This window comes from Paractinoplanes deccanensis, from assembly GCF_016862115.1.
Taxonomy (GTDB): Bacteria; Actinomycetota; Actinomycetes; order Mycobacteriales; family Micromonosporaceae; genus Actinoplanes; species Actinoplanes deccanensis.
In genome coordinates this window covers 1-54,846 of sequence record NZ_BOMI01000149.1, presented here as the reverse complement: position 1 = coordinate 54,846, position 54,846 = coordinate 1, and the positions used below count along the sequence as shown (strand labels likewise).

Annotated in this window: 59 protein-coding genes, 3 tRNA genes and 1 pseudogene (1 of these 63 only partly in view); 47 read left to right on the top strand and 16 right to left on the bottom strand. The window is 69.7% G+C overall.

Translation table 11 applies throughout. The features are described 5' to 3' along the window. Both Ade02nite_RS37320 and Ade02nite_RS37315 read left to right on the top strand, forming a co-directional pair. Positions 1-944 carry the 3' portion of a sensor histidine kinase gene (locus Ade02nite_RS37320; protein WP_203774081.1) on the top strand. Its footprint begins 205 nt before the window's first position, so 944 of the gene's 1,149 nt are visible here — the last part of the coding sequence; its start codon lies beyond the left edge, outside the window; the stop codon is at positions 942-944. Further along, positions 941-1,591, top strand: coding sequence for a response regulator (locus Ade02nite_RS37315; protein WP_203774079.1), 651 nt, complete (start codon positions 941-943; stop codon positions 1,589-1,591). The genes Ade02nite_RS37320 and Ade02nite_RS37315 overlap by 4 nt, the downstream gene beginning before the upstream one ends. A gap of 16 nt (positions 1,592-1,607) precedes the next feature. On the opposite strand, the gene Ade02nite_RS37310 is transcribed toward Ade02nite_RS37315, so the two are convergent. After that, positions 1,608-2,060, bottom strand: coding sequence for an SCP2 sterol-binding domain-containing protein (locus tag Ade02nite_RS37310; protein WP_203774077.1), 453 nt, complete (start codon positions 2,058-2,060; stop codon positions 1,608-1,610). 131 nt (positions 2,061-2,191) lie between these two features. Between Ade02nite_RS37310 and Ade02nite_RS37305 the strand changes: the two genes are divergently transcribed. The 6 genes from Ade02nite_RS37305 to purL all read left to right on the top strand — a co-directional run bounded on the left by Ade02nite_RS37305 (position 2,192) and on the right by purL (position 9,354). Next, on the top strand, positions 2,192-2,710 hold the full coding sequence (locus Ade02nite_RS37305; RefSeq protein WP_203774075.1) for an ArsR/SmtB family transcription factor: 519 nt from the start codon (positions 2,192-2,194) through the stop codon (positions 2,708-2,710). Then, positions 2,710-4,017 (top strand): MFS transporter, encoded by a 1,308-nt coding sequence (locus Ade02nite_RS37300; protein WP_203774073.1) that lies wholly within the window; start codon positions 2,710-2,712, stop codon positions 4,015-4,017. Before Ade02nite_RS37305 ends, Ade02nite_RS37300 begins: the two co-directional genes overlap by 1 nt. Continuing rightward, complete coding sequence (purB, locus tag Ade02nite_RS37295; RefSeq protein WP_203774071.1) at positions 4,014-5,435, top strand: adenylosuccinate lyase; 1,422 nt, start codon at positions 4,014-4,016, stop codon at positions 5,433-5,435. Before Ade02nite_RS37300 ends, purB begins: the two co-directional genes overlap by 4 nt. Positions 5,436-5,762: 327 nt before the next feature. Further along, positions 5,763-6,020, top strand: coding sequence for a phosphoribosylformylglycinamidine synthase subunit PurS (purS, locus tag Ade02nite_RS37290; protein ID WP_203774069.1), 258 nt, complete (start codon positions 5,763-5,765; stop codon positions 6,018-6,020). After that, positions 6,017-6,727: a phosphoribosylformylglycinamidine synthase subunit PurQ gene (purQ, locus tag Ade02nite_RS37285; RefSeq protein WP_203774119.1), complete on the top strand. Its 711-nt coding sequence runs from the start codon at positions 6,017-6,019 to the stop codon at positions 6,725-6,727. The genes purS and purQ overlap by 4 nt, the downstream gene beginning before the upstream one ends. After that, positions 6,727-9,354: a phosphoribosylformylglycinamidine synthase subunit PurL gene (gene purL / locus Ade02nite_RS37280; RefSeq protein WP_203774067.1), complete on the top strand. Its 2,628-nt coding sequence runs from the start codon at positions 6,727-6,729 to the stop codon at positions 9,352-9,354. The genes purQ and purL overlap by 1 nt, the downstream gene beginning before the upstream one ends. 57 nt (positions 9,355-9,411) lie before the next feature. Here purL and Ade02nite_RS37275 read toward each other — a convergent pair whose 3' ends face one another. Next, entirely contained in the window at positions 9,412-11,097 is a 1,686-nt protein-coding gene (locus Ade02nite_RS37275; RefSeq protein WP_203774065.1) for a carboxypeptidase-like regulatory domain-containing protein, read from the bottom strand. 156 nt (positions 11,098-11,253) lie between these two features. Here Ade02nite_RS37275 and Ade02nite_RS37270 point away from each other — a divergent pair, with 156 nt between their 5' ends. The 5 genes from Ade02nite_RS37270 to amcA all read left to right on the top strand — a co-directional run bounded on the left by Ade02nite_RS37270 (position 11,254) and on the right by amcA (position 15,911). Continuing rightward, positions 11,254-11,625 carry a sterol carrier family protein gene (locus Ade02nite_RS37270; protein WP_239169329.1) on the top strand — a complete coding sequence of 124 codons (372 nt, stop codon included), beginning with the start codon at positions 11,254-11,256 and terminating at the stop codon, positions 11,623-11,625. A gap of 101 nt (positions 11,626-11,726) precedes the next feature. Beyond that, entirely contained in the window at positions 11,727-13,274 is a 1,548-nt protein-coding gene (gene purF / locus Ade02nite_RS37265; RefSeq protein WP_203774117.1) for an amidophosphoribosyltransferase, read from the top strand. Between the two features lie 34 nt (positions 13,275-13,308). Beyond that, positions 13,309-14,442, top strand: a complete 1,134-nt coding sequence (purM, locus tag Ade02nite_RS37260; RefSeq protein ID WP_203774061.1) for a phosphoribosylformylglycinamidine cyclo-ligase — start codon at positions 13,309-13,311, stop codon at positions 14,440-14,442. Between the two features lie 163 nt (positions 14,443-14,605). Beyond that, on the top strand, positions 14,606-15,709 hold the full coding sequence (amcB, locus tag Ade02nite_RS37255; RefSeq protein ID WP_203774099.1) for a cyclophane-forming radical SAM peptide maturase AmcB: 1,104 nt from the start codon (positions 14,606-14,608) through the stop codon (positions 15,707-15,709). After that, positions 15,678-15,911, top strand: a complete 234-nt coding sequence (gene amcA / locus Ade02nite_RS37250) for a multiple cyclophane-containing RiPP AmcA (protein WP_203774059.1) — start codon at positions 15,678-15,680, stop codon at positions 15,909-15,911. The genes amcB and amcA overlap by 32 nt, the downstream gene beginning before the upstream one ends. A 121-nt stretch (positions 15,912-16,032) precedes the next feature. Here the strand turns inward: amcA and Ade02nite_RS37245 are convergent, their stop codons facing one another. Both Ade02nite_RS37245 and Ade02nite_RS37240 read right to left on the bottom strand, forming a co-directional pair. After that, the gene (locus Ade02nite_RS37245; RefSeq protein WP_203774057.1) at positions 16,033-16,245 is read right to left on the bottom strand and encodes a DUF3073 domain-containing protein; all 213 of its coding nucleotides are present in this window, start codon (positions 16,243-16,245) and stop codon (positions 16,033-16,035) included. 228 nt (positions 16,246-16,473) lie between these two features. Next, positions 16,474-17,553, bottom strand: a complete 1,080-nt coding sequence (locus tag Ade02nite_RS37240; protein ID WP_203774055.1) for a Glu/Leu/Phe/Val family dehydrogenase — start codon at positions 17,551-17,553, stop codon at positions 16,474-16,476. A 152-nt stretch (positions 17,554-17,705) separates the two neighbouring features. Here Ade02nite_RS37240 and Ade02nite_RS37235 point away from each other — a divergent pair, with 152 nt between their 5' ends. The 6 genes from Ade02nite_RS37235 to Ade02nite_RS37210 all read left to right on the top strand — a co-directional run bounded on the left by Ade02nite_RS37235 (position 17,706) and on the right by Ade02nite_RS37210 (position 22,387). After that, positions 17,706-18,545: a DUF8083 family protein gene (locus tag Ade02nite_RS37235; RefSeq protein ID WP_203774053.1), complete on the top strand. Its 840-nt coding sequence runs from the start codon at positions 17,706-17,708 to the stop codon at positions 18,543-18,545. Between the two features lie 282 nt (positions 18,546-18,827). Beyond that, positions 18,828-19,037 (top strand): BldC family transcriptional regulator, encoded by a 210-nt coding sequence (locus tag Ade02nite_RS37230; protein WP_014687221.1) that lies wholly within the window; start codon positions 18,828-18,830, stop codon positions 19,035-19,037. 187 nt (positions 19,038-19,224) lie between these two features. Beyond that, a complete protein-coding gene (locus tag Ade02nite_RS37225) occupies positions 19,225-20,001 on the top strand; it encodes a class I SAM-dependent methyltransferase (protein ID WP_203774051.1) in 777 nt (258 codons plus the stop codon). Beyond that, the gene (locus Ade02nite_RS37220; RefSeq protein WP_239169328.1) at positions 19,998-20,543 is read left to right on the top strand and encodes an RNA 2'-phosphotransferase; all 546 of its coding nucleotides are present in this window, start codon (positions 19,998-20,000) and stop codon (positions 20,541-20,543) included. The genes Ade02nite_RS37225 and Ade02nite_RS37220 overlap by 4 nt, the downstream gene beginning before the upstream one ends. 51 nt (positions 20,544-20,594) lie before the next feature. Further along, entirely contained in the window at positions 20,595-21,161 is a 567-nt protein-coding gene (locus Ade02nite_RS37215; RefSeq protein ID WP_203774049.1) for an HlyD family secretion protein, read from the top strand. Continuing rightward, complete coding sequence (locus Ade02nite_RS37210; protein ID WP_239169327.1) at positions 21,158-22,387, top strand: PrsW family intramembrane metalloprotease; 1,230 nt, start codon at positions 21,158-21,160, stop codon at positions 22,385-22,387. The genes Ade02nite_RS37215 and Ade02nite_RS37210 overlap by 4 nt, the downstream gene beginning before the upstream one ends. Here Ade02nite_RS37210 and Ade02nite_RS37205 read toward each other — a convergent pair. After that, on the bottom strand, positions 22,384-22,632 hold the full coding sequence (locus Ade02nite_RS37205) for a hypothetical protein (protein WP_203774047.1): 249 nt from the start codon (positions 22,630-22,632) through the stop codon (positions 22,384-22,386). The genes Ade02nite_RS37210 and Ade02nite_RS37205 overlap by 4 nt on opposite strands. 87 nt (positions 22,633-22,719) lie before the next feature. Here Ade02nite_RS37205 and Ade02nite_RS37200 point away from each other — a divergent pair, with 87 nt between their 5' ends. Together Ade02nite_RS37200 and Ade02nite_RS37195 are read left to right on the top strand one after the other, a co-directional pair. Beyond that, positions 22,720-23,142 carry a PaaI family thioesterase gene (locus Ade02nite_RS37200; RefSeq protein ID WP_203774045.1) on the top strand — a complete coding sequence of 141 codons (423 nt, stop codon included), beginning with the start codon at positions 22,720-22,722 and terminating at the stop codon, positions 23,140-23,142. A 51-nt stretch (positions 23,143-23,193) separates the two neighbouring features. After that, positions 23,194-23,583: a hypothetical protein gene (locus tag Ade02nite_RS37195; protein ID WP_203774043.1), complete on the top strand. Its 390-nt coding sequence runs from the start codon at positions 23,194-23,196 to the stop codon at positions 23,581-23,583. Here Ade02nite_RS37195 and Ade02nite_RS37190 read toward each other — a convergent pair. Continuing rightward, positions 23,580-23,888, bottom strand: a complete 309-nt coding sequence (locus tag Ade02nite_RS37190; protein ID WP_203774041.1) for a hypothetical protein — start codon at positions 23,886-23,888, stop codon at positions 23,580-23,582. The two genes, Ade02nite_RS37195 and Ade02nite_RS37190, sit on opposite strands and share 4 nt — an antisense overlap. Positions 23,889-24,316: 428 nt before the next feature. Here Ade02nite_RS37190 and Ade02nite_RS37185 point away from each other — a divergent pair, with 428 nt between their 5' ends. Further along, on the top strand, positions 24,317-24,838 hold the full coding sequence (locus Ade02nite_RS37185; RefSeq protein WP_203774039.1) for a hypothetical protein: 522 nt from the start codon (positions 24,317-24,319) through the stop codon (positions 24,836-24,838). 275 nt (positions 24,839-25,113) lie between these two features. Here the strand turns inward: Ade02nite_RS37185 and Ade02nite_RS37180 are convergent, their stop codons facing one another. Beyond that, on the bottom strand, positions 25,114-25,536 hold the full coding sequence (locus tag Ade02nite_RS37180) for a YybH family protein (RefSeq protein WP_203774037.1): 423 nt from the start codon (positions 25,534-25,536) through the stop codon (positions 25,114-25,116). Between the two features lie 120 nt (positions 25,537-25,656). Between Ade02nite_RS37180 and Ade02nite_RS37175 the strand changes: the two genes are divergently transcribed. After that, on the top strand, positions 25,657-26,025 hold the full coding sequence (locus Ade02nite_RS37175) for a YciI family protein (RefSeq protein ID WP_203774035.1): 369 nt from the start codon (positions 25,657-25,659) through the stop codon (positions 26,023-26,025). After that, positions 26,016-27,209 (top strand): RNA polymerase sigma factor, encoded by a 1,194-nt coding sequence (locus tag Ade02nite_RS37170; protein WP_203774033.1) that lies wholly within the window; start codon positions 26,016-26,018, stop codon positions 27,207-27,209. The genes Ade02nite_RS37175 and Ade02nite_RS37170 overlap by 10 nt, the downstream gene beginning before the upstream one ends. Here the strand turns inward: Ade02nite_RS37170 and Ade02nite_RS37165 are convergent. From Ade02nite_RS37165 to Ade02nite_RS37155, 3 genes are all read right to left on the bottom strand, one after another. Continuing rightward, positions 27,146-27,631, bottom strand: coding sequence for a MarR family winged helix-turn-helix transcriptional regulator (locus Ade02nite_RS37165; RefSeq protein ID WP_203774031.1), 486 nt, complete (start codon positions 27,629-27,631; stop codon positions 27,146-27,148). The two genes, Ade02nite_RS37170 and Ade02nite_RS37165, sit on opposite strands and share 64 nt — an antisense overlap. Positions 27,632-27,797: 166 nt before the next feature. Continuing rightward, positions 27,798-29,117 (bottom strand): cryptochrome/photolyase family protein, encoded by a 1,320-nt coding sequence (locus Ade02nite_RS37160; RefSeq protein WP_203774093.1) that lies wholly within the window; start codon positions 29,115-29,117, stop codon positions 27,798-27,800. Further along, positions 29,117-30,004: a phytoene/squalene synthase family protein gene (locus Ade02nite_RS37155; protein ID WP_203774029.1), complete on the bottom strand. Its 888-nt coding sequence runs from the start codon at positions 30,002-30,004 to the stop codon at positions 29,117-29,119. The genes Ade02nite_RS37160 and Ade02nite_RS37155 overlap by 1 nt, the downstream gene beginning before the upstream one ends. Positions 30,005-30,069: 65 nt before the next feature. On the opposite strand from Ade02nite_RS37155, the gene Ade02nite_RS37150 reads away from it, so the two are divergent. The 11 genes from Ade02nite_RS37150 to Ade02nite_RS37100 all read left to right on the top strand — a co-directional run bounded on the left by Ade02nite_RS37150 (position 30,070) and on the right by Ade02nite_RS37100 (position 38,795). Next, a complete protein-coding gene (locus Ade02nite_RS37150) occupies positions 30,070-31,194 on the top strand; it encodes a polyprenyl synthetase family protein (RefSeq protein ID WP_203774027.1) in 1,125 nt (374 codons plus the stop codon). Between the two features lie 8 nt (positions 31,195-31,202). Further along, positions 31,203-32,675, top strand: coding sequence for a phytoene desaturase family protein (crtI, locus tag Ade02nite_RS37145; RefSeq protein ID WP_203774025.1), 1,473 nt, complete (start codon positions 31,203-31,205; stop codon positions 32,673-32,675). After that, entirely contained in the window at positions 32,672-33,274 is a 603-nt protein-coding gene (gene idi / locus Ade02nite_RS37140; protein WP_203774023.1) for an isopentenyl-diphosphate Delta-isomerase, read from the top strand. The genes crtI and idi overlap by 4 nt, the downstream gene beginning before the upstream one ends. Next, on the top strand, positions 33,264-34,172 hold the full coding sequence (locus tag Ade02nite_RS37135; protein ID WP_203774021.1) for a MerR family transcriptional regulator: 909 nt from the start codon (positions 33,264-33,266) through the stop codon (positions 34,170-34,172). The genes idi and Ade02nite_RS37135 overlap by 11 nt, the downstream gene beginning before the upstream one ends. A 148-nt stretch (positions 34,173-34,320) precedes the next feature. Beyond that, positions 34,321-34,393: transfer RNA gene (locus Ade02nite_RS37130), tRNA-Glu, on the top strand. 59 nt (positions 34,394-34,452) lie between these two features. Then, positions 34,453-34,526 (top strand) — tRNA-Asp (locus tag Ade02nite_RS37125). A gap of 10 nt (positions 34,527-34,536) precedes the next feature. Further along, positions 34,537-34,613 (top strand) — tRNA-Phe (locus Ade02nite_RS37120). Between the two features lie 207 nt (positions 34,614-34,820). Continuing rightward, positions 34,821-35,270 carry a hypothetical protein gene (locus Ade02nite_RS37115; RefSeq protein WP_203774019.1) on the top strand — a complete coding sequence of 150 codons (450 nt, stop codon included), beginning with the start codon at positions 34,821-34,823 and terminating at the stop codon, positions 35,268-35,270. 392 nt (positions 35,271-35,662) lie between these two features. Further along, positions 35,663-36,217 (top strand): hypothetical protein, encoded by a 555-nt coding sequence (locus tag Ade02nite_RS37110; RefSeq protein ID WP_203774018.1) that lies wholly within the window; start codon positions 35,663-35,665, stop codon positions 36,215-36,217. A gap of 301 nt (positions 36,218-36,518) precedes the next feature. Beyond that, positions 36,519-37,916, top strand: coding sequence for an AAA family ATPase (locus Ade02nite_RS37105; protein WP_203774016.1), 1,398 nt, complete (start codon positions 36,519-36,521; stop codon positions 37,914-37,916). 12 nt (positions 37,917-37,928) lie between these two features. Next, positions 37,929-38,795, top strand: a complete 867-nt coding sequence (locus tag Ade02nite_RS37100) for a hypothetical protein (RefSeq protein ID WP_203774014.1) — start codon at positions 37,929-37,931, stop codon at positions 38,793-38,795. A gap of 69 nt (positions 38,796-38,864) precedes the next feature. Here the strand turns inward: Ade02nite_RS37100 and Ade02nite_RS37095 are convergent, their stop codons facing one another. The 3 genes from Ade02nite_RS37095 to Ade02nite_RS37085 are packed head-to-tail and all read right to left on the bottom strand — an operon-like array spanning position 38,865 to position 41,250. Continuing rightward, positions 38,865-39,689 (bottom strand): phosphotransferase, encoded by an 825-nt coding sequence (locus Ade02nite_RS37095; protein ID WP_203774012.1) that lies wholly within the window; start codon positions 39,687-39,689, stop codon positions 38,865-38,867. Beyond that, on the bottom strand, positions 39,686-40,393 hold the full coding sequence (locus tag Ade02nite_RS37090) for an HAD family hydrolase (protein WP_203774010.1): 708 nt from the start codon (positions 40,391-40,393) through the stop codon (positions 39,686-39,688). The genes Ade02nite_RS37095 and Ade02nite_RS37090 overlap by 4 nt, the downstream gene beginning before the upstream one ends. Beyond that, positions 40,390-41,250, bottom strand: coding sequence for a winged helix-turn-helix domain-containing protein (locus tag Ade02nite_RS37085; protein WP_438871010.1), 861 nt, complete (start codon positions 41,248-41,250; stop codon positions 40,390-40,392). Before Ade02nite_RS37085 ends, Ade02nite_RS37090 begins: the two co-directional genes overlap by 4 nt. Positions 41,251-41,576: 326 nt before the next feature. Here Ade02nite_RS37085 and Ade02nite_RS37080 point away from each other — a divergent pair, with 326 nt between their 5' ends. The 9 genes and pseudogenes from Ade02nite_RS37080 (at position 41,577) to Ade02nite_RS37040 (ending at position 49,054) form a co-directional block, all read left to right on the top strand. Further along, complete coding sequence (locus tag Ade02nite_RS37080) at positions 41,577-42,308, top strand: GntR family transcriptional regulator (protein ID WP_203774006.1); 732 nt, start codon at positions 41,577-41,579, stop codon at positions 42,306-42,308. Positions 42,309-42,411: 103 nt separating this feature from the next. Continuing rightward, positions 42,412-42,840, top strand: coding sequence for a hypothetical protein (locus Ade02nite_RS37075; protein ID WP_203774004.1), 429 nt, complete (start codon positions 42,412-42,414; stop codon positions 42,838-42,840). Positions 42,841-42,933: 93 nt separating this feature from the next. Then, on the top strand, positions 42,934-43,245 hold the full coding sequence (locus Ade02nite_RS37070) for a hypothetical protein (RefSeq protein ID WP_203774002.1): 312 nt from the start codon (positions 42,934-42,936) through the stop codon (positions 43,243-43,245). 222 nt (positions 43,246-43,467) lie between these two features. After that, positions 43,468-44,655 (top strand): FtsK/SpoIIIE domain-containing protein, encoded by a 1,188-nt coding sequence (locus Ade02nite_RS37065; protein WP_239169326.1) that lies wholly within the window; start codon positions 43,468-43,470, stop codon positions 44,653-44,655. Beyond that, positions 44,652-45,023: pseudogene (locus Ade02nite_RS37060) on the top strand (hypothetical protein); the annotation flags it as partial. The gene Ade02nite_RS37065 and the pseudogene Ade02nite_RS37060, both read left to right, overlap by 4 nt. Before the next feature lie 104 nt (positions 45,024-45,127). Beyond that, entirely contained in the window at positions 45,128-46,900 is a 1,773-nt protein-coding gene (locus Ade02nite_RS37055) for a replication initiator (protein WP_203773998.1), read from the top strand. Next, positions 46,893-47,105 (top strand): helix-turn-helix domain-containing protein, encoded by a 213-nt coding sequence (locus tag Ade02nite_RS37050; protein WP_239169325.1) that lies wholly within the window; start codon positions 46,893-46,895, stop codon positions 47,103-47,105. Before Ade02nite_RS37055 ends, Ade02nite_RS37050 begins: the two co-directional genes overlap by 8 nt. After that, positions 47,105-48,235: a tyrosine-type recombinase/integrase gene (locus Ade02nite_RS37045; protein ID WP_203773994.1), complete on the top strand. Its 1,131-nt coding sequence runs from the start codon at positions 47,105-47,107 to the stop codon at positions 48,233-48,235. The genes Ade02nite_RS37050 and Ade02nite_RS37045 overlap by 1 nt, the downstream gene beginning before the upstream one ends. Positions 48,236-48,505: 270 nt before the next feature. Continuing rightward, positions 48,506-49,054, top strand: a complete 549-nt coding sequence (locus tag Ade02nite_RS37040) for a hypothetical protein (RefSeq protein WP_203773992.1) — start codon at positions 48,506-48,508, stop codon at positions 49,052-49,054. Positions 49,055-49,111: 57 nt separating this feature from the next. Here the strand turns inward: Ade02nite_RS37040 and Ade02nite_RS37035 are convergent, their stop codons facing one another. Next, positions 49,112-49,618 carry a hypothetical protein gene (locus Ade02nite_RS37035; protein ID WP_203773990.1) on the bottom strand — a complete coding sequence of 169 codons (507 nt, stop codon included), beginning with the start codon at positions 49,616-49,618 and terminating at the stop codon, positions 49,112-49,114. 178 nt (positions 49,619-49,796) lie between these two features. On the opposite strand from Ade02nite_RS37035, the gene Ade02nite_RS37030 reads away from it, so the two are divergent. Then, positions 49,797-50,330 (top strand): hypothetical protein, encoded by a 534-nt coding sequence (locus Ade02nite_RS37030; protein ID WP_203773988.1) that lies wholly within the window; start codon positions 49,797-49,799, stop codon positions 50,328-50,330. 143 nt (positions 50,331-50,473) lie between these two features. On the opposite strand, the gene Ade02nite_RS37025 is transcribed toward Ade02nite_RS37030, so the two are convergent. Next, the gene (locus tag Ade02nite_RS37025) at positions 50,474-51,463 is read right to left on the bottom strand and encodes a serine hydrolase domain-containing protein (protein ID WP_203773986.1); all 990 of its coding nucleotides are present in this window, start codon (positions 51,461-51,463) and stop codon (positions 50,474-50,476) included. Between the two features lie 39 nt (positions 51,464-51,502). On the opposite strand from Ade02nite_RS37025, the gene Ade02nite_RS37020 reads away from it, so the two are divergent. Further along, positions 51,503-52,852 carry a dihydrolipoyl dehydrogenase family protein gene (locus Ade02nite_RS37020; protein WP_203773984.1) on the top strand — a complete coding sequence of 450 codons (1,350 nt, stop codon included), beginning with the start codon at positions 51,503-51,505 and terminating at the stop codon, positions 52,850-52,852. Here the strand turns inward: Ade02nite_RS37020 and Ade02nite_RS37015 are convergent. Then, complete coding sequence (locus tag Ade02nite_RS37015; protein ID WP_203773982.1) at positions 52,835-53,659, bottom strand: MEDS domain-containing protein; 825 nt, start codon at positions 53,657-53,659, stop codon at positions 52,835-52,837. The two genes, Ade02nite_RS37020 and Ade02nite_RS37015, sit on opposite strands and share 18 nt — an antisense overlap. A gap of 50 nt (positions 53,660-53,709) precedes the next feature. Between Ade02nite_RS37015 and Ade02nite_RS37010 the strand changes: the two genes are divergently transcribed. Beyond that, entirely contained in the window at positions 53,710-54,552 is an 843-nt protein-coding gene (locus tag Ade02nite_RS37010; RefSeq protein WP_203773980.1) for a Rieske (2Fe-2S) protein, read from the top strand. The last annotated feature ends 294 nt before the right edge of the window (positions 54,553-54,846 follow it).

Sequence of the window (54,846 nt, the reverse complement as noted above, 5' to 3'; positions counted from 1 at the left end):
TCCTGCTCGCGGCACGGATCGGGCTGCTCGCGGCGGTGGCGGCGGCCGATCCCGGCGGGTTCGCCCGCGCGTTGTTCATCCTGGTGCCGTTCTTCGCGTACTTCTCGCTCGGCCGCCGGGCGAGCATCGCGCTCGCCGCGGCGTACCTGCTGGTCGCGACGGCCCGGGCGGCGACCGTGCCGGGCTGGCGCGCCGATCCGGAGACCGTCTCCGACCTGCTGATGCTCTTCATCGGGATGGTGCTGACCGTGGCGGCCGCCGCGGTCGTGGACGAACAGCGGCGCAGCCGGCTTCGCGCCGAGCGGCTGGTCGGCGAGTTGAGCGCGGCCCAGCGCCAGGTCGCCGAGCTGAGCGCCGCGGCCGAGCGCAACCGGCTGGCCCGGGACATCCACGACAGCGTCGGCCATCACCTCACCGCGGTCAGCATCCAGTTGGAGAAGGCGGAGGCCTTCCGCGACCGGGACCCGGCCGCGGCGGATCGGGCCGTCGCCGACGCACGCACGGCGTCGGGCCGGGCCCTGCGCGAGGTGCGCGAGTCGGTCAGCGCCCTGCGTGCCGCGCCGTTCTCGCTGGCCACCGCGATCGCGGCGCTCGCCGAAGGGCTGGACGACCCGGCTTTCCGGGTCTCGGTCGAGCTCAGCGGAAGCGAGGCCGGCCACGGCCGGAACGCCCTCGAGGCGCTCTACCGGGTGGCGCAGGAGGCGCTGACCAATGCCCGGCGGCACGCCGGCGCCGACCGGGTGCGGGTCGCCGTGCGGCTGGACGACCCGGCGGCGACGATCGAGGTGGCGGACAACGGCCGGGGCTTCGCGGTCGAGGCGGCGGCGGGCAGCGGCCTGCCCGGCCTGCGCGAGCGCTTGGCCGCGCTCGGCGGCGCCCTGCGCATCGACTCGGCGCCGGGCCACGGCACGAGGGTGACCGCGAGCGTGGGTGGCCGGCCATGACCGGCGCCGAGTCCGTGCGGGTGCTGGTCGTCGACGACCAGGCGCTGGTGCGGGAGGGCATCGCCTCGCTGCTCGGCATCGAGCCGGGCATAGCGGTGGTCGGCACGGCGGAGGACGGCCGCGAGGCGGTGGAGGCGGCGTTGCGAACGGAGCCGGACGTCGTGCTGATGGACGTTCGGATGCCGGTGCTCGACGGGGTCCGGGCTGCCGAGCTGATCCGCGAGCGGCTGCCGTCCTGCCGGGTGCTGATGCTGACCACGTTCGACGACGAGGAGTACGTGCTCAGCGCGCTGCGCGCCGGCACGAGCGGATATCTGCTGAAGAACCTGCCGGCCCGGGAGCTGGCGCAGGCGGTGCGGCTGGCGCACGCCGGAGTGGAGCAGCACGACGCCGCGGCGATCCGGCGGCTGGCGACGGCTCTGGACCGGGACGGCCACCGGCCCCCGGCGCCGCGGCCGGATCTGACCGGCCGGGAGTTCGAGGTGCTGCGGTTGATCGCCCGGGGCGACACGAACCGGGAGATCGCCGCGCAGCTTTATGTCAGCGAGGGCACGGTGAAGAACCACGTGTCGCACATCCTGAGCCGGCTCGGGTTGCGCGACCGGGTGCAGGCGGCGATCTACGCCAGGGAGAACGGCCTGGCGTAGATCGCCGGCCGCTCGATCAGGCCTTCGGGATGTCGAAGAGCTTGGCCACGTTGGCGGCCAGGCCCAGGTCGCCCTTGGCCTTCACCTTGCCGGTCATGAAGAGCATCATCGGGTTGCCGTCGCCCGAGACGACCTTGAGGAACGTGACGGCGTCCATGGTCATCGTCAGCTTCGGGTCGCGGGCCGGCTGGTTGGTGACCGTGCAGGCGCCGTTCTCGATCACGGTCTCGTAGGTGTCGCTCGCGCCGCCGGCGCCGCCCGTGATCACCCAGTGGATGACGGCCTGGGTGCTGCCGGCCTTCTCCGGGCGGAAGAGGGTGGGCATGCGGTTGAAGACCTCGTCGAGGATCTTCGTGCGGTTCTCGCCCGCCATCACCTCGGCGATCTTCGAGTCGGGCGTCGACTTGACGAGCTGAGCGAACTCCTTCGGGCCGATCGAGGCGAGCGACTCGGGGTTGAAATCAGTCATCGGTGGACCTTTCGGGCTGAGCGGACTACCTACTCGTCAGTAACCTTAGCGATGATGCTGCTTCTTCGTGCAGTGTGCCACTCCCAAAGAAACGTTGGACAGTCGACGTGCCGTTCCCTAGACTCCCCAACATGTCTTTGGGAGAAGGTGGCGGGCGGGCGTCGCTGAGGGCGACGGCTCATCCCGTACGGCTTCAGATCATGTCCCTGCTCACCGGCGCGCCCATGACCGCGGCCGAGGTGGCCCGCGAGCTCGGCCTGACCCACGCCAACGCGAGCTATCACCTGCGCAACCTCCTCGCCGCCGGCCTGATCGTGCAGGCCGGCGAGGAAAAGATCCGCGGCGGCGTCGCGAAGCGCTACCGCTACGACACCACACGGGACCACCCGCCGAACGACCCCGGCCAGCGGCGCGCCCTCTTCGTGGCCCTGGGCAACGAGCTGATCCGCCGCGCCGCGTCGGGCCGGTTCGGCGAGAAGAACGGCCTGCTCGGCGACGGCGAGTTCTGGGTCGACCCCGAGACCTGGGTCGAGATCCGGGCGAAGTTCCGTGACCTGGTCGACGAGCTGCACCGGGCGGCTCAGCCGCCACGCACCCCCGGCACTGTCCGTACGAGCACCACCGTCGCGATGTTCGAGATGGAGTCCTGATGAGTAGCGCCCTGGCGCCGCTGCGACACGCCCCTTTCCGACTTCTCATCACCGGCCGCACGATCAACGCCCTGGGCAACTCGTTCGCGACGCTGGCGCTCGCGTTCGCCGTCCTCGACCTCACCGGATCCACCAGCGACCTCGGCCTGGTCGTCGGCATCCGCACGCTGGTCAACGTCATCTTCCTGCTCTTCGGCGGCGTGCTCGCCGACCGCATGCCCAAGCAGCTGCTGATGGTCGGCTCCAGCCTGGCCGCCGCCCTCTCCCAGGGCATCGTGGCGTACCTGGTGCTCAGCGACTCGGCCACGGTCCCGCTGCTGATCGTCCTCGGCGCGGTCAACGGCATGGTCGGCGCGCTCGCGCTGCCGGCCAGCTCGTCGATCCTGCCGCAGACCGTCCCCGCCGAGATCCGCCAGCAGGCCAACGCGATCAACCGGCTGACCCTCAACTCCGCCGTCATCCTCGGCGCCCCGCTGGCCGGCGTGGTCGTCGCCGCGACCAACCCCGGCTGGGGCATCGCGATCGACGCCGTCACCTTCCTCGTCGCCGCGCTGGTCTTCATGGCATTGCGGACACCCCCGGCCCCGGCGAAGCCCGCCGCGGCCGAGGGCACGATCGGCGACGAGCGGACGCCGGGCGAGGCGGCCGTCGAGCCGTCCCGGCCGAACATCTTCGCCGACCTGCGCACGGGCTGGACAGAGTTCTGGTCGCGCACCTGGCTCTGGGTCGTGGTGGCCGCCTTCTCGGTGATCAACGCCTGCTGGAGCGGCGGCCTCTACGTGCTCGGTCCCGCTGTCGCCGACGAGACCTTCGGCCGGCAGAGCTGGGGCTTCGTGCTCGCCGCGCAGACCGGCGGCATGATCCTGGGCGCGCTGATCGCGATGCGGCTGCGGGTGCGCCGCCTGCTCCTGCTCGGCGCGGTGAGCACGTTCGGCATGGCGCTGCCGCTGCTGTTGCTCGGCCTCTATCCCCAGGTCGTCGTGCTGATCGTGGGCGCGCTGCTGGCCGGCGGGCTGCTCGAGCAGTTCGGCGTCGCGTGGGAGACGACGATGCAGGAGCACGTGCCGCCGGACAAGCTCGCGCGCGTGTACTCGTACGACATGGTCGGCTCTTTTGTCGCGATGCCGATCGGCGAGCTGCTGGTCGGGCCCATCTCGCACCAGGTCGGTGTGGAGGCGACGCTGGTCGGCGCCGGCGTGCTGGTGATCGTCGCGGTGTTGGGCATGCTGGCCAGCCGCGATGTCCGGACGCTGCGTCATGAGCTGCCGGAGCGTGATCCGGTGTCCGTGAAAGAATCGGTCGCGTGACCATCCCGAACGTCCTTGCCTCCCGCTACGCCTCCGCCGAGCTCGTCGACCTCTGGTCCCCGGAGGAGAAGATCAGGATGGAGCGGCGCCTCTGGCTCGCCGTCCTGCGCGCCCAGCGCGACCTCGGGGTGTCGGTGCCCGACGGCGCCGTGGAGGCGTACGAGGCGGTGCTCGACGACGTCGACCTCGCGTCGATCGCCGCCCGCGAGCGGGTCACCCGGCACGACGTGAAGGCGCGGATCGAGGAGTTCAGCGCGCTCGCCGGCTTCGAGCAGATCCACAAGGGCATGACCTCGCGCGACCTCACCGAGAACGTGGAGCAGCTCCAGATCCGGGCGTCGCTCGAGCTGATCCGCTCCCGCGTGGTGGCCACCCTGGCCCGTCTCGCCGAGCGCGCCGTCGAATACTCCGACCTGGTCATGACCGGCCGCTCGCACAACGTGGCGGCGCAGGCCACCACGCTCGGCAAGCGGTTCGCCTCGGCCGCGCAGGAGCTGCTGATCGCGTACGAGCGCCTCGACGACCTGATCGGGCGCTACCCGCTGCGCGGGATCAAGGGGCCGGTCGGCACCGCCGCCGACCAGCTCGACCTGCTCGACGGCGACTTCGACGCCCTGGGTGTGCTGGAGCAGCGCGTCGCCGGGCACCTCGGCTTCAACCGGGTGCTCAGCAGCGTCGGCCAGGTCTACCCGCGCTCGCTCGACTTCGACGTGGTCTCGGCGCTGGCCCAGATCGTCGCCGGCCCGTCGTCGCTGGCCACCACGATCCGCCTGATGGTCGGCCAGGAGCTGGTCACCGAGGGCTTCAAGCCCGGCCAGGTCGGCTCCTCGGCGATGCCGCACAAGATGAACACGCGCTCCTCCGAGCGGGTCAACGGCCTCGCCGTGATCGTCCGCGGCTACCTGTCGATGGTCGGCGAGCTCGCCGGCGACCAGTGGAACGAGGGCGACGTCTCCTGCTCGGTCGTGCGCCGGGTCGCCCTGCCGGACGCGTTCTTCGCCACCGACGGCCTCTTCCAGACCTTCCTCACCGTGCTCGACGAGTTCGGCGCCTACCCGGCGGTGATCGCGCGCGAGCTCGACCGGTTCCTGCCCTTCCTCGCGACCACCAAGATCCTGGTCGCCGCGGTGCGCAAGGGCGTCGGCCGCGAGGTCGCCCACGAGGTCATCAAGGAGCACGCGGTCGCCGTGGCGCTGGCCATGCGCGAGAAGGGCGCGGCCGTCAACGACCTCTTCGACCGGCTCGCGGAGGACGGGCGGCTCCGGCTGAGCCGATCCGAGATCGACTCCCTGGTGGCCGACCGGGCCGCCTTCGTGGGTGCCGCGCCGTCGCAGGTGCGCGCGGTGGCCGAGCGGGTCGCGACGATCGTCGCGGCGCACCCCGAGGCGGCGAAGTACGCGCCGGCGCCCATCCTCTGAATTCTGCCGCCGAGGCGCGGCGGAGCTCGACCGTCTCGCCACACCCCAGCGGAACACCGACGTTAGGGGCCTTCGGGCCCCGCGCCAAGCATCCAGTTGACACCTATCACGGTGTGATGACCATCGCGTCAGCGGTGTGGATGCTGGGACAGCAGGGACGACGACGTCCCGGAAAATTGAAGGTTTGATCGTTCGAGTGGGCGAGATCACCGGCGAGATTGCCTGCTCAGCCCGGCCGGCGTCGCGTGCGCGACACCGGCCGACCAGCCCGTAACGTGGATCGCAAGGTAGGCTCCACGTGCTTACACCTATCAGTCAGGAGTGCCCGTGGCTCGCGTCGTGGTCGACGTCATGCTGAAGCCGGAGATCCTCGACCCGCAGGGCCAGGCGGTCGCTAACGCGCTGCCCCGGCTCGGCGTCACCGATGTCTCCTCCGTCCGGATCGGGCGGCGGATCGAGATCGAGTTCACCGGTGAGCCCGATCTGGACAGGGCTCGTGAGATCGCCGACAAGCTGCTCGCCAACCCCGTGATCGAGGATTTCGACATCAGCGTGGTTGAGGACGTCAAGGCAGAGGTCGCCTGACCATGCGCATCGGTGTGGTCACCTTCCCGGGCTCGCTCGACGACGGGGACGCGGCCCGCGCCGTGCGCCTCGCCGGGGCCGACGCCGTCCGCCTCTGGCACGGCGATCCCGACCTGCACAACGTCGACGCCGTGGTGCTGCCCGGCGGGTTCTCATACGGCGACTACCTGCGCTGCGGCGCGATCGCCCGGTTCGCCCCGGCCATGGAGTCGATCATCGACGCGGCCCGCGGCGGCCTGCCGGTGCTCGGCATCTGCAACGGCTTCCAGATCCTCTGCGAGGCCCACCTGCTGCCCGGGGCGCTGACCCGCAACCAGCACCTCCACTTCCGCAACCGCGACCAGTGGCTTCGCGTCGAGTCGGCGGACACCGCCTGGACCAACACGTTCCAGCCGGGCCAGGAGATCCTGATCCCGGTCAAGAACGGCGAGGGCTGCTACGTCGCCGACCAGCGGACGCTGGACGCGCTCGAGGCCGAGGGCCGGGTGGTCGCGCGATACATCCGCGGCAACCCGAACGGCTCGCAGCGCGACATCGCCGCCGTCACGAACGAGGCCGGCAACGTCGTCGGCATCATGCCGCATCCGGAACACGCGGTGGAGGCGCTGACCGGGCCGTCGCTCGACGGTCTCGGCTTCTTCACCTCGGTCCTGCGGGCCCTGGCCGGGGCGACCGCGGGGGCTTCGCACGCAGGGGGACACCAGTAATGACCACGCAGCCGGAGACGGCAGCGCCGAACCAGAAGCCGACCGGTTTTGCCGCGACGGACGTGCTGGTCAACGAGTTCGACGGCGGACCCGACACGGTGCACCGGGCCTTCCAGACCCCGGACGAGCTCCAGCCGCACACCGAGTTGGGCCTCAAGGACGACGAGTACGAGCGCATCCGGCAGATCCTCGGCCGCCGCCCGACCGCGTCCGAGCTGGCGATGTACTCGATCATGTGGAGCGAGCACTGCTCCTACAAGTCGAGCAAGGTGCACCTGCGCCAGTTCGGCGAGAAGGCACCGCGCAGCGACCGCATGCTCGCCGGCATCGGCGAGAACGCGGGCGTCGTGCAGATCTCCGACGAGCTCGCGGTGACCTTCAAGGTCGAGTCGCACAACCACCCCAGCTTCGTGGAGCCCTACCAGGGCGCCGCGACCGGTGTCGGCGGCATCGTCCGCGACATCCTCGCCATGGGCGCCCGGCCGATCGCGGTGATGGACCCGCTGCGCTTCGGCGCGGCCGACCACCCGGACACCGCCCGGGTCCTGCCCGGCGTGGTCGCCGGCATCGGCGGCTACGGCAACTGCCTGGGCCTGCCCAACATCGGCGGCGAGATCGTCTTCGACCCGACGTACCAGGGCAACCCGCTGGTCAACGCGCTCAGCATCGGCGTGCTGCCGGTCGAGCGCCTCCAGCACAAGGAGGCCGCCGGCGTCGGCAACATCGTCGTCCTGCTCGGCGCGCGCACCGGCCGCGACGGCATCGGCGGCGTGTCCGTGCTCGCGTCGGCGACCTTCGACGAGGAGGCCGAGCAGCGCCGCCCGTCGGTGCAGGTCGGCGACCCGTTCATGGAGAAGCTGCTCATCGAGAGCTGCCTCGAGCTGTACGACGCCGGCCTCGTCGCCGGCATCCAGGACCTCGGTGGCGCGGGCCTGACCTGCGCGCTCACCGAGACCGCGGCGGCCGCCGGCACGGGCATGCGGGTCTGGCTCGAGCGGGTGCCGCTGCGCGAGGCGTCGATGTCGCCGACCGAGATCCTCGCGAGCGAGTCGCAGGAGCGGATGCTCCTCATCGTCACCCCCGAGAACCTCGACGCGGTGCTCGCCGTCGCCGAGAAGTGGGGCGTGTGGGCCACCGCGATCGGCGAGGTCACCCCGGCCGGCGAGGACGGCTCCCCGGGCCGCCTCGTGATCACCTGGAACGACCACGTCGTGGTGGACGTGCCGCCCGGCTCGCTCGCCGACGACGGCCCGGTCTACGCCCGGCCGATCCGCGAGCCCGCCGACCTGATCCTGCTCCAGGCGGACAAGGCCGAGACGCTGCCCCGCCCGTCCACGGGCGAGGAGCTGCGCGAGACCGTGCTGCGGATGGCGGGCTCGCCCAACCTCTGCGACAAGACCTGGGTCACCGAGCAGTACGACCGCTACGTGCTCGGCAACACGGTGCTCGCCCAGCCCGAGGACTCGGGCGTGCTGCGCATCGACGAGCGCACCGGCCTCGGTGTGGCGCTGTCGGTGGACGGCAACGGCCGCTTCGCCCGCCTCGACCCCTACGAGGGTGCGAAGCTGGCGCTGGCCGAGGCCTACCGGAACGTCGCCGTCACCGGCGCCCAGCCGGTGGCCGTGACCGACTGCCTCAACTTCGGCTCGCCCGAGGACCCGGCCGTGATGTGGCAGTTCGCCGAGGCCGTGCGCGGCCTGGCCGACGGCTGCCAGCTGCTGGGCACCCCGGTGACCGGCGGCAACGTCAGCTTCTACAACCAGACCGGCGCCGCGGCGATCCACCCGACCCCGGTGGTCGGCGTGCTCGGCGTCTTCGACGACGTGTCCCGGCGCATCCCGATGGGCTTCCCGGCGCCTTCCGGCGACGGCGACCTGCTCTTCCTGCTCGGCGACACGGCCGCGGAGCTCTCCGGCTCCGAGTGGGCGTGGGTCACCCACGGCCACCTCGGCGGCCGTCCGCCCAAGGTGGACCTGGCGCACGAGCAGCGCCTGGGCGCCCTGATGGCCCGCGCCTCGCAGGCCGGCCACGTCAACGCGGCGCACGACCTCTCCGACGGTGGCCTGTCCCAGGCGCTCGTCGAGAGCACGCTGCGGCGCAACGTGGGCGCGCGCGTCGCGCTGCCGGAGGACGGCAACTCGGCGTTCGTCCAGCTCTTCAGCGAGTCGTCGGGCCGTGCGCTGGTCGCGGTGCCGCGCGGGCACGACAAGGCGTTCGTGGCGCTGGCCGCCGAGTTCGGCGTCTCGTGCGCCCCGCTCGGCGTCACCACGGCCGAGCCGGTGCTCGAGGTGCGCGACCAGTTCAGCATCCCGCTGGACGAGCTGCGCGAGGCGCACACGGCGACGCTGCCGGCCCTGTTCGGCGGCGCGGCGGAGCTGGCCAACCGGCACGGCGACCCCGAGCACGCGGCCGACCCGTCCGCTCCGGCGCGACCCGACCGCGGCGACGAGGTCCTCGTGACGGCGGCGGCCGGTGCGGCGATGGAGTCGGCGGCCCCGATCGAGGCGGACGGCATCCCGGCCGCGTCGGTGGCCGAGGTCAAGGAGCCGGTTCCGGCCGAGGAGGGCCGGTCGGTCACCCTCGAGCTGACGGAGCCCCAGCCGGGCGGCCCGATCGACCCCGCCTGACAGACACGAAAAAAGGCCGGCCGGCGAAATTTCGCCGGCCGGCCTTTTTCGGCTTTGTCAGTAGCGGCGCTGACCGCGCTGGTCGTAGTCGTCCTGGTCGTAGCCGCCGTTGTACTGCTGGGTGTGGCCGCCGTACTGCTGCTGGCCGCCCTGCGGGCCGTAGCCGCCGTTGTCCTGGTCGTCCCAGCCGCCCTGCTGGCCGTACTGCTGCTGGCCGCCCTGGTCGTAGCCGCCCTGCTGGCCGTAGCCGCCGTTGTCGTGCTCGTCCCAGCCGCCCTGCTGGCCGTACTGCTGCTGGCCGCCCTGGTCGTAGCCGCCCTGCCGGCCGTAGCCGCCCTGGTCGTAGCCGCCGTAGCCCTGGTCGTCCTCGGGGCGGTAGAAGCCGGTCGGCTCGCTGTACGACCCGTAGCCGCTGTCGGGCTGCTGCGCGGCGGCGCCGTACTGCTGGGTGCCCCCGCCGTACTGCTGGGTGCCGCCCTGGTTGTCCCAGTTGCCGTTGTAGCTGCCCTGCGGCGGGATCGGCGCGCCGTAGGGGTCGGGGAACTCGTCGTCGGCCGCGGGCACCGGGCGCTGGAGCACGGTGGGCGCGTCACCCATGCCGCCCATGGTGGGCGCCGGCGCGATCATCGTCGCGTCGTTGCGCCCGCCGCCGACCGGCGCGGCCACCCGGGTCGCGTCGTTGAAGCGGCCCTGGCTCGGCGGGACGGCGCCGCCGGACGGCGACATGCTCGTCGGGTCGTCGTCGCCACCGTCGGGCGGGTTGTTCTTGCGGCGCATCCAGACCAGCACGATCGCGCCGATGCCGGCGGCGACGAGCAGGATGCCGATGATGATGTAGAGCCAGGAGCTGCCACTGTCCTCGCTGGCGGCGGCGTTGGTGGCCGCGCCCTCCTCGGTCGTGGTCTCCGTGGTCGCCGGCTCCTCCTCGGCCGCGGACTCCTCCGCGGTCGGGGCCGGGCTGAGCGACGCGGACGCCGAGGGCGAGGCCGACGCGGACGGGCTCTCGGTCACTGTCGACTCGAGGATCAGGTTCTTGGTCACGCTGCCGTCGGCGGAGCCCTGGATCGAGACCGTGGCGGCCTTGAAGCCCGCCTTGGCCGCGCCGATCGTCAGGGTCCCGGGCGCGATCGGCTTGCTGTCCGTCGAGCTGAACGTGTAGGAGCCGGTGCCGCTGGAGGTCGTCTCGAACGTGGTGCCGTTGCTGTCGCGCATGCCGACCGTGGCACCGGAGACGCTCTTGCCGTCCTGGTCCTTGACCTTGCCGGAGACCTTGGTGACCGCCTGCGGCTTGTCCTGGCCCTTGACCGTGATCGTCGCGTTGGCGCTGTCGGTCTCCGCGCCGATCGATGCGGTCACGCGGACCTGCACCGAGCGGGTGTCGCCGGGGCTCACGTTCGGCGCGGTCAGGGTGGCGTTGAACTGCTTGCTGTTGCCCGCGTCGACCTGCGTCAGGCCCGAGCAGTCACCCGAGCAGCTCATGCCGGAGACCCTGTACGAGATCGTCACGCGCTGCTGCTGGCCCTGCCCGCCGCCCTCGCCGGGGTTGTCCTCGGCCTCGGGCGCACTGACCTGGTACTGCAGGCTAAGCTGACCGCCCGTCAGCACCTCGGTCTGCAGATTGGTGATCTCCACGTCGGGTGGGTCAGCCAGCGCCGCCGCCGGGGCCGCGAAGAGCCCGCCCGCGACCACAGCCAGTAACGCACCGGCCTGGATCGCCCGGCCTCGTAGGTGCGTCGTCACCATCCACCGCCTTCCGGTCGCACGGTCTCCCGGCTTCTCTTCAGGTGCCGGTTACATCCCGCGACTAAAACACCGTCGGCCACTATGCCTTGTCACACGTCCATCGCGCGACCCAGGGCCGCGTACCAATCTCGACGGGACGGGTCGTATCGTCCCGACGTGTCCCCTGCGCACAATAAATCCGAGTCCGTCATCCGAGCGTTGGACGCGCTGGAGCGCGGCGCCGAACCCGAGAGATCGGTGCTGCGTGACGCTGTGCGAGCGCTGCTGACCGAGTTGTCCCGCCGTGCGCCTGGCCGATCGGTGGAGGTGCGAATTCCGCCTTTCGGTGCGATTCAGTGTGTTGCGGGTCCTAGGCACACCCGGGGGACACCCCCCAATGTGGTCGAAGCCGATCCGGTCACCTGGGTGCTCGTCGCCACGCAGCGTGTGAGCTGGGCGGATGCGCTGCGTGACGGGAGGCTGCGCGCCAGCGGTAACCGAACGGACCTCAGCGAATACCTTCCGTTGACCGGCGCGGTTGCCGATTGACAGCCCGAGCCGTGGCCCGCTCGCTCGCGTACACTGGGCGGTCGGGAGCGGAGCGGTGGACCCCACTCACGTTCGAGCAGATCAGCATGAGGGAGCGACAGGTGCCCCGAGGCGACGGCCGGTTGACCGACGATCTCGACCCCCAGGAGCGCGGCCCCCAGGATGCCTGCGGCGTCTTCGGCGTCTGGGCCCCCGAGGAAGAGGTCGCCAAACTCACCTACTTCGGGCTCTTCGCTCTTCAGCACCGCGGCCAGGAGGCCGCCGGCATCGCTGTGAGTGACGGCTCCGGTGTGGTGGTCTACAAGGATCTGGGCCTCGTGTCGCAGGTCTTCGACGAGCCGACGCTGGCGAGCCTCCGCGGCCACCTCGCGATCGGCCACACGCGCTACTCGACCACCGGCGGCTCCAACTGGGAGAACGCGCAGCCCACGATCCGCGCCACCACCGCCGGCACGACCATCGCGCTGGCGCACAACGGCAACCTGGTCAACACCGCCGAGCTGGCCCGCGAGGTCGCCGAGCGGGGCCTCGAGGCCGACAGTGCCACCTCCGACACCGCCCTGGTGACCACGCTCCTCGCCAGCCGCCCCGACCTGTCGGTCGAGGCCGCCGCGCTCGAGGTGCTGCCCACCCTCCGGGGCGCGTTCAGCTTCGTCTTCATGGACGAGAGCACGCTCTACGCGGCTCGCGACCCCCAGGGCGTGCGCCCGCTGGTGCTCGGCCGCATGGAGCGCGGCTGGGTGATCGCCAGCGAGACCGCCGCCCTCGACATCGTCGGCGCGAGCTTCGTGCGCGAGGTCGAGCCCGGCGAGATGCTCGCGGTCGACGAGCACGGCCTGCGCTCCACCCGGTTCGCCGCGCCGGAGCCCAAGGGCTGCCTCTTCGAATACGTCTACCTGGCCCGCCCCGACACCACGATCGCCGGCCGCAACATGTATTCGGCCCGCGTCGAGATCGGCCGGCGGCTCGCCAAGGAGCACCCGGTCGAGGCCGACCTGGTCATCCCGGTGCCCGAGTCGGGCACCCCGGCCGCGATCGGCTACGCCGAGGCCTCCGGCATCCCGTACAGCGCCGGCCTGACCAAGAACGCATACGTGGGCCGCACCTTCATCCAGCCGTCGCAGACCATCCGCCAGCTCGGCATCCGGCTCAAGCTCAACCCGCTGCGCGAGGTCGTGCGGGGCAAGCGCCTCGTGGTGGTCGACGACTCGATCGTCCGCGGCAACACCCAGCGGGCGCTGGTGCGCATGCTGCGCGAGGCCGGCGCGCTCGAGGTGCACGTCCGCATCTCGTCGCCGCCGGTGAAGTGGCCGTGCTTCTACGGCATCGACTTCGCCACCCGCGCCGAGCTCGTCGCGAACGGCCTCGAGATCGATGGCATCCGTCGCTCGATCGGCGCCGACTCCCTGGGCTATGTTTCCCTGGACGGCCTGGTGCAGGCGACCGAGCAGCCGAAGTCCCGCCTCTGCATGGCGTGCTTCGACGGCGAGTACCCGATCGAGCTCCCGGCCGGCAACCTGATCGGCAAGCATCTGCTCGAGGGTGTCGGCAAGCGGGCGTCGATGCCCGCCGCGACCGACGAGGCGGCCACCGCGGCGGTCGCCGAGCTCGAGACGGAATACGAAGCCGTCGCCGCGCACCACCAGTGACTTCGATGCAACAAGCAGCTCTAAGGGGAGAACCGTGACGCACGTGTCCGAGCGCAACAGTGCCGGATCCAACCAGCCGTGGACGGCTGGTGCCGGGCGCGGAGGCGCACGCAAGCGCACGGCCACCTACGCGGACGCCGGCGTCTCGATCGAGGCCGGCGACCGCGCGGTCGAGCTGCTCAAGTCCAAGGTCAAAAAGACGACCCGGCCCGAGGTGATCGGTGACCTGGGCGGGTTCTCCGGCCTGTTCCGGCTCAACACCCAGAAGTACAAGAGCCCGATCCTGGCCTCGTCGACCGACGGCGTCGGCACCAAGCTGGTGATCGCCCAGCAGCTCGACATCCACGACACGATCGGCATCGACCTGGTCGCCATGGTCGTCGACGATCTGGTCGCCTGCGGCGCCGAGCCGCTGTTCCTGCTCGACTACATCGCCTGCGGCGAGGTCGTGCCGGACAAGGTCGCCGAGATCGGCGCCGGCATCGCCGACGGCTGCCGCTACGCGGGCTGCGCCCTGCTCGGCGGCGAGACCGCCGAGCACCCGGGCGTGCTGCGCCCCGACGAGTACGACGTGTCGGCCACCGGCGTCGGCGTGGTGGAGGAGAGCGAGATCCTCGGCCGCGAGCGGGTCGAGGTCGGCGATGCCGTCATCGCGATGCGCTCGTCCGGTCTGCACTCCAACGGCTACTCGCTCGTGCGCCACGTGCTGCTCGGCGCCGGTCGCATGCGGCTCGACTCGGTGGTCGACGACTTCGGCACCCAGCGCACCCTGGGCGAGGAGCTGCTGACCCCCACCAAGATCTACGCCAAGGACTGCCTCGGCCTCATCGAGGAGACCGACGTCCGCGCGTTCTCCCACGTCACCGGCGGCGGCATCCCGGGCAACCTGGTGCGCGTGCTTCCCGAGCACGTCGACGCTGTCGTCGACCGCTCGACCTGGCGCCCGCAGCCGATCTTCGACCTCATCCAGGCCAAGGGCCGCATCGAGGACCACGAGATGGAGGCCACGTTCAACATGGGCGTGGGCATGTTCGCGGTCGTCTCCGCCGACGACGCCGACCGTGCCATGGCCTACCTGACCGGTCGCGGCGTCGAGGCCTGGCAGGTCGGCGAGGTCATCGAGGGCACCGGCGAGGTGCAGATGATGGGGCAGTACACCCGCGGCTGAGGCCGAAAAGCCGGGACAAACGTGAAATGATCCGCGTGTGTCGATGTCGGGCACATGCGGATCTTTCGCGTTCGGGGTGGACTGCGGGGCCTAGCCTGACGTGAGTTTCTCCGAGGCGTCAGGGACGGGGGTGCGGAAGATCGTGGCGGAAAGCTGGAGCGGCATGCGCGGCGTCGCGCCCGTGCCCACCTACGTCGTCATGCAGCCGACCACCCTCTGCAATCTCGACTGCTCCTACTGTTACCTGCCGTTCCGGGCGGCGGACAAGCGCATGCCGGTCGAGGTGGCCGGCGCGGTGGCCGCGGCGATCGAGCCGTGGGCGGCGGACGGGCGATTCTCGGTGGTGTGGCACGGCGGCGAGCCGCTGGCCGCGGGCCGTGAGCATCTGGGCGCGCTGCTCGCCCCGTTCGGCCCGGGCGTGGAACACCACGTGCAGACCAACGCGACGCTGATCGACGACGCGTGGTGCGCGTTCTTCGCCGAGCACCAGATGCGGGTCAGCGTCAGCGTGGACGGGCCGGCGGCGCGCAACGACCAGCGGGTGACCCGGGGCGGCCGGCCGGCGTACGACCGGATCCTCAAGGGCGTCGAGGCCCTGCGCCGCCACGACATCCCGTTCTCGGCACTGTGCGTGGTCAGCGACCCGCGACCGGGCGTGGCCGCCGAGCTCTACGACTACTTCCTCGGGCTGGGCTGCGACGTGCTCGGCATCAACGTCGAGGAGCTGGAGGGCGTCAACACCCGCGCGAACGGGCACGACGCCGCCGAGGTGACCGCCTTCTGGGCCGAGCTGGTCGCCGCCTGGCGCCGCGATCCGCGCATCCACCTGCGCGAGGTCGAGTGGTCGCTGCGCTACGTGGCGGCGGTGCTCGACGGCACCGCGGACGAGCTGCTGCCGCGCCGGCTCGACCCGATACCGACGATTGCCCACGACGGCTCGGTGGTGCTGCTCTCGCCCGAGCTGGCGGGCTTCTCCGATCCCCGGTACGGCGACTTCACCAGCGGCAACGTGCTGAGCACGCCGCTGGGCGAGATCCTGGCCGGCGCCGAGGGCACGCCCTGGATCGCCGAGTTCCTGCGCGGCGTGGAGGCCTGCCGCGCCGGCTGTCCCTACTTCGGTTTCTGCGGCGGCGCCCACGCGGCCAACCGCTACTTCGAGACCGGCCGGTTCGACACCACCGAGACGGACCACTGCCGGAACAGCAAGATGCGCCTATTGGAGGGAGTGCTCGACCATGCCCGAGATCACGAGCCCACGGCTGTCTGAGGACAGGGACGCGGGAGCCGATCCGGTGACGGCACGGGTGCGAGACACCCGGGCGGGGTTGGCAGCCCTCATCGCGGAGGCGGAGGAGGCTCGCAGGCAGCGCGCGGAGAGCACGTCGGAGGACGGCGGCTCGGCGGTCTGCGCCTGGAACCACTTCGAGAACATCCCCACGTTCTACAACTGGAACAACCGGCCGCGCTGACAGCGACTCCGGTCAAAGCCCACGCGGGGTGCCACCCGCGTGGGCTTCAGTGTTGAACCGTAGGAAGGTGACCACGACACACGGAAGCACGCGGTCGGCCGCGTGCTCTGTGCAATACGGGTCAGCGCCTTGTAGGCGACCAGGTGTCCTGGTCGTCCTCAGCGTCATCCTCGTCATCGTCGACGAACTCATCGTTGTCGTCGTCGAAGTGACGGTCGGACTGGCGTGCACCCGCCAGTTCGCGCTGCAAGGCGGTGAGGTCGGTGTTCGGGGAGTGGTACTTCAGCTCCCGGGCCACCTTCGTCTGCTTGGCCTTAGCACGGCCGCGCCCCATGGCTCGACCCCCTCGCACAGAATTCGGGGCAGCCCGAAGGCGGGCCCCGATGACGTCAGGCATCTCTCGTGGGTCTTACGGTACATGGGCGATGCCTTGTTCGGCACCTCGGGTTGCCTGTGACACTGCCGCGCGTCGCGGTTTTCCGCCCCGGAACGCGCGGCAGGCCCGAAACCGCTCCCATTTCCACCGGATCGACCGGTCATGGGGTCCTACGTTCGTACAGCCTTACGACAGGTAGATCGAGCGCAACCGGCCGACCTCGGCGATGCGCTGCTCGGCGAGACGGTCGGCGGCCACCACCGGCGCCACGCCCTCGGAGTCGGCGAGCTGGAGGATCCGCCGGGTCGTCTCGAAGATGCCGGTGGCGCGCAGCTTGGCCCGCTCGAAGTTGAAGCCCTCGATCTCGTCGGCCACCTGGATCACGCCGCCCGCGTTCACCAGGTAGTCGGGCGTGTAGAGGATGCCTCGTTCGGCAAGGGTCTTCTCGATGCCGGGGTGGGCCAGCTGGTTGTTGGCCGCACCGGTGACGACCTTGGCCCGCAGCACGGGCACCGTGTCGTCGTCCAGCGCGCCGCCCAGCGCGCAGGGCGCGTACACGTCGAGGTCGCTGGTGATCAGGGCCTGCGCGTCCGCCACGAGCTCGATCTGGGGGTACGTGGTGCGCGCCCAGCTCAGCGCCGCCTCGTTCACGTCCGTGGCGATCACCGCGGCGCCGTCCTCGATGAGGTGGCCGGCCAGGTACTTGCCGACCTTGCCGAGGCCCGCGATGCCCACCGTGCGCCCGGCGAGGGTGGGACGGCCCCAGACGTGCTCGGCCGCGGCCCGCATGCCCTGGAAGACGCCCCAGGCGGTCAGGATCGAGGAGTCGCCGGCGCCGCCGTGCTCGAGGCTGCGCCCGGTGACGTAGCGGGTCTCGCGGGCGATGACGTCCATGTCCGGCACGTAGGTGCCGACGTCGCAGGCGGTGTAGTAGCGGCCGTGCAGCGACTCGACGAAGCGGCCGTAGGCGCGGAGCAGACCCTCGGACTTGGCCCGGGCCGGGTCGCCCCAGATGACCGCCTTGCCGCCGCCGAGGTCGAGGCCGGCGAGGGCGTTCTTGTACGCCATGCCGCGGGAGAGCTTCAACACGTCGGCGAGCGCGGCCTCCTCGCTCTCGTACGGATAGAACCGGGTGCCGCCGAGCGCCGGCCCGAGGGCCGTCGAGTAGATCCCGATGATCGCCTTGAGGCCGGTCTGCCTGTCCTGGCAGAAGACGACCTGTTCGTGACCGGTGGCGTCGGTGCCGTCGGTGTCGAACACGCCCATGGCTGTTCTCCTGATCTGTGGTTGTGGCCCTCGTGGGACCGATCGTCCCGGCGGGGGTGTGCCGGACACCGCGAGCCTAGTCGGGCGACCCCCGCCACGATTACGTCCGCGCGGGAAGTTCCACTCGGCCGATTTCGTGAAAGACTCGCGCCGTGCCGTCACTGTTCGCGTCGTACCTACGGGTTTACGAGCCGCTGACCGCCTTCGATCGCGAGCGCCAGGTCTTCTGGCGGCGCTACGCCCGGGAGGGGCGCGACCTCGGTCCCGTCGATGGTCCCGTGCGGCAGCGTACGGCCGTGCTCGAGGCGCTCGGCGCCGGTTGGACCAGGTTGCCCGACCTCCCCGACGAGGCCTATGTGCTCCAGTGGGGCGACTCGCTGCTGGTCTGCCCCTGGAACCTGCGCCTGCGGGTCGCCGAGGCGGCCCTGAACGCCCGCGACGGTGTGCCCAGCGTGCTGGCCGACGCCTTCGTGCCCCCGGTGCTGGCCGGGCTGGCCAAGGCGATCGTGGAGGACTGGCGCAGCGGCGCCAAGGTCCTCGAGCACGGCGTGCCGCGGGTGCACGAGCAGGTCGCCACCTGGGGCGTGCCGCTGCGCTGGTTCGCCTTCGTCGACCTGGAGGAGCGGGAGTTCTCGCTGACTCCCGCGGGGCGCACCCTGCGCTACCGCACCGAGATCTCCAAGGCCCGCCGGCGTGCCCACCGTGCCGTCGCGGTGCTGCGCAAGTCGCTCGGCGACGCCCCGATCACCGAGGCGGTCGAGGAGGGCACCCGGTGGCTGGAGGAGTTCCACCCGCGCTCGATCGTCGAACTTGATTACGGCGGCCTCGTCAACCTTCTCCCGGATGACGACCTCGCGGCGGACGATTCACCCGGATTGGTGGCGGCCGGGCTCTCCGCGCTGTCCCGCGGCGACGCCGACGACGCCTCCGCCGCCTACGAGAAGCTCGTCGATCGCTGGCGAGCGGTCCAACTCCTCGAACGCTGCAACTGAGCTGCGGAAATAGGGACAGACGGGCAGGTTTTACCGCCCATGGGAACGCTCCCGAAGCGAATACTCTTCGTGATCAGCGCCAGCCGAAGCGTGATAATCGGACTAAACGAGACACTATCTGGCGTAGAAAACACGCAAAAATCGGGCATGCTTCATCCGTCTATCTGGGGACGTTCGTCCGTTCGGCCCATGTCGGACATCGGGGACTAGCCGGACCATGAGAGACGCACCGGCCGGCGGGACCCCGGCCGATGTCTTTAGGTACCTGTGGAGGAGTGACCGATGGCATCGCGTACGCACGATCCTGAGCCGCTACTAACGCCGGCAGAGGTGGCGTCGATGTTCCGTGTCGACCCGAAGACCGTCACCCGGTGGGCGAAGGCCGGCAAGCTGAGTGCGATCCGCACTCTGGGCGGCCACCGTCGTTACCGGGAGTCGGAGGTTCGCGCCCTGCTGCAGGGGCAGATTCCCACGCAGCGTCAGGGCGACTGAACGGACCTCTAGTCGCGCGAGATCGTTGCAAGGGGCGAGCGTCGGGGAAGGCGATCGCCCCTTCTTCGTCTTCTGGTTTCCCCGTTCTCCCGTTTGATCATCAAACGAGCGTGTGCCGCCGACGTCACGGCCTGGTGCTTTCGCAATCGAGTTGCCGCGCAGCCGCCGGGCGCCAAGGGTAGTGACCATGGAACAACCACCCATCGGCGACGTCTTCGGCGAGATGATCCGGGACGCGTACGCGGTACGCACCGGAGTCGGGCCGCGCCCCCTCGCGGGCGGCCGTGTGCCGCGCCCCGTGATCGAGGTGATCGAGCGGGACGACGGCCTGATCAACGGCGCACCCGCCGACCACTATCTGGGCGAGCCCGCCGAGTGGCAGCCGCACGACCACCGGGCCCTGCGCCTCTGCCGCGGTCACGTGCTGGACGTGGGCACGGGCGCCGGGCGTACCGCGATCGAGCTCCAACGGCGGGGCATGGCGGTGACCGGGCTCGACACCTCGCCGGGCGCCATCGACGTCGCGCGCCGCCGCGGCCTGCGCGACACCGTGCTCAACACCGTCGACGCCTTCGCCGGGGCGAGCGTCCGATACGACACGTTCCTGCTGCTCGGCAACAACCTGGGCCTGCTCGAGGGCCCGTCGCGCGCGCCGGCCCTCCTCGCGGCCCTGGCCCGGCTCGCCAATCCCGGCGCGCGGATCATCGCGCAGGGTACCGACCCCTACGGCACCACCGATCCGGTGCACGTCGCCTATCACCAGCGCAACCGCGAGCGCGGGCGCCTCGGCGGCCAGCTGCGGCTGCGGCTGCGCTACCGGCGGCTGGCGACCGAGTGGTTCGACTATCTGAACTGCTCGGCCGAGGAGCTGGAGATGCTGCTCCAGGGCACGCCGTGGCGGCTGAAGGCGATCGACGACGAGGACCGCCCCTATTACCTCGCGGTGATGGAGCTGGCCGGGTGAGCGAGATCAGCCGCCGGATCGCCTTCCTGCTGCGGCACCGGCCGGAGTCCGCCGGCCTGATCCTGGACGCGAACGGCTGGGTGCCGGTCGGCGACCTGCTCGCCGTGCTGCCGATCGGCCGCGCCGAGCTCGACGAGATCGTGGCGCGGGACGAGAAGTCGCGGTACGCGGTCGAGCGCCGGGCCGACGGGACGGAGTGGATCCGCGCGAACCAGGGGCATTCGCGCCGGGTCGCGGTCGATCTGGGCCTGGCGCCCGCGGCGCCGCCGGAGGTGCTCTTCCACGGCACGCCGAGCCGCAACCGCGCGTCGATCCTGCGGGACGGGCTGCTGCCGGGCAGCCGGCACCACGTGCACCTCTCGCCGGACGTGCCGACCGCCCTGGTGGTGGGCCGGCGGCGCGCCCGCGACGTGCTGGTGCTGCGGGTGGCCGCGGCCGTGATGGCCGCCGAGGGACATGTCTTCCATCGCAGCGAGAACGGCGTGTGGCTCACCGCGGCCGTCCCGCCCCGGTACCTCATGCCAGAACGGACAAATCCGTAATATCCCTGACTCCACAGTGGTCAACGCCTTACCCGCCGTTAGCGTTGGACCATGGCGCGGATCACCCGGGGTGAGCTGAGGAATCTCCTCGGTGCCTTGGGGATCGTCGCCACCCTCGCCGGTCTCGCCTTCGGGCTGCCCGCCCTCGACCGGTCGCTGCCGTCGCAGCGCGCTGTCAGCCCCGACGAGCCGTACCAGGTCGGCGCCGGAGTCAGCGTGGTGCCGCCCGCCGGCGCGACGGTCGACGTCACCGAGACCCGGCCCGGAGACGCCGAGGGGACGGCGCTGTTCCGGCTCGGCCCGGTGCGGTACGCGATCGCCGTGCGGCCGTTTCGCGGCGACCTCGAGACGGCCGCGTCCCGGCTGCGTAAGCGGATCACCAACACGGCCGGTTATCAGGTGACCGGCGCCCAGCTCGCGGTCAGCACCGCCGGCGGGCTCTCCGGCCTCCAGGGCGGCTACACGGCACCCGGGCGCGGCGGCCGATACGCGGTCTTCGTCGCCGAAGGGCTCACCATCGAGGTGACCATCAGCGGCAACGACCTGGACCTCGGGCGCACGCTCCCGCAGATCGAGGCGAGCACCAGGACCCTGCGCCACGACGGGGAGCGGGAGTGACGGCCTCCGTCGTGCGGCCGGCGAGCGGCGGTCTCCGCATGTCCACCCCGCCGACCGGGGTCGTGGTGGTCCTGCTCGCGGTCGGCGCGGTGCGGATGTCGCAGCTCGCCGGGGAGTTCGTCACCTCGTACCCCAGAGCGACCTTGACCTCGATCGTGCTTTTCGCCCTGCTCGCCGTGCCCTTCTGGCTGCTCGTCTCGGAGCTCGACTTCCTCGAGCGCGAGCCGACGGCGCTGCGCGTGGTGGCGTTCGCGTGGGGCGGTCTGGTGGCCACGACCGTGTCGATCGCGGGCGGCACGGCGCTGGAGAACCTGGTCGCCAAGCTCGGCTCGCCACACCTCGCCGCAGACTGGGGAGCGGCCATCACCGGGCCGACGGTCGAGGAGCTCGCCAAGACCCTCGGCGTGGTGGCGATCGTGCTCGTGGCCCGGTCCCAGGTCAACAGCGTGCTCGACGGCGTCGTCTACGGCGCGATGGTGGGCCTCGGCTTCCAGATCGCCGAGGACGTGGTCTTCGCGGTGGGCGCGGTCGCGCTGGCCGGGCAGGGCGACCAGATCCAGCCGGTGATCGCCACGTTCCTGCTGCGCGGCTTCCTCTCCGGCATCTGGAGCCACACCCTCTTCGGTGCGCTCGCGGGTGCGGGCATCGGCTATCTGGTCGTACGCCGTGACACCCTCCGCGCCGCCCTGGCCCTCCTCGGCGCGTGGGCCGCGCACGTGCTGTGGAACTCGCCGCTGCTCGGCGACGGCCTCGGCAACGGCGTGCTCGCGCTGCTCGGCGTGATCCTGCTCAAGGGCCTGCCGCCGCTGCTGCTGGTGCTGCTGCTCGTGCGGCGCCTGCACGACCGGGAGGCCGACTACTACGCCGGCCGGCTCGCCACCCTGGGCGACCCCTCGCTGATCACGCCGGGCGAGCTCGCCGCCCTGCGGTCGGGCGCCCGGCGTGCCTCGGCCCGCCGGCTGGCAGGGGCCAGAGCCAAGCCGGCGGTACGGCGGTTGCAGCGCGCCCAGGCGCAGTTGGCCGTCGAGCTCAGCCGCGCCTCGGCGACCGGAATCGACCACTGGTCGTCCGTGATCCGCTCGGAGCGCGCGCGGCTGCGGCGGTTGAACCACCCGGAGGCGATCGCGGGTCCCCCGTCGTGGCGGCACACGGCCTCGACCGTGCTCACGACCGTGGTCGCGATCGCCGTCCTCTGGGTGGCGCTCTCCGCCCTCGGCGGCGCCTAAGCCTGGGGCGGGATGCCGCCGTCGCCGTCGACGACGGCGTCCGGGGTGCCGTCCTCGTCGAGGTCCACCATCGTGATGTCGACCTTGCCGTCGCCGTCCGTGTCGAACTGGTAGAGATCCGGCTTGCCGTCGCCGTCGGTGTCGGACACCCACACGTCGGTCTTGCCGTCGCCGTTCGCGTCCTGGGCGATCAGGTCGACGCGGTCGTCGCCGCGCGTCTCGACGGTCTCCTGCGGCTCGGTCATGTGGTTCTCCCCTTCAACTCGTTGCGACGAAGACTAGGGCTCAAGTCACAGGTCCGCGAGCCGGGTCACGCCGGTAACGTGGATCGAATGGATATTGCTGCCGACAGCGTGCAGGACTTCCTCGACGCCACCGGTGGCGGCGGCACCCTCGGCGCGCGGATGGGCATCCAGCTCACCGAGGCGTCGGCCGAGCGGGTCGTCGGCACCATGCCGGTCGAGGGCAACACCCAGCCGTACGGCCTGCTCCACGGCGGCGCGTCATGCGTGCTTGCCGAGACACTGGGCTCGGTGGGCGCGGTCATGCACGGCCAGAGCGTCGACCGTCCCTTCGCCGTGGGCGTCGACATCAACGCCACCCACCACAAGTCGGCCCGCTCCGGCGTCGTCACCGGCATCGCCACCCCGGTCCACCGCGGCCGCACCATGGCGACGTACGAGATCGTCATCACCGACGAGACCGGCGACCGGGTGTGCACCGCGCGCATCACCTGCCTGTTGCGCGGAGCCTGAAATTTTCCGCACGGCGGGCGAACCTTGACCGATCCACGTACCTTTTCTCACGTGACCGAGGTTCCACAGCACGCCTTCGACGACGCGGCGCTCGTGCTCCAGCGTGCGCTGAGCGGCGACAGCGATGCGGTGGTCGGCACCTTCGACGCGGTCGTCGACCGCGACGGCATAGTCGGGGCCTACGACGTGGCCTGGTGCCTCGCGGCGACGATGGTCGGGCAGATCCCCACCGGCGGCGCCTGGACCCTCGACTTCCCCGGCATCGACGACGCCCGCTACGACAAGCGCTGGGTCGCGCGTTTCGTCAGCGCCTACGTCAACGGCGACATCCCGACCGGCGAGGCCCTCTTCGGCGCCGCGATCGCCGACGGCCAGCTCCCCGACTGCCTGCTGGCCCTGGCCGGCTCGACGGTGGCGACGCTGCGCCACCGGGCGGCCTAGCTCTTCTTGAGATAAAGGGCCTTGGCGTACTGAGCGGCGGCCGCCTCGTTGTACATGGCAGCCTGGCCCATGTAGTACTCCTGGTCGGCCCACGCGGCCTGCGCCTGCGCCGTGCCCTTCCAGCGGATGCTCGCGTCGACGTCGGAGAGCCCACGCGCCTTGAACTGCTGGCGCATCGCCATCCGCCCCGCCCGGAACTTCTCCTGAGCCTCCTCGGCCTGCCGCATGGCGGCGAACGCCTTTTCGCTCAGCGCCTCGGCCATCGTCCAGGCCGCCTGCTCGGCCGCATTGGTGAAAGTCAGCACCGCGTTCCTCCTCGAACCGCTGCCATCGATCTGGACACACTCTCGTCGACGGCCCGCGCCCGCTTCAAGGCCCTCCACCCAGCCCGAATAAGCGCGAATTGCCCCACCGGAACCCTCAACCGGCCCGCCGGCCGACCGATTTCTGACCCTTGCGGAAGAGGAATCACGGAGGAGGCCGAGAGGAACCCCCGGACGGGCATGGCTGGTGCCCGTCCCCTCGAGACCCCCTCCACCCGGTGCCCGCGGCCACCCCCTGGCCGCGGGCACCGCCGTCCGGTCGATCGGCTCCTTCGTCGCTTGACAGCGTGCGTCACCCTCTAGTCGTGGGTCAACTACTTTTCGAGCGTCGCTCGGTGCCGCCATCGCTACCGACTTTCGGAAAACTGCTGCATACTCGAAAGTGCTTGGGCACTGAGGAGGAGGGTGCGATGGGCTCCCCGGCTCGTAAAGCCAAGATCCATGCGCAGCAGAAACGCAGGCCACGCAGGTCCAAGCGAGCCGAGGTGGAGCGGATCTTGGCTCGTGTGGGCACTATCGAGCGGATCGCCGGTGGCTTCGACGAGAACGACCGCAACCGCCTGGAGCTTCTGCAGATCAGCCGAGAGTTCCTCGGTGACCTCGGCCCGGTTCCGGTGTCGGTGGCGGCCTCCCTGCTCGGCGTGAGTGAACCCACGGTGCGCGCGTGGGCGCGGCGAGGGCTTCTTGTCTACAGCGACGGACCGGGAAGCGGCCTCGACGCCGGGCGGCTGCACGAGGTGATCACGTTGGCTCGCGACCTGCGCGCCGCCGGCCACCATCGCGACCTTCTGAACAAGGTTTGGCACAGGTTGATGGACGACGCTGTTCTGCGAAACGACGACCTGCGAGTGAGCCTCGAACAGATGCGCCGCGGCGAAGGCATTCCGACAGACGCCGACGAACTGGCGAGAGAGCTCGGCCTCGACGAGTAACTGCCATGCCGACAGCGATCGTGCGGACCCCTCGCGCAGACCAGCAATTGCGATCACTCCCGAAGAGCAAGCAGAAGAGAGTCGTCGCCTTCTTGCGTGAGCTTCAGGCTGACGGCTGTGCCGCCCTCGGATACCGGCTTACCGGCGCGGATCCCCTGGAGCGTCTCTGCGACAAGCACCTTGGTGGAGCGCTACGCGCCATAGCGATACCACTGAGGAACACGCGGCGCGGCCGCTGACGCGCGATCAGCGGCCTGCATTGCCACGTCCGTCAGTCAGGGCTGGAGGTCGATGGCGGCCCTCATCTCCGCGTCCATGTGGAAGGGGACCGACTCGTGCTCGTGGGTGACCAGCCAGCGGCCGTCGATGCGGCGCAGGCCCAGAGTCACCCTGTACCAGAGGGTGAAGGGCTCCGTGGCGCCGCGCGGGGTGGCGGACATGGAGTCGATGCTGGTGGCGAAGGCCACGTCACCGTCGGTGGTGATCTCCAGTTGGGTGACCGTGCGGCGGGGCGGGGCCTCGAAGGTGGCCAGCCACCGTTCGACGGGGGTGGGGTCGTTGGTGTCCACGCGGGAGACCAGCGGCGGTGCCAGGCTGAACTCGACGACCTCGGGGGCGGAATGGGCGAGCATCGCCTTCACGTCGCCTTCCTGGAGCAGGGCGGCGCGGCGCTCGATGACCTCTCGGATCTCCTGCATGTCGACCTCCTTGAGAAGAAACTTCACCCGGGACGTCGAAGCCGGGCGGGTGGTTTCGACATCCTGGGTGAGAACTTCTGGGGTGAGAACTTCCTGGCTGGGACGACGAGGAGTTGAGTGATGAAGTTTCTGATCCTGATCCAGTCCAACCCGCGCAGCCTCGCTGTCTGGGAGCGGATGTCCGACGAGGAGCGCGGCGCCCTCGGGATGGGGCATCTCGCGCTCACCAAGGAGATGGAGGAGGCCGGCGTGCTCGTGGTCTCCGAAGGGCTCGCCGATCCGTCGCTGGCGAAGTGGGTTTCCGTGCGCGCCGGCGAGACTATCGTCTCCGACGGGCCGTATGCCGAGGTCAAGGAGCATCTCGCGGGCTTCTACCTGATCGACGTGGCCGACATGGCGGAGGCCTCGGCCTGGGCGGCCAAGGTGCCCGACGCGGCCAACACCGAGGTCGAGGTGCGTCCCGTCCTCGACATGAGCACATGGGAATAGAGGACGTCCTCCGTGCCGCCGCGCCGCAGGTGCTGGGCGCGGTGGTGCGGCGCTACGGCGACTTCGACACGTGTGAGGACGCCGTGCAGGAGGCGCTGCTCGCGGCCGCGCGGCAGTGGCCGTCCGAGGGGGTGCCGGACGATCCGCGGGCGTGGCTGATCCGGGTGGCTTCCCGTCGCCGCATCGAGATGTCGCGCAGTGACGAGGCCCGGCGGCGGCGTGAGGCCCTGCCGCAAGATCCAGTTCCGGTGGTACGGGGTGACGACGAGCTCGCCCTGCTGGTGCTCTGCTGCCATCCGGAGCTGAGCCCGGCGTCCCAGATCGCGCTGACCCTGCGGGCGGTCGGCGGCCTGACCACCGCCGAGATCGCCCGGGCGCTGCTGATCCCGGAGAAGACCGTCGGCCAGCGCATCAGCCGCGCGAAGCGGCGGATCAAGGAGACCGGCGCCCGGTTCGTGGTGCCCGGCGAGCGGCTTCCCGCCGTACGGCAGGTGCTGTATCTGATCTTCAATGAGGGGTACACCGCGAGCGAGGGGCCGCGGCTGCACCGGGTGGAGCTGAGCACCGAGGCGATCCGCCTGACGCGCCAGCTGCACGCGCGGCTGCCGGAGGATGGCGAGGTGACCGGGCTGCTCGCGTTGATGCTGCTCACGGACGCGCGCAGGCCGGCGCGTACGCGTACCGACGGTGCTCTCGTGCCGCTCGCCGAGCAGGATCGGGCGAAGTGGGACCGGTCCGCGATCGACGAGGGCGTCCGCCTGATCACGGCGGCGCTGACCGAGACGGAGATCGGGCCGTTCCAGGTGCAGGCGGCGATCGCGGCGGTGCACGGTGAGGCCCGGACCGCGGAGGAGACCGACTGGCCGCAGATCCTTCAGCTCTATCGCCTGCTCGACGTGCTCGCGCCGGGCCCGATGGTCACGCTGAACCGGATCGTGGCGCTGGCCGAGGTCGACGGGCCGGCGGTCGCGTTGCGCGCTCTCGACGAGGCGGACACCGGAGATCATCACCGGGTCGCCGCGGTCCGCGCGCACCTGCTGGAGCGCGCCGGTGACCTGCCCCAGGCCCGGCAGGCGTACGAGGACGCGGCGCGCCGCACGCTGAGCCTGCCGGAACGGCGCTATCTGGAGTCGCGGGCCTTGCGCTTGCGGATCGAGGAGCGGGGCGGCGCCGAGCGCATGTGATCCCGTACGCGCGTCATGATGCCGCCGAGGGCCGCGGTGTCCTCCTCGGTGAGCTGCGAGAAGAGCATGCGCTCGACGATCTCGACGTGCCCGGGCAGGACCCGCTGGACCCGTTCCAGGCCCGCCGGGGTGATCGTCACCAGGGTGGCGCGTTCGTCGTCGGGTGACGGCTCCCGCGTGACGAGCCCCGCCTTCTCGAGCAGCCCGGCCTGATAGGTGAGCCCGCTGCGGCTGTAGACGACGCCGTCGGCGAGCTCGGTCATGGTCAGCCGGTGTGCCTCGGAGAGCCGGGCGAGCAGCCCGAACTGGATCAGGCTGAGATCGCCCTCGGCGCGCAGCTGCTGCTCGACGGCGTGCTGGAGCAGGCTGACCGCCTCGGTGAGCGCGAAGTACGTCCCGAGCTGATGCGGCGCGAGTGGCATACGTCCAGGTTATCGCTTCGATTTCGAAGCACAGTGAACCGGGCGGTCAGTGGGTAAGACGGTCCTGCTGCCCGTCAAGGGCGGGGCCCGCCGGCCTTGACGTTATGACGGACGCAACCCGGCCGGCGGGCTCCGCTTTTACCCGCCCGGGCGTACCGGGCGGGGCTCACGGCCGGAGCCACACCGCTTCGTCCCGGTGTGACTCCAGCGGCGCGGGATAGTCGAGGCCGCGGCGAACGTCCTCCGGCAACCGCCACGGCTGGTGGACCGCGCGGCCCTCGATTCCCTTGAGTTCCGGTACGTAGCGACGAACGTACACGCCCGAGGGGTCGAACCGCTCCGCCTGGCGAATCGGATTGAAGCGCCGGTAGGGCCGCGTGTCGTTCCCGGTGCCCGCCACCCACTGCCAATTGCCGGAATTGTTCGGCACGTCCCCGTCGAGCAGCCACCGGAAGAACCACTGGAGTCCCGGCCGCCAGTCGACGCCCAGATGTTTGGTGAGAAACGCCGCGGTGATGAGCCGTGCCCGATTGTGCATCCAGCCCTCGGCCCGCATCTGCCGCATCCCGGCGTCCACGATCGGCACGCCGGTGAGCCCGTCCTGCCAGTGCCGCAGGGCGTCCGAGTCGTCGCGCCAGCCGCTGTCGGCCGCGAGCCGCATCGGCTCCTTCGAGATCTGCGGAAAGGCGAGCGCGACCTGGTAGTAGAAGTCACGCCAGCACAGCTGCCGGACGTACGCCTCGTTGTCGCGCGCCGCGTTGGCGAGCTCCAGCGGCGAGAGGCATCCGAAGCGCAGGTACGGGCTGAGCCTGCTCGTCCCGTCGGCGGCCATGTCGTCGTGCAGCTCCGCGTACGCGCCGACGTGGCGCAACCAGGTCCGGAGCCGGCGCCGGGCCGGGGTCTCGCCGCCCTCGGCCGCGTCGGGCGACTCGCCGTCGGGCAGCGACGGCAGCCGGCCGACCGCGACCCCGGACGGCAGCGTGATCTTGTCGGGCGCCGCGACCTCGTCCCGCCAGGTGGCCGCCTGCCACACCCGGAAGTAGGGCGAGAAGACCCGGTACGACGAGCCGCCGCCACCCGGCCGCAACGCGCCCGGGTCGACGACGGTCAGGCCCGGGAACAGGCGCAGCGCGATGCGGTGCCGGTCGCATTCGCGGCGCAGCCGCTCCTCACGCCGGCGGGCGTAGTGGCTCACGTCGGCGGCGAGCCCGATGCCCTCGGCGCCGGCCGAGCGGGCCACCTCGATCGCCTCGGCGACCGGGTCACCCATGCGCACGATCAGGTCGCCACCGCGGGCGCGCAGCGACTCGCGCAGGTCGGCCAGCGCCTGGTGCAGGAAGCGCGACCGGTTCGGCGAGAGTGTGCTGAGGGACGGGTCGAGCACGTAGAGCGGCACCACGTATTCGGCGCCGGCGCACGCGGCGGCGAGGGCGGGGTTGTCGTGCACCCGCAGGTCCCGGGTGAACAGCACGACCGCGGCGCGCATCACACGGCGCTCCGCACGGGCGTGCCGGGCCGGGTGAGGATGCTGCGCATCGCGACGGCGGCCCGGCGCCGGTTGGGCACCGTGGCGCGCCCGGCGAAGACGTCGTAGCCGGCCGCCTCGATCTCCTCGAGGATGCCGCCGTAGAGGGCGTACGCGGTGCGCATGCAGGCCTGGGAGGCGGGTTCGAGCATCGGGATGCCGGGTGCGGCCGCGGCGTAGTGCTCCCGGGCGCGCGCGATCTCGTACTTGATGAGCTCGCGGATCGCCGGGGTGGTCTGGCGCCGCTGCAGGGCGCGGCGGGTGACGCCGAACTCGGCGAGGTGGGCCTCGGGCAGGTAGACGCGGCCGCGTTCGAGGTCCTCGTCGACGTCGCGGATGAAGTTGGTGAGCTGGAAGGCGAAGCCGAGCTGGCGGGCCGGCTCGCGCGCGGCGGCCGGGTCGCTCGACCCGAGGATCGGCAGCATCATCGTGCCGATCACGGCGGCCGAGCCCTCCATGTAGTCGAGCAGGTCGTCGTAGGTCTCGTACGAGGTGACCGTGAGATCCATCGCCATGCAGCGCAGGAACGTCGCGAAGTCGTCCACGTCGAGGTCGAAGACGGCGATGGTGTGCAGCACGGCGGGCAGCAGCGGGTCGTCGACGGGCTCGCCGCGCAGGCCGGCGACGAAGCGGTCCGACCACTCGGTCAGCTGGGCGGCGCGCTCGGCCGGCGGCAGGTCCTCGGTGCGGTCGACGATCTCGTCCGCATACCGGGTGAAGCCGTAGAGAGCGTGCACATGGCGGCGCTTCCAGGCGGGTAGGAGACGGGTCGCCAGGTAGTACGTACGCCCGTGCTTCTTGTGCAGTTCGCGGCAGCGCTCGTAAGCGGCTGCGAGGTCGACATCCACAACTTCCCCCAACTAAATCGACGCACGAATCGACGCAACCATGAGGCTAGGGTACGGTCGTTCTCGTGGCCAACGACACGCTCCAGGGAAACAGGCACCGCGGCATACCCCGCCACGGCGCCACCCCCCACTCGCTGATCGACGCGATCCAGGGCACGCTGGCCGATTTTCTGGCCGCCCAGATCGCCTCCCTCGACGCGATCGACCCCGAGCTCGGCGGCTTCGCCCGCACGGCTCGCGACCTGGTTCTCGCCGGGGGCAAGCGGCTGCGGCCGGTCTTCGCCTACTGGGGCTGGCGCGGCGTCGCCGGCGACGCCGCGCCCCTCGAGCCGGTGCTGCCGGCGTTCGCGGCGCTCGAGCTCATGCACACCTTCGCGCTCGTGCACGACGACGTCATGGACGAGTCGGACACCCGGCGCGGCCGCCCGACGGCGCACCGCATCTTCGCGAGCCGCAACGGTCACGGCGAGCGGTTCGGCACCTCGGCCGCGATCCTCATCGGCGACCTCTGCCTCGTCTGGGCCGACCAGCTGCTGGCCCGGGCGCAGGCTCCCCAGGGCGTGCGGACCTGCTACGACCGCATGCGCGTCGAGGCCATCGCCGGGCAATATCTCGACGTGCTCGGCGAGGCCGAGCCCGGCACGTGGTCGGTCGAGCGCGCGCTGCTCGTCGCCCGGCACAAGACCGCGAGCTACACGATCCAACGTCCCCTGCAGTTCGGGCTCGCCCTCTCCGGGCTCGCCCACCCCGAGATCGATCTGGCGTACGGCCGGTACGGGCTCGCGGTCGGCGAGGCGTTCCAGCTGCGCGACGACCTGCTGGGGGTGTTCGGCGACCCCGCCGTCACGGGCAAGCCCGCCGGTGACGACCTGCGGACCGGCAAGCCGACCGCGCTTCTCATGCTGGCCCGCCGCCTCGCCTCTCCCGCACAGCGAGAGGCCCTCGACCCCGCCGGAGCCGTCAACCCCGCCGACGGCTCCGGCGGTTCACCCTCCCCCGATCTCAGCCCGGCCGACATCGCGCGGCGCGCCCAGGTCATCGCCGAGACCGGCGCCCCGGCCCGGCTCGAGGCGATGATCCAGGAGCGCGTCGCGGACGGCGTCGCCGCGCTCGCCGGCGCGCCCCTGCACGAGGACGCGCGTGCCGCCCTCATCGAGCTTGCGGTGCGAGCCACGCACCGACCGGCATGATGTCTGCCATGCGAACCGTCACGGGCCCCACCGAGCGGGTGGTCATCGTCGGCGCCGGGCTGGCCGGGCTGGCCTGCGCGCTGCATCTGGTCGCGGCCGGCCGGCAGGTCACCGTCGTCGAGCGCGAGTCCGTGCCCGGCGGCCGGGCGGGCCGGCTCAGCCTCCAGGGGTACGAGTTCGACACCGGCCCCACCGTGCTGACCATGCCGGAGCTGATCGAGGAGCCGCTCGCGGCCGTCGGCGAGAACCTGTCGGACTGGCTCGAGCTGACGCCCCTCGACCCGGCATATCGGGCATATTACCCCGACGGGTCCACCTTGGACGTCAAGACCGACACGGTCCGGATGGCCGCCGAGATCTCCCGTGTGTGCGGCCCCCGCGAGGCCGACGGCTACCTGCGGTTCGTCGACTTCGCGCGCGAGCTCTGGCAGCTGGAGCGGCGCGACTTCATCGACCGCAACCTCGACACCCCGGTCGACCTGGTCAACCTCAACCTGCTCAAGCTGCTGCGGCTCGGCGGGTTCCGGCGCCTCCAACCCAAGATCAATCAGTACTTCCGCGATCCCCGTACCCAGCGGATCTTCTCCTTCCAGGCGATGTACGCCGGCCTGGCACCGCAGGACGCCCTCGCCATCTACGCGGTGATCGCCTACCTCGACTCGGTCGCCGGCGTGTTCTACCCCAAGGGCGGCATGCACGCCGTCCCCAAGGCGCTGGCCGGCGCCGCCGAGAAGCACGGCGTCGAGTTCCGCTACGACACGACGGTCACCCGGGTCGAGACGCTCAACGGCCGCGCCACCGGCGTGATCACCGCGGACGGCGAGCGCATCCCGGCCGACGTCGTGGTGCTCAACCCCGACCTGCCGGTCGCCGAGACCGAGCTCCTGCCGCCCCGCCGGCAGCGCCGGCTGCGCTACTCACCCTCCTGCGTGGTGCTGCACATCGGATCCACCCGGTCGTACGGGAAGATCGCGCACCACAACATCCACTTCGGACACCAGTGGCGCGGCACCTTCGACGAGGTGATCCGCAAGGGGCTGCTGATGAGCGACCCGTCGTTGCTCGTGACCAACCCCACACACACCGATCCGTCGGCGGCGCCGCCCGGCAAGCAGACCTACTACGTGCTCGCCCCGGCACCCAACCTCGACGCCGGCCCGATGAACTGGCGCGGCGACCTCCGCACCCGATACGCCGACTCGCTGGTCCGGACGCTCGAGGACCGCGGCTATATCGGCTTCGGCGACGGCATCGAGGTACGCGAGATCATCACGCCGGCCGACTGGCTCGACCAGGGCATGGCGGCGGGCACCCCGTTCGCGGCCGCGCACACGTTCGCCCAGACCGGCCCGTTCCGCCCTGCCAACCTGCACCCCTCGCTGCCCAACGTGGTGTTCACCGGCTCGGGCACCCAGCCCGGCGTGGGCGTGCCCATGGTGCTGATCTCGGGAAAGCTCGCCGCCGGAAGGATCACGTCGTGACGTCTCGCGAATCCCACCTCGTCGAGCTCGTGGACGCCGACGGCGAGGTGCTCGGCTCGACCACTGTCGACGAGGCGCACCGCGCGCCGGGCCAGCTCCACCGGGCGTTCTCGGTCTTCCTGCGCGACAGCTCCGGCCGGGTGCTGCTCCAGCAGCGGGCGGCGGTGAAGACCCGGTTTCCGCTGCGCTGGGCCAACACGTGCTGCGGCCACCCGGGCCCCGGCTCGTCGCTGACCGAGGCCGCCGGCGAGCGGCTGACCGAAGAGCTCGGCCTGGCCGCGGTGCCGCTGACCGAGGTGGGCGTGTACGCGTACTACGCCGAAGACCCGGCCACCGGGCGCGTCGAATACGAGTACGACCACGTGCTGATCGGCGACCTGCCGGACGGGGTGCGGCCGGCACCCGACCCGGACGAGGTGGCGGACTGCCGGTGGGTGTCGGTGCCCGACCTGCTCGTCGAGCTCGCGGGCGACTCACGGGCGTACGCGCCCTGGCTCCCAGGTGTGACGAACCGCTTGGCGGAACATCTCGGCTGTCTCCCGGCGCGGCCCGTCGCCGCCCTGCTCGACGAGGCGCCGGAGCGGTCGGGTGGCCGTTGAGGGACTGACCGCCGGAGCCGTGGCGCGCCGCCTGGGCGTGGCGGTCACCACCCTGCGGACCTGGCACCAGCGGTACGGGCTGGGCCCCAGCGAACACGTGCCCGGCCACCACCGGCGCTACACCGAGCAGGACCTCGACCGGCTCCAGGTCATGCAGCGGCTCACCGCACAGGGCGTCGCCCCCGCCGAGGCGGCCGCCTGGGTCCGCCGCGTCGACGACCTGGACCTCTCGGCCTTCACCGGCACGACGACACGCCGCGACGGCGGCGGCCAGGCGATCGCCCTCGGCGCCGCCTCACCCGCCGCCCGCGGCCTGGCCCGGGCCGCCATGCGCCTCGACGCGCCCGCGATGCGCGACATCTTCCAGTCCGCCGTGTCCGAGAGCGGCGTGATCGAGGCCTGGAACCACGTCGCCATGCCCGTGCTGATCGGCATCGGCGAGCGCTACGAGGCCACCCAGCGCTTCGTCGAGGTCGAGCACCTGATCTCCCGTACGGTCACCGAGGTCCTCGCCGCCGTCTCCCGGCCCGCACCCGGAGACGTCCCGCGCGTCCTGCTCGCCGCCGCCGACGAGGAGCAGCACACGCTCCCCCTGGAGGCCCTGGCGGCCGCCCTCGCCGAAGGGGGTGTGCCGTGCCGCCTGCTCGGCGCCCGGGTGCCTCCCGAGGCGCTGTCCGACGCGATAGCCCGTACCGGCCCCGCCGTGGTCGTCCTCTGGTCGCAGACCCCGGCCACCGGCGACCCGGCCCAGCTGCTCCAGGTCCTGAACGCCCCGCACCCGCCGCTGCTGACCGCCGCCGCCGGCCCCGGCTGGCCCGACCGCCTGCCCTCCGGGGTGGCCCAGCTCACTGATCTCGCCGAGGCCGCCCAAGCCGTGGCGGCCGCGGCCCGGCCCTGAGTTTTCGCAGGTCACCCGCTCGGCCTCCGCCAGGGGGATACCGGTTTGGAGGCGGGGCGGTCGATCACGTATGCTTTCCAAGCCTCAAGCGGGGGCCGGTTGGGGTCTACGCCGCTAAGCATTGCAGACGTGCAATACTTGCGGAGTTGCCCTCATCGTCTAGTGGCCCAGGACGCCGCCCTTTCAAGGCGGTAGCACGGGTTCGAATCCCGTTGGGGGCACTGGTAAGTCGGCAGTGTAAGGTAGCCGAGGCACCAGGCAGTGAAGAAGTGCAGAGCAAGGTCCTGTGGAGCAGTTGGAGTGCTCGCCGCCCTGTCAAGGCGGAGGTCGCGGGTTCAAGTCCCGTCAGGACCGCAACACCCAAGGCCAGGTAGCTCAGTTGGTACGAGCGTCCGACTGAAAATCGGAAGGTCGGCGGTTCGACCCCGCCCCTGGCCACCAGGCCTCTCGCCGGGCTCTGAGCACCGTCCACCTGCGGAAACGCACGGTGGACGTTTTGCTTTCCGGGGCATTTTCGGTCCCTCGAAGTTGACCTCTGTTGACCGCAGATTCCCCATGATCACCGCCGCGAGTTGCACGTTCGCTGCACGTGATGCACCGCACATCTTGAGCGGCCGGGCCGGGTCTCGCCCCGCTAGGCTGCCCCGCGTGAAAGCACCCGCATGGAGCGCCCTGGCGGCCTGGGTGGCCTTGGGCATCAGCATCGCGAACCTCTGGTACAGCGTCGTCCGCGCCTGGCTCCGGGAGAGGAAAGCCAGTCCGGGCGCCCAACTCGACTTGTTTACCTTCCAGACGAAAACCGGCTGGCACGATGATGTGCGGGTTGTAGTCACGAACCATGGGCCGGCACTCATGCGGAAGGTCGAAGTTCAGGTCTTCGACGAGGATGGCCAGTCTTTGGAGCTCGCCGAAGCGGATGTGGCGGCGCTGTGGCCGAAGATGCCCGTCGAGTACCTACACAAAGATCAGTCGCTCTACCTGACCCTCAATCGCAGTCCCGAGACCCGCGACGCCCGTGGCGCCCTGATTCGGTGGAACGACGGCAGGCGACGTCAGCAGTCGGTTTGGGTCAACCTCTCCTACCACCGAGTCCCCTAAGCCATCCCGTCCGCCGTCGACCCACCTATCAGGGTGCGGGCCTGTTCCAGGGCGCCAAGGTGGAGCGCCCCACCGGACGAACGACCTTGGCGCCCTGGAACAGGTCTGCTCGGCTTCGCCTGGGGCGGCGGTGGACGGGATGGCGGCTCTAAGCCCTTTCAGATGCCCGAGATCCCCGCCGGAGGCATCAGGGGACACTTCGGTGCCCATGCGGCCGGCGCGCCGCCGATGCCGGCGCTTGCGCCGCCAGCAGGCGAGCGCGACCGGCCAGCGCCGCGCCCGCGCGGCGCCTTGATTCAGTACAGGCGAATTCGGCAGTTACATCGGAAGCGTCTTGACCGGCGCATCGAAGTGTGTCGCATCGCATATGGATGATCGCCTATCGTGACCGGATGGCCATGATCGTCGATCAACGAGGTAGCCGGCTGGCGGGGTGGAGCAAGCGGCAGCGATGGGCGCTCGCGACCTTCCTCATGGTGGCGTTTCTGTGCTCGGGTCTGCTGGCCGTGCCCGTGGTTGCCTTCCTGGACCAGACAGACGACCAGGGCGACGCGTTCGGCACCGCAACGGAAGCGGTGGACTCCTACCTCTTGCAGCTCAACGCCAGGGAGGAAGTCGGCCTTCGGCGCGGCTTGGCGGAGGATCACCGCGATGACCTGATGAGCCAGTGGCGCTCTGTCCTTGCCGACATGCGGCGCACGGATCCGCCGCCGAGCCGACTCACCTGGGAGCAGTTCGACACGATTCGGGAGGACCGGAACGAAGTCGAAATCTCCGTGCCGGTCTCCGGTGTGTGGTGGGACGAGCGTGGCGTCTCGTACCACAGCGAAGAGCACGCCTGGGTGTTTGTCGTCGATCGAGAGGACGGCGGCTGGCGGGTGGAATCCGTTAGGCCGTACGCGTGGTGCGGCGGTCATGTCCTCGTCGAGCGATGCCGTCCTCTCTGACTCATCGGTCCCTCCGGCGTCGGGCGAGGATTCCCCGTGCTTTGCCCCCGATCGTCTGCCGCGCCACCAACGGATACGGATGCCCAGTACCGCCGTAGCAAAGCAAGGTCGTGGGCAGGACCACCACTAGCGCCCAGCGGCGGCAGACGGACCATGCGTTCAGCCGGGTCGACCCGTCCAATGAACTGGCGCATGAACGGGTCATGCGGGGCGCACGTGGGCCAGACGCTTCCTTATCCGGAGCCTTCACCTCTATGGTGAGTGGACTGTCCTGCTGTTACTCCTTGATCGAGGATGCTGCGTGCCGAACCTGGTTCATATAGAGGTCCGAAATCTACTCAATAGGTTTTCTCATGAGTTCCGGTTTCCCGCTAACTGGGAATTTGTAATTCTGCATGGGCCTAATGGCGTGGGGAAGACTAAACTACTTGAGTTGATCAAGCGCACTCTATCGGCAGATGCCGCAGCATTGCGCAAGATTCCTTTTGCGAATGCCGTCTTTAGCTTCGATGATGGCACCGTGATTGAGGTCGATAAGGGACAGTGGCCCTCGATTCTTCGGCCAGAGGATGGCGAGGATATTTTTGATACTCCTGACTCTGAGGATTCAGAGGAACGGGAGCGCCTGCGTATCACGATGCGAACTCCCGGAAAGGAACTCGTATCGTGGACACCGGAACCTCTCAGTACGACCATTCCTCGCGGTCGACTGGCGACAATCTTGGAAGAACGCGCACCTGTGGCGCGGCTAGAACCTGATCTGTGGCACGATATGAGGACTGGCGAAACGCTCAATCTGGAAGAAGTACTAGGTCGCTATGGCGATAGCATTCCCGTCCGGTTGACCGGAAATCGACGGCAGAATCCCGTCTTGCGCGAATTCTTGGCAAGTCAGTCGGTACACCTAATTGAGACTCAGCGACTTTTGCAGTCTCATTCGAAGGATGCGCAGCGCCATCCTCGCGTGGCCCGTGAGAGAACATTCTCTCGCGTCACGGAATATTCTCAAGATTTGAGCGCACGTTTAGCCGAGGTTCTCGCGCGAAATTCGCGTGTGTCGCAAGACCTGGATCGGACCTTTCCGCGGCGAGTTTTGTTCAGTCAGTTCGCACCTGCGGAGGCGACGGAAGAGCGTATCCGCGAGAGGTACGCCAACCAAATCGAGTTAAGAAGTGCCCTTGAAGAAATTGCAGTTCAGGACGATACTACCGAAGAAGTGCGGTTGCCAGATCGCGCTTTGGAAGAATGGGAGCGAGGGCTCCTTTGGACTTATCTTGATGATGCTGAGCGAAAGCTATCAACCTTCCAGGATCTACTCGAAAGAATCAGCCTTTTAAAGAATGTTGTGGATGCGCGATTCCTGTTTAAAGAACTTAAAATTGATCGCGAACGAGGCTTCTACTTCGCAACTGATCAAGGCGAAGAGTTGGCTCCAAGCCAGCTTTCGTCTGGCGAGCAGCACGAACTAGTTCTTGTTTACGATCTGCTTTTCAATGTCAAGCCCGGAAGCCTCGTATTGATCGACGAGCCTGAGATTTCTCTCCATGTAACGTGGCAGCAGAAGTTTCTGGGAGATATGGCTCGAATCGCAAAGGTGGCCTCGCTTCGGTTCGTTATAGCAACGCACTCCCCGCAGATCATTCATGACTGGTGGTCGAGGGCTATTGCGCTGGCTCCCGATGTAGAGGCGGAACGATAAATGCAAGGAAATTTGACCGGCGATGACTTGTATGCGTTGTTGGTTCTGATGAGGACAAGCGATTCGCGTGCATTTCTCATCCTCGAAGGCGAATCCGATGTCTCTGCTCTTAACGGGCACATCAATTTTGATGAGTGCCAGCCGATCCCGGGGTACGGTAAGCCGGCGGTCTTGAAGGCTATGCGTATTGTTGAGCAGCAGAACATGCGGTCCGTAGCGGCGCTGGTCGATCGGGATTGGGCTGGCTTCTTAGAGGAAATCAGCCAAATTCAGAGCGTCTTCTACACCGACGGCTTTGATCTGGACTCGACCATCATGGCGATGAAATCGGTGCGCGATCGAGTAATCATCAATTTCTCAAATGCTCAACGAATGTCGGCCTACTTGGAGCGGACCAACATCTCGGACGTAATAGATGTTGTGGTGGCTTCGGCGATAGTCGTGTCGGCGGTACGCTACCTATGCGAGACCGGGAAGATTGTTGGTTCCGCGAAGGATTTCCCCATCGACGTCGTGATGAATCTCGACGGCGGGGGTGTAGATGAACTCCGTACCCTCGAACTGGCTATGCGGAAGGCGGGACAAACCTCCCCGCGAGCAGAGCTGGCCTTGAAAGATCTTTCAGACGTATTGAATGGTCTGCCTGCCAAGGTGGAATGCTGCAACGGTCACGACCTGGCGCGTGGACTGGCGCAACTTATGCACAAGCGGCTCGGATCTTCCGCATTAGGCGGTGACCTGGTGGAGCGCGCGATGCGGTCTGCGCTTGGGTGTCATGACCTTCAGAGCACTCAATTATTTGCAGACCTCCTGAACTGGGGACTGACTGAAAATAGGAACATTTGGACTTGTCCGAGACAGCGGACCGCTGCTCCCTAGTCCTTGCTCTATTCCGGCGCCGAGATGGTTAAGTCAGCCCGTCTCTTCGAACGCTGAGTGGCTTGATGACTAGACCCGCGCCGTGTGAGCCACTGTCATCCAAACGTCAAGGCGCTCGATCTTCACGTTCGTAAGAGCGGCAATCCCGGGCAACAGATCAGGCGACGGACGAACGGCGCCGATTCTGATCGCGAGCACTGCGACGTCGTACGCGTGTTCACCGCTCATGCCTCGTGGGTCGATGAACATCCAACCGTAGTCGCCGTGGGAAATGATATTGCCGCTGGACGCGTCGCCGTGGCACAGCGACGGCGTGTGGTCGCGTGCAAGCTCGGCCAGCAACGCCACCGCTTGCTGTCGCTCGGTGGCGGGTGCGACTGAGGTTCCAGGGCGGAGGTCGGCGAGATGGTCGTCTTCAAGCCGGACGCGCAGCCAGTCCAGGATCGAGGGCATGCCCGGCAACGGCGGTGGCTGGTCCCGCATGGCCGCCAGCGGCGCGAAGAGTGATCGAGGGTCGACTGTTGCGGGGTCGGCCTGGCTTAGTGGCGTGCCGGGAAGGACCCGATCGAGCACTGTCCAGGTGCCGTGGTCGGTCGTGAATGCCTCGTGTACTCGTGGGGCGGCGCCCAGGTCGGCGAGCGCGACAGCGACCGCGGCCTGATCTCGCCCGTGCGGGTCGGGGCTGCTCCGCAGGATCAGCGGTCCGGCCGGCGCGTCGACGGCGACGACGAACCCGTATCGGGCGGGCAGGACTTCGCGGGGGACGGCTCGGTGTCGTTGGCAGAGGTCTCGGAACTCGGCTTCGACCTGCGCGGCCCACGCGTCGGCTACGCCGGGCCAGCGGCTGCGCACATTCGCCAGCACGACGGCCGGCACTGTGAGGGGATTCGTCACCGTGGTGCTTCGGCCGAGACTTGCACCAGGGCCTCCGCCAGCTGATGCATGGAGTCGATCACGGTGACTGCCCCGGCTTCCGCAAGCTTCTCGCGCTTTCCGGGCTTGTTGGCGTAGCCGACGGTGGGGATGCCGGCGGCTCGGCCCGCCTCGACGTCGGTCACCGAGTCCCCGACGAAGATCGCATCGTCCAGGCGGGCACCGGCCATGGCAAGTCCGCGTTTCAGCAGGAACGGATGCGGCTTGAGGAAGCGGGGATCCATGTCGTCCGTGCGCCCAGCCACACCCTGGACGTACTCGGTCAGGTGATGGGCTTGGAGGTAGTCGCCGATCGCCGCCTCGGCGTTGTTGCTGACGATGACGGCAGTGCGCCCGGCGGCTCGTGCAGCACTCAGAGCGTCCTCCGCGCCGGCTGTCGGTGCGGCCGATCGGACGGCGGCGCGCTCCTCATCTCGTTCGGCGTGGGCCACGGCCTTCGTTAGTTGCTCGTCGCCGAGCTCCCGGACGCCGGCAAGGAGCTCTATGGGATCGTTGCGGACTTCGACCAGAGCTGGGGGCAATTCGCCGTCACGGTGGCGGCGGATGACCGCCTGGAGCTCCTTGGCGATACCGCGTGCCGGATGCCCGGCGAACACGGAGCAGAGTGGGCCGTCGAAGTCGATCAGCAGGCAGCGCGACGCGGCGACGACCTCGGCGAGGTTCACGGGGTGTACTCGTGCGCGATGGTGTCCCACACGCTGTCGAACCACAGCCGGGACTGCTCCACGAACTGATCGCCTGCGTCGCCGTCGTCGCCGCTGATGGCGTAGTGGAACAGCGGGACGTCTTTCCCGAGCACGTCGAAGATCGGCACGGCCTGCTTGTCGACCGACACGGTGTTGCGGACGACCGGGTAGAAGCCGAAGAAGACTTCTTCGCGGTTGATGATGTAGAGCTTCGAGAGCACCGTCGTGCCGTACGCGCGGATCTCGGTGGTGGCGTGTCGGACCAGCCCGAGCGTGGCCAGTTCCCCGACGGTCTCGGCGATGGCTTCGGTATGCCGGCGAGCTATGCGCGCGGCGCGCTCGCGGACGGCGGGGTCGTCGCCGGCCGGTTCCGCTCGGGACGGCACGACAGTCGGCTGTCCCAAGTCGGGGAGCAAGATCCGAAACTGGACCGACTCGGGGGTGAGTCGTCCGGCTCGGATCTTGTCGAGTGGTTCCTGTACGGCGCCGTGCAGGGTCTCGCTGGAGAAGCCGGCGAAATCGATGGTGACCTGAGGTTGCTCGAAGGCGGCCTCGATGTGTGGGCGCAGCCCCACCGGGCGATCGGTCTGGGCTCGAACGTAGGCGCCGCTTCCCTGCCTGGTGACGATGAGCCGGTCGTCCCGCAGGATGCGTAAGGCCGTCTTCACGGTCTCGCGGGCCACGCCGTACCGCTCGGCCAAGTCGGTCTGGGTCGGTAGGCGTTCGCCGGGCGCAAAGCGACGCGTCAGGATCGCCGCGCGCAGCACGTTGGCGATCTGCTGGGAGGTCGGGCGAGCGTCGTCCGGCTCCAGATCACCGAGGTCGCGAGCATCCACATTCACTCCAGCAGCGTAATGCCAGGCTAGCCAAGTTAGGAATTCCCTCTTATGCCTGCTTGCGTTGAGAGACCCGTTCGCCTTATGGTCCATTTGGCTAGCCAAGCTAGCCAAACTGTTTCCTCGCTTGACGTTACTCGCTACCAGCAGGGCGATCTTGTCTAGCGAGAACAGCAAGGTCCCGGGGTGGGATCTGGCAACGCGCCCCCCAGCGCGACCTGCTCGCCCCGGGGCCGACCATGCCGCTGGGAGGTTCCCATGCCTGAACCGCTTGATGCCGCACAGACGGCGCGGCAGGCCACCTCGGATGCCGGGACGTGAGCTGAATGCAGATCGATCCGACGCCGGCGAAGTACGCCACGATCGCGAACGCGCTTCGGTCGAGGATCGATAACGGCGTGTACGCGCCAGGCTCGATGCTGCCGAGCGAGGCTCAGCTAGTCCGCGAGTTCCACGCCTCCAGATCCACTGTGGTGCGCGCGCTTGAGTACCTACGGCAGCTCGGCTACATCGAGGGCGTTCAAGGCAAGGGGCGGACGGTTCTCGGCCCACCGCCGCAGCGCTCCTGTACACCTCCGGCTCGCGTGCTCGACGCGCTACACGCGAGGGAAGTTCGCCACGGGCTGCTGATCGGCGCCGGTCAGGCGCCGGCCTCTCCCGGGGTCGCGGCGGCTCTGGCCATCCCCGTCGGTGAGCCCGTCATCGCGCGCCAGCGCGTCATGACGAGCGAGGATTCCGACTGGCCCGCGTTGTCCACCGCCTACATCCCGGTGGTGGCGGCCGACGGAACCGGGTTCGGGGCCAAGGAGCTGATGCATGAAGGCGCCCTCGACCACTTGGAGCGCCGACGGCGGCTCGTCGCCGGCGACGTCGTCGAGCGGCTGACACCACGCCTCGCGTCAGCTCAGGAGCGGATGCTCCTGACCTTGGATCGCCATGCGATCGTCCTGCACAGCCTGCTGACTGTGCGGAGTTCCAGCCGACAGCCCCTGTTGCTGATCGACGTGGTCATGCACGTGCCGTCGCCGGGGATCGAGGACACCTTCTCGCTTCATTGATTTCAGACTCTGAATCAATATGGCTAGCCAAGCTGGCTTAGTGCTAGCTTCTGTCCAACTTGGTTAGTCAACCAGCCAAGTTTGGGCTACGAAGGGACACCTCGTGATTCCGAACTCGATCAAGGTTCCGGTTCCCTGGGACTACGTCGCTCCGCAGGGCGCTCTGTGCCTTGGCGTCGAGCCGGCCACGGACTTCGACAAGCGCGGCCAGGGCGACGATCAGCTCCGCGACAAAGAGACGGGCGAGCGCATCTGGCTGGTGCGCGTGCTGGATCTCGACCCGGAAGCCGGCAAGTTCGGCGGGTCGAAGGAATTCAAGATCAAGGTCGTGGCAGCTCAGCAGCCGGTGCCTCCAGCCTCGACCGTGCCGGGCTACCCGCCGATGGTCGAGTTCACCGACGTCACGCTGACGCCGTACGTGGACTCGCAGCGCTGCAAGGGCACCGGCAAATGCCGTTCGCGGCTGGGCTGGTCGGTTCGCGCGGGCGGCATGACAGCGCCGCAGAGCAGTGGTCGCGCCAAGGCTGCCTGATCTTCGTCGCGTCCGGGAGCGGGGCCAACAACCGCCAAGAAGTCATCCCCGCCCCGGGCGCTCAACCACCCACCTGCGAAGGAGAGGGCTGCGATGCCCAAGGTAGTCGACGCTGCCCGCGTCACCACACGAGACGACACCGTATGGCGTACCTGCACCGAGTGCGCCCATCTTAGGCCGATCCCGGACGGCGTCGAACGGTGCGACGCCTGTCTCCAGCAGCGCGAGCGGGAAGCCCTGCGCCAGCACGCGCTGAACGGCTGGGAGTACGCGCGCCGCTACGCGACCGTCATCGGCCGGATCGAGGCGTGGGCGCTGTTGATCCCGGACGTCAGTGACGCCGAACGCATCGACAAGATCCGGCACGCGCTGAAGAGCCTCCCTCCCGGTAAGGAGGCGAAGTAGATGCCTTTCATCAACATCATCCGAGGCGAGACCGCGCCAGTCGCACCCCTCAACGTCCGTACGCCGGTGATCCAGTTCCCCATCTGGGCAGTCGTCGTCTGGGAGATCGTCAAGTTCCTCGCTTGGCTGGTCGTGGCCTACTTCCGGCACTGGTACGCCACTGTCCCCGCGACCGGTCTTCTCTGGTTTCACGCCCGGTTCGGCGGTACGGCCTTCGTTGTCTTGATCGGCGGCTCGGTGCTGCTGATGGTCGGCTGGGCGTTCCTGCACCGCCCTTCTTGGCTGCGGTTCGCGTGGTGGCCTGTCCTGGCGCGCGTCCGCCGTGTGATCTACCGGCGCGGGTGGATGGCGGCGATGGTGACGGCCAAGCTGTCGGTCTCGTACGACAGGCGCACGGTCATTCCCCAGATCCGGCGGGTCAAGTGCCGTGACGGGCGCGATGAGGTCCTGGTTCGCATGGTCACCGGGCAGATTCCGGACGACTTCGCGCGCGCCTCGGAGCGGCTGGCGCACGCGTTCGGTGTTCGGCAGGTCAAGGCGGTACCCGGTCCGACGTACGCAACCGTTGTTCTTCTCCTGCATCGCGGTGACGCACTGCGCCGTGTCATCGGACCGCTTCCCATCCCGGTCCTTCCCGACTTCACCGCGCTGCCGATCGGTGTTCAGGAGGACGGGGAGCCGTACCGGCTTCGGCTGTTCGGCACGCAGGTGCTGATCGTCGGCGCGACCGGCTCGGGCAAGGGCTCGGCTATCTGGTCGATCGTCCGCTCTCTCGTGGGTGGTGTGGCCGCCGGCATGGTCGAGCTGTGGGGCCTCGACCCCAAGGGCGGGATGGAGCTGGGCATCGGCCGGCGCCTGTTCGCCCGGTTCGCCTCGCGGGACTTCGCCGAGATGGCGGCCATGCTGGAGCATGCCGCGACGACCGCGCAGGAACGGGCAGCACGTCTCGCCGGCCACACGCGGCAGCACTACCCCACCCCGGACGAACCGCTCATCGTTCTGATCATCGACGAGTTGGCGAACCTGACCGCGTACGTGACCGACCGGCAGCTCAAAGAGCGGATCAAGGCCGCCCTCGGCATCGTTCTCACGCAGGGCCGAGCTGTCGGCGTGCACGTGGTCGCGGCGATCCAGGACCCCCGCAAGGAGACGCTTCCGGCACGTGGGCTGTTCCCGACGCGAATCGGGCTCCGCCTCTCCGAGACGCCTGAGGTCGACCTGGTCCTTGGCGACGGCATGCGCGACCGCGGTGCCCTCTGCGACCGCATCCCAATGACACAGCCGGGCATCGGTTACGTCGTCCTTGAAGGTGACCCGACGCCGATGCGGATCCGGCTGGCCTACAACGACGACGACTCGGTGCGCGACATGGCGAGCCTGTACGGCGAGTTCGTCGGTGGTGCGGCATGAAGCTGAACGCGGAGCGGGCCGAGTCCCTGGCGCTGGTCGCCATCCTCGCCACGGTGGCGGTCGCCGCCGGCTGGGCGTCGTTCACGCACGTCCATGACTGGACCATGCGTCACGCTCCGGCCGGTACGCCTGACGCGTTCGGCTGGGTCAACGCCGTCATCTCGGAACTCGTGCCGGTGGCCGCGCTCCTGACCATCAAGCGGCGCCGTCGAACCAATGCGCCGATCGGCTACCCGCTGTTCCTGCTCGTCAGCGCGGGCTCTCTGTCGCTGGCCGCACAGCTCGCCGTCGCGCAGTCGAGCCCGTCCGGCTGGCTGCTGTCCGCCGTGCCCGCGCTGGCGTTCATGGCCCTGATCAAGCTGGTCTTCACCGGCTCGCCCGTGGCGCAGACGCCTGCCCCGGTCGCGGTGATGCCACCTCCCGTGCCGGTCACCCGCTCCAACGGGGTTCCTGTCATCGGGCAGGTGACTCGATGACCGCAACACCCGTGATGGGTTCTCGGGCCGGGCGTCTCGCTCAGCCCCGGGCCGTCGAAGCGCTCAAGGAACTCGCCATCGACCACGGCGTCTGTATCCACCCGGTCGCCCTGCGCCGCACCGACCTGGGCACCGGCAAGACGGAACTGGTCGACCTGCCCTGCGGCGCCACCCTGGAAACGAAGTGCCCGCCGTGCGCCAAGCGGGCACGCCGGCTGCGGCAGATACAGATCCGCGAGGGCTGGCACCGCACCGACGAACCACTCCCCGGCCCGGCCCCGGCCACCGCTCGGCAACGCGACCTGATCACCGCACGGGCACACCTCGAGTTCGAGCGGGCCGCACTCCAACTCGCTGCGATGGACCCCGACGACCGTGCGGCGGAGCTCAACCGCATCGACCTCGCCATCGAGGCAGTCGAGCAGGAGATCTCCACCGAAGGACTGCGCGGCAGCATCGCTCCCGGCCACACCCGCGACGACCAGGGAGACGATGACAACGCCCCTCGGCGGGTCCGGTCGACCAAACGGCGGCCGGACGTGCCCGAGCTGCCCCGGCAGAAGGTCGACCCGCGCACCGTCGGCCGCACCTACACCGGCTCGGACGGGGTCGAGCACCGGCCGTCGATGTGGCTGACCCTGACCTTGGACAGCTACGGCCCGGTCCACTCGATCCACGCCGGGCGTCCGTGTGCCTGCCGTCGCCGGCACACCGACGATGACCCGCTGCTCGGCACACCGGTCGACCCGGCCCGCTACGACTACCGGCGCGCGGCCTGGGACGCCGTCCACTTCCCCCGGCTGCTCGACCGGTACTGGCAGAACCTGCGCCGGGCCGTCGGCTGGAACGTCCAGTACGCGGGCTGTGTCGAGCCGCAGCGGCGCCTCGCCCCGCACGCGCACTTCGCCATCCGGGGCACTGTCCCTCGCACGATGCTCGAACTGGTCGCCACCGCGACGTATCACCAGGTGTGGTGGCCGGCCGCCGACCGGCTGCGCTACCCGATCAACCGGCCGCCGACCTGGAACGCCAAGGCCGAAACGTGGGTGGACCCGGACACCGGGCGAGTGCTGTCGACCTGGGCTGAGGCCCTGGACGCTATCGACGACGACCCGGACGCTGAGCCGGCGCACCTGGTCCGCTTCGGTGCCCAGGTCAAGGCCAAGGGCGTCGATCCGGGTACCCGTGATGCGGAGCGGACGATCGGCTACATCACGAAGTACATCACCAAATCCGCGCAGGACTGCCACACGACCAGCAGCGACCCGCAGCGCGCGCATCTCGACCGGCTCTGGCAGGAGCTCCGCGTCACCCCGTGCTCGGAGCGGTGCGCGAACTGGCTGCTCTACGGCGTCCAGCCGAAGAAGGCACACGGACGGCTCCGGCCAGGCCACTGCAAGGGACGCGTCCACCAGAAGACCACGCTCGGCATCGGTGGTCGGCGCGTCCTGGTCTCCCGCGACTGGTCCGGCAAGACCCTCGCCGACCACCGCGCCGACGCACACGCCTGGGTCAAGGCCGTGCTCGGCGTCGACACCGACGTGACGCAAAACAGTGCGGTACAGCCGTCCGTGGCCTGGGAGATGGCCCGCAACGACGATCCCGACCTGCCCGCGCTCGAACACCGGCTCCTTCGCGCGATCTCCCAACGCATCCAGCGTCGGGCGCAACTCTCAGTCGCTCGGCAACGCGCGAGCGGCGACCCACCTAGCGATGTCTCGGCAACCGCGAACACCGGATCTGACACAGAGGGAGGCACCCGTGGATGACGAGCTACTGACGGTCGCTGAGCTGGCCCGGGTCCTGAAGGTGGAGGTCCGGTTCGTCCGGCGGCTTGTCGCCGAGCGGCGCATCCCGTTCACCAAGGTCGGCAAGTACGTCCGCTTCTACCGGAGCGACGTCGACGACTTCGTGTCGGCCGGACGCGTCGAACCGGTCACCGTGGCGTGGCACGACGGAAGGGCGGTCGCCTGATGGCAAAGCGACGCTTCGGCATGGTCCGCAAGCTGCCCTCGGGCCGGTACCAAGCCTCCTTCATCAACCCGGCCGGCGTCCGCCAGAACGCCCCGGACACCTTCAAGACGAAGACGGATGCGAACCGCTGGCTCACCCTCGTCGAAGCGGACATCTCTCGGGGCACCTGGCTTGACGACCGGGCGGCGGCGGAACCGCTCGGCAACTACATGCGGGCCGTGCTCCGGGACAGCGCCAAGATCGGCGTCCGTTGGCGGGAGACCTGCGAGCGGAACATGCGGCTGCACCTTGCCCCGCTGCTCGACATGCCGCTTCGCGCGGTGACGGCGACTCAGGTACGCGAGTGGCATGCGGCGGCTCTACGCGGCAAGGGTGGCCGCACCTCGATCTCGCAGTCTTACCGCTTCCTCCGCATGGTCATGAACGTGGCGGTCCGCGAGAACGTGATCGGCAAGAACCCGTGCCAGATCCCCGGCGCGGGCGTGGTCCAGGCGTCGGAGCGACCTGTAGCGACCCCGGCTCAGGTGGTCGAGCTGGTCGAGGCCATCACGCCTCGGTACCGGACGGCGGTACTGATCGCGGCCTGGTGCGGATTGCGGCGGGGCGAGATAGCCGGCCTTCGCGTCACAGACGTCGACCTGATCGAGCACACGATCACCGTGCGGAAGAACCGGGTCGAGCCGCTTCACGACCGGGGCAAGGCTCACGACAAGGACCCCAAGACTGAGGCCGGTAAACGGACCATCGCCATACCGCCGCACGTGATCCCGATCCTGCGCCTGCATCTGGACGAATTCGCGGGGAAAGAGCGTCTGTTCATCAGCCGTGACGGCTCTCCGCTGCGCGGTAACACGCTCTATCAGGCGTTCGTCCGGGCTCGGAAGAAGGTCGGACTCGACAACCTGTCGTTCCACGACCTGCGACACACCGGTCAGACGCTGGCGGCCCAGACCGGCGCCACGATGGCCGACCTGATGAAGCGGCTGGGGCACTCGTCGATGGCGGCGGCTCGGCGCTACCTGCACGCGGTCGACGGCCGAGACAAGGAAATCGCCAAGGCGCTCTCCGCGCTGGCGGCCCACGGCGACGCCGCACGGCTCCCGCGCACTGTCAGCACGAAAGCTGGGTGACCGGGTGCACGCCGGGCCGATGTTGCACGTTCACTGCACGCGGCCCGGTGTCACCCACCCTGACCTGCCAATATGCGCATGACTGAAAATCGGAAGGTCGGCGGTTCGACCCCGCCCCTGGCCACCAGGCTCTTCGCCGGGCACTGAGCATCGTCCACCTGCGGAAACGCATGGTGGACGTTCTGCTTTCCGGGGTCAATCGCCCACCGACAAAGTCGCGCGAAAGATGGGCGCCGCTGTGCGAGGATCCGGGGCGTGGCGTCATCGGGGGTGAGCGCGGCCGACCGGCTCCGTCGTGCGGCCGAGTCCCGAAAACTCGTGCGGATCAAACGGTCTCCGCGCAACGCCGACCGCGTCAACGGCTTCGTCGTCGCTGTGGGCTCCAAGTGGGCCTTGATCGCAGACACCGGTGACGGCGGCTTCTTCGAGGGCTTGGTCGCCATCCGCGTCAAGGACGTGGTGAAGGTCAAGAATGACTCCTCGTTCGAGGAGCGCTTCGCCCGGACTCGGCCCGAGTGGCCGCCCACCGCCCCAGCGGACCTCGACCTGGACACGACAGCGGGTCTGCTCAGGGGCATGAGCGCGATCTCGCCACTGCTCGCCATCGAGCAGGAAAGACGGTTCCACTCGCGGATGACGTGGATAGGCGTCCTCTACGAGGTCACCCGGCGGTGGCTGTGGCTGCGCGAAGTTCGTCCGGACGCCACATGGCGCAAGCGGCCGCTGGGTTACAAGCTTCGCCGAATCACCAAGGTTTCCGTTTCGGATCGTTACCTCACCGCCCTCGCGGCCATCGCGGGAACCGCACCCACGCACTGACCCCCGAGACGTCCGCGCGGCCCGCTCACCGGCGCGCCGATCTGGTGGCACCATCGCTCAGCCGGCGGTCGTCCGGCGCCGCCGCCACACTCGACGGCCCAGGGCGCCGACACCTGCGCAGGACCAGTACAGCGCGACCGGGCCGAGGATCGTGACCGCCAGCAGAAGAGCCGGCGAGCCGGCGCCGGGGTCGGCGAGGACCAGCAACACGATCAGCGCCGCGGCGACGTCGGGCAGCAGGCCGACCAGGTAGAAGCCGGCTCGGCGCCAACCGGTGCGAACCGGCGGGTCGGGCACCTCGTCCCCGTTCAGAAAGGCTGTGAAGGCACTCCGAGTGAAAGCCCACATGAGCGCGAGGCTCATCGGCAGCGCCACCACAGCGATCAAGGCGGCGAACACCGCCGGCCGGTGCCCGACCTCGCCGAGCACCTCGGGGGCGACCGACCGCGTCACCAGGAAGGTGACGTAGAGCGTGACGAACGCGGCGACGAAGGCGATCACCGGCGAGCTGAGCAGGAGCCAGATGCCGGCGCGCCGCTCCGCCGGCCGATCGATGTCCGCCATGCCGCCCATTGTCGGGCCCACTGTCACGTCGGCGGTCCCGCGCGCGGCCCATCACGGTCAGATGCCGCGCGGCGAAGACCTGGCCCCTCCGCCCTAGATCTTCCGGGCATGGGCGCGGGCCGATCGGCCCACCGGGAATCGGCTGATTCGCATCGTGGGGCGTGGCTACCGTGCGGCGATGCGCTTCCACACCACCGTTGTCCTGGCCGTTGTCCCGATGGTTTTCGCTGCGGGGTGCAGCGGCAACGATGCCACCGAGCCGGCTGCCCAGCAGCAGCCGGCCGCCGCGCCGGCGAGCGCCGTCGCGCCGGCCACGACGGCCGCGAAACCGGCCACCGCCACCGCGATCATCGAGAAGTTGGGAAAGGCACAGCTCGGGCTGACGGGGGTCGTGACGCAGACCGAGGACACCGACCCGAACAACCTGCTCGGCCGGCCGAACGGCTACACCTCGCGCGCTTCCGCCGACCTGCCGGGCGGTGACGCTGCGGGAGAGCGGGGCTCGATCGATCGCGGCCTGGTCGTCGAGGTGTTCGACACGGCCGACCTGGCGCAGCGGCGCAGCGACTACATCCAGGGTCTGCAGAAGGACAATCCGCTCCTCGGCAGCGAATGGCACTACCGGACCGCCGACGGGACCGGCCTCGTGCGCGTGTCCGGGAAGGTCAAGCCGTCGCTGGCCAAGAAGATCCAGGCCGCGGTGTCGTCGTGATCGGCGGTGCCCGCGGCCAGGGGGAGGCCGCGGGCACCGCTGCGAGGGAGGTCTCGAGGTGACGGGCACCAGCCATGCCCGTCCGGGGGTTCCTCTCGGCCTCCTCCGTGATCCCTCTTCCGCGAGGGTTCAGAATCGGCAGGTCACGTCGCCGGTTGAAGGTTTCTCAGGGCCTCTTCGACGCGGTCGACGGCTGCGAAGTCGCCGAGGCGGCGGGTCACGTAGCCGATGGTGAGGCCGCGGGCCGGGTCCGCCCAGCCGGCGGAGCCGCCCGTGCCGCCGTGGCCCCAGGTGCCGTCGGGCTCGATCTGCACGCCGTAGCCCCATGTGACCTCGGAGCCGATGAAGATGTCCGGGCCCGTGTACTGCGGCACTGCCATCCCTCGCTGCGGGACGTAGAAGCGTGCGATGGCGGTCGCCGTCGTGTGCAGGTTGACGGCGGGGATCGTGGCGCGGCGCCACAGGTCGCTGTTGACCACGGTCACGTCGAAGGCGCCCGGTGGGTTGGCGAGCATCTCGGAACGGGCCAGGGTCGTCACCGGCCAGGACGGCGTGGAGTACTCGAGCTCGGCGCACCGCGCGATGTCCGATGGGGACAGTGCGTAGCGCAGATCCGGGCCGATCTGATCCCGTACGAAATCAGCGGGTGTGGCCCCGGAGACGCGGCGCACCACCTCGCCGAGCAGGTGCCCGTACGTCAACGCGTGCTCGCCCGCCATGGCACCGGGCTCCCACACGGGCGACGCCGCGGCCAGGTCGGTACAGAGCAGGTCCCAGTCGGCCCACGCCGACACGTCACGCGGCACCGGAAACGACGGCAGCCCCGCGGTGTGGCAGAGCACCTGCCGCACCGAGACCGGCGCCTGGAACGACGGCCAGTAGGCGGACATCGGCCGGTCCAGGTCGATGCCCAGGCGCAGCACCGCCGCGGCGATCATCGGCTTGCCGGTCGAGTAGACGTTGACCAGGGTGTCCGCCGTCCACGGCACCGTGCGCGCCGCGTCGCGCCAGCCCTCGTGGATCTCGACGACGGGCACGCCGTCGCGCAGGATCGTCAGCGCGGAGCCGCCTCGGGGGTCGACGGCGAACGCCGACGCCACGGCCTCGAAACCTGGTGCGATCAAGCCCTCCATCCGGGGCACGGTAACGCCCCCAGGTGCTTAGGTGGACCCATGGGCGAGATTCAGCAGGTCGACGTGGTCGTGATGGGGCTGGGTGTGGGCGGTGAGGAGGCCGCCGGCAGGCTCGCCGCGGCCGGCCTGAACGTCGTGGGAGTGGAGAACACGCTGGTCGGCGGCGAGTGCCCGTACTGGGGATGCGTGCCGACCAAGATGATGGTGCGGGCCGGCTCGGCGATCGCGGAGGCGCGGCGGATTCCCGGCCTGGCCGGCGCGGCGACCGTCACCTCCGACTGGGAGCCGGTGGCGAAGCGCATCCGCGAGGCGGCGACCGACGACTGGAACGACAAGGTCGCGGTGGACCGGTTCGTGGGCAAGGGCGGTCATTTCGTACGCGGCACCGCGCGCGCCGTCGGTCCGGGTCGCGTGCAGGTCGGCGACGACGTGTACGAGGCCACGCGCGGCGTCGTGATCGCCACCGGCACCGCGGCCGTGGTCCCGCCGATCGACGGGCTCGCCGGCACGCCGTTCTGGACGAACCGGGAGGCCGTCGAGGCCGAGGTGCTGCCCGCGACGTTGCTGGTGCTGGGCGGCGGCGCGATCGGCGTGGAGCTCGCGCAGGTGCTGGCCCGCTTCGGCGTCCAGGTGACGATCATCGAGGGGAGCGGCCGGCTGCTCGCGATGGAGGAGCCGGAGTCGTCCGAGGTGGCCGCGCAGGTGCTGGCCGCCGACGGCGTCACGATCCGCACCGGGGTGCACGCGACGAAGGTCTCGTACGACGAGGGCTTCACCGTCACGCTCGACGACGGCTCGACGCTGACCGGCGAGAAGCTGCTGGTCGCCACCGGCCGTGCCGCCCGGCTGAGCGACCTCGAGGCGCTCGGCATCGACACGTCGACCCGTTTCGTGAAGACCGACGAGTGGATGCGCGCGGGCGACAAGGTCTGGGCGGTCGGCGACGTCACCGGCAACGGCAACTTCACCCACATGGCGATGTACGAGGCCGACATCGCGGTCCGCGACATCCTCGGCCAGGGCGGGCCGGCCGCCGACTACCGGGCGCGGCCGCGGGTCACCTTCATCGACCCCGAGATCGGCGCGGTGGGCCTCACCGAGAAGCAGGCCCGTGACGCCGGCCTGGACGTGCGGGTCGGCCACGTGCCGCTGTCGTCGACGTCGCGCGGCTTCATCCACGGGCCGGGCAACGAGGGCTTCATCAAGCTGATCGCCGCGGACGGTGTGATCGTCGGCGCGACCACGGCGGGCCCGGCGGGCGGCGAGATGATCGGGGCGCTCTCGGTCGCCGTGCACGCGCGGGTGCCGGTGTCCACTCTGCGCAGCACCATCTGGGCCTATCCGACGTTCCACCGCGGGATCGGCTCGGCGCTAGAGGGACTTCTCTAACAGCCGCAGATTCGGTACGCCGTGTGCCCCCGCCAGCCGGAGCACACGGCCCAGCCGGCGGTCGCTCACCACGATCATGTGCCGGTTGCGCGGCAGCCCCGAGGCGGCCCGCACGATCACGGCCGCCGCGTCGTCGTCCAGCGACCGCAGGTGGCCGAGGTTGAGATGCACGTCCGGATCGAGCCGTACGGCTTCCGCCAGCGCGTCGCGCAGCGCCGCCGAGCCGGTGCCGTCGAGCTCGCCGGCGACCCGTACCCCTGGTGGGACGTGCTGCCGGCAGATCCGCAGCGAAGCGTCCTCGTGGTAGACCGTGGCCGTGACGGTACGAGGGTGCGTGCGCGACGCGTACGCCAAAGTCACCGAGTCGAACGCCTCCCGGTCGTATTCGCACATGGCGGTGATGCCGCCGTCGGCGAAAAGCTTGGACACCTCGTTCTCGAAGACGAGCAGCTGCTCGGCGCCGGCCTGCGGGCGGGCGGCCCAGCACATGTCGAGGGTGACCCGCAGGCCGCGCGGCGCCCGCTGCCGCTCGGCCGCCAGGTGGCGCACCATGATCGAGGCGTCCGGTGCGGCGCCCGTGCCCCAGAGCTCGCTCGCCGGCACGATCCGCTCGTCGGCCGGCACGCCCCGACGGCGGAGGTCTTCGCGCAGCTCATCGGGCTTGAGCGCGTCGGTGTAGCAGACGACCGTCTCGTCCCGCTGGATGCCCGCGGTCACAAAGGCGGCGAGCAGATCGAGCCGTTCCTCCGTCTCGCTGAAGGTCAGGCACGCATGATCGCCCGACGTCAGCCGGTCCACCGCCGTCATGAACGGCTGTTACCCGGTTTCACCCGTCTCCTACCGGGAACCGCAATCCCATGCAGATCCTCAACCGGCTCGAAGAGGCCCGCTCCCTCGATCCCGTGACCGAGAAGCTGCAATCGGCCGTGTCCGCCGCGGTCAAGCCGCAGCGGCTTCGCGATCTCCTGCACGGCACGTGGCTGGGGCATCCCCTGCATCCGGTGCTGGTGCAGGTGCCGGTGGGGGCGTTCATCTCGTCGGCCGTGCTGGATCTGCTGCCCGGCACCCGGCGTGCCGCGACGATGCTGATCGCCTTCGGGACGGCGGGCGCGGCGCCGGCGATCGCGGCCGGCTGGACGGACTGGTCCCAGCTGACCAAGGACCAGCAACGGGTGGGCCTGGTGCACGCGACGGCCAACGCCGTCGCGGTCGGCCTCTACGCGGCCTCCCTGGTGGCGCGCCTGCGCGGTCGTTCCGGACGGGCGCTGAGCTTCGCCGGCCTGTCGGTGGCCGGGCTGGGTGCCTACCTCGGCGGTCATTTGTCGTACGCGCAGAGCGCCGGAGTCAATCAGGCGGCGCCGGCGCTGAACCGGGTCCCCGCCGAGTGGACCACCGTCGGGTCGCTCGCCTCGATGCCGGAGGGCAAGCCCTTCGTCCGTACGGTGGGCGACGTCCCGATCCTGTTCTACCGGCTCGGCGACCGGGTGACCGCGATGATCGAGGCCTGTGGGCACGAGACGGGTCCCCTGGGTGAGGGCGACGTCGTGGGTGCGGGCTCGGAGGCGTGCGTCGTCTGCCCGTGGCACGGGAGCGTCTTCCGGCTGACCGACGGTGCGGTCGTGCATGGTCCGGCGGCGAGCAACCAACCGGTGCTGCGGATTCGCGTCGAGGACGGCCTGGTGTCGGTCGCCCAACCCTGACGGTTTTCCCGGCGTTCAGCTGCGCTGGCCTGCGCATATGCGAGACACTGGTACCCGATTTGGCGCTCGGGGAACCACCCTGTAATGTTTTCCGAGCCGGCAGGGAAACGGGCGAGGCAAGCGGAGAGATCCGCGGCGGCCGTCCTGCCAAATCCTTCGAACTGCGGATCGCAGCGATGCTGCGCGCCTCAGCCAGGGGATGTACTAGGGCAGATCGGCTCCAACCGGGAGATACCGGTTGACACGGCCAGGAAGACCTAGTAAAGTTGAGCGAGTGCCCCGGAGCGGTTAGCC

Bases quoted from the DNA above. Each gene is read 5' to 3' on its own strand.
- Ade02nite_RS37030 (WP_203773988.1), top strand. From the start codon at position 49,797: ATGCGCTTCCACACCACCGTTGTCCTGGCCGTTGTCCCGATGGTTTTC.
- Ade02nite_RS37110 (WP_203774018.1), top strand. From the start codon at position 35,663: ATGGCCATGATCGTCGATCAACGAGGTAGCCGGCTGGCGGGGTGGAGC.
- Ade02nite_RS37045 (WP_203773994.1), top strand. From the start codon at position 47,105: ATGGCAAAGCGACGCTTCGGCATGGTCCGCAAGCTGCCCTCGGGCCGG.
- Ade02nite_RS37070 (WP_203774002.1), top strand. From the start codon at position 42,934: ATGCCCAAGGTAGTCGACGCTGCCCGCGTCACCACACGAGACGACACC.
- Ade02nite_RS37315 (WP_203774079.1), top strand. From the start codon at position 941: ATGACCGGCGCCGAGTCCGTGCGGGTGCTGGTCGTCGACGACCAGGCG.
- purL (WP_203774067.1), top strand. From the start codon at position 6,727: ATGACCACGCAGCCGGAGACGGCAGCGCCGAACCAGAAGCCGACCGGT.
- Ade02nite_RS37020 (WP_203773984.1), top strand. From the start codon at position 51,503: ATGGGCGAGATTCAGCAGGTCGACGTGGTCGTGATGGGGCTGGGTGTG.
- amcB (WP_203774099.1), top strand. From the start codon at position 14,606: ATGCGCGGCGTCGCGCCCGTGCCCACCTACGTCGTCATGCAGCCGACC.
- Ade02nite_RS37225 (WP_203774051.1), top strand. From the start codon at position 19,225: ATGGAACAACCACCCATCGGCGACGTCTTCGGCGAGATGATCCGGGAC.
- Ade02nite_RS37010 (WP_203773980.1), top strand. From the start codon at position 53,710: ATGCAGATCCTCAACCGGCTCGAAGAGGCCCGCTCCCTCGATCCCGTG.
- Ade02nite_RS37055 (WP_203773998.1), top strand. From the start codon at position 45,128: ATGACCGCAACACCCGTGATGGGTTCTCGGGCCGGGCGTCTCGCTCAG.
- Ade02nite_RS37170 (WP_203774033.1), top strand. From the start codon at position 26,016: ATGGGAATAGAGGACGTCCTCCGTGCCGCCGCGCCGCAGGTGCTGGGC.
- Ade02nite_RS37215 (WP_203774049.1), top strand. From the start codon at position 20,595: ATGGCGCGGATCACCCGGGGTGAGCTGAGGAATCTCCTCGGTGCCTTG.
- Ade02nite_RS37035 (WP_203773990.1), bottom strand. From the start codon at position 49,618: ATGGCGGACATCGATCGGCCGGCGGAGCGGCGCGCCGGCATCTGGCTC.
- Ade02nite_RS37310 (WP_203774077.1), bottom strand. From the start codon at position 2,060: ATGACTGATTTCAACCCCGAGTCGCTCGCCTCGATCGGCCCGAAGGAG.
- Ade02nite_RS37305 (WP_203774075.1), top strand. From the start codon at position 2,192: ATGTCTTTGGGAGAAGGTGGCGGGCGGGCGTCGCTGAGGGCGACGGCT.
- Ade02nite_RS37300 (WP_203774073.1), top strand. From the start codon at position 2,710: ATGAGTAGCGCCCTGGCGCCGCTGCGACACGCCCCTTTCCGACTTCTC.
- Ade02nite_RS37175 (WP_203774035.1), top strand. From the start codon at position 25,657: ATGAAGTTTCTGATCCTGATCCAGTCCAACCCGCGCAGCCTCGCTGTC.
- Ade02nite_RS37230 (WP_014687221.1), top strand. From the start codon at position 18,828: ATGGCATCGCGTACGCACGATCCTGAGCCGCTACTAACGCCGGCAGAG.
- Ade02nite_RS37080 (WP_203774006.1), top strand. From the start codon at position 41,577: ATGCAGATCGATCCGACGCCGGCGAAGTACGCCACGATCGCGAACGCG.
- Ade02nite_RS37025 (WP_203773986.1), bottom strand. From the start codon at position 51,463: ATGGAGGGCTTGATCGCACCAGGTTTCGAGGCCGTGGCGTCGGCGTTC.
- amcA (WP_203774059.1), top strand. From the start codon at position 15,678: ATGCCCGAGATCACGAGCCCACGGCTGTCTGAGGACAGGGACGCGGGA.
- Ade02nite_RS37160 (WP_203774093.1), bottom strand. From the start codon at position 29,117: ATGCGCGCCGCGGTCGTGCTGTTCACCCGGGACCTGCGGGTGCACGAC.
- Ade02nite_RS37200 (WP_203774045.1), top strand. From the start codon at position 22,720: ATGGATATTGCTGCCGACAGCGTGCAGGACTTCCTCGACGCCACCGGT.
- Ade02nite_RS37240 (WP_203774055.1), bottom strand. From the start codon at position 17,553: ATGGGCGTGTTCGACACCGACGGCACCGACGCCACCGGTCACGAACAG.
- Ade02nite_RS37185 (WP_203774039.1), top strand. From the start codon at position 24,317: ATGGGCTCCCCGGCTCGTAAAGCCAAGATCCATGCGCAGCAGAAACGC.
- Ade02nite_RS37205 (WP_203774047.1), bottom strand. From the start codon at position 22,632: ATGACCGAGCCGCAGGAGACCGTCGAGACGCGCGGCGACGACCGCGTC.
- Ade02nite_RS37275 (WP_203774065.1), bottom strand. From the start codon at position 11,097: ATGGTGACGACGCACCTACGAGGCCGGGCGATCCAGGCCGGTGCGTTA.
- Ade02nite_RS37245 (WP_203774057.1), bottom strand. From the start codon at position 16,245: ATGGGGCGCGGCCGTGCTAAGGCCAAGCAGACGAAGGTGGCCCGGGAG.
- Ade02nite_RS37165 (WP_203774031.1), bottom strand. From the start codon at position 27,631: ATGCCACTCGCGCCGCATCAGCTCGGGACGTACTTCGCGCTCACCGAG.
- Ade02nite_RS37180 (WP_203774037.1), bottom strand. From the start codon at position 25,536: ATGCAGGAGATCCGAGAGGTCATCGAGCGCCGCGCCGCCCTGCTCCAG.
- crtI (WP_203774025.1), top strand. From the start codon at position 31,203: ATGCGAACCGTCACGGGCCCCACCGAGCGGGTGGTCATCGTCGGCGCC.
- Ade02nite_RS37015 (WP_203773982.1), bottom strand. From the start codon at position 53,659: ATGACGGCGGTGGACCGGCTGACGTCGGGCGATCATGCGTGCCTGACC.